At 42.0% G+C, this 45,458-nt stretch carries 36 protein-coding genes, 2 tRNA genes, 1 rRNA gene and 1 pseudogene; 27 read left to right on the forward strand and 13 right to left on the reverse strand.

Going from position 1 to position 45,458, the window contains the following annotated elements:
• Positions 1 to 59: 59 nt before the first annotated feature.
• The 3 genes from FC30_RS07120 (at position 60) to FC30_RS07130 (ending at position 2,864) form a co-directional block, all read left to right on the forward strand.
• Positions 60 to 131 (forward strand) — tRNA-Gly (locus FC30_RS07120).
• Between the two features lie 3 nt (positions 132 to 134).
• A 5S ribosomal RNA gene (gene rrf / locus FC30_RS07125) occupies positions 135 to 251 on the forward strand.
• Positions 252 to 755: 504 nt separating this feature from the next.
• Positions 756 to 2,864: a Cna B-type domain-containing protein gene (locus FC30_RS07130; protein WP_010689738.1), complete on the forward strand. Its 2,109-nt coding sequence runs from the start codon at positions 756 to 758 to the stop codon at positions 2,862 to 2,864.
• Between the two features lie 33 nt (positions 2,865 to 2,897).
• Here FC30_RS07130 and FC30_RS07135 read toward each other — a convergent pair whose 3' ends face one another.
• From FC30_RS07135 to helD, 3 genes are all read right to left on the reverse strand, one after another.
• Entirely contained in the window at positions 2,898 to 3,491 is a 594-nt protein-coding gene (locus FC30_RS07135) for a sigma-70 family RNA polymerase sigma factor (protein ID WP_010689736.1), read from the reverse strand.
• A 133-nt stretch (positions 3,492 to 3,624) separates the two neighbouring features.
• Positions 3,625 to 3,697: transfer RNA gene (locus tag FC30_RS07140), tRNA-Thr, on the reverse strand.
• Positions 3,698 to 3,776: 79 nt separating this feature from the next.
• Positions 3,777 to 6,050 (reverse strand): RNA polymerase recycling motor HelD, encoded by a 2,274-nt coding sequence (gene helD, locus FC30_RS07145; RefSeq protein WP_010689734.1) that lies wholly within the window; start codon positions 6,048 to 6,050, stop codon positions 3,777 to 3,779.
• Positions 6,051 to 6,279: 229 nt separating this feature from the next.
• On the opposite strand from helD, the gene FC30_RS07150 reads away from it, so the two are divergent.
• Genes FC30_RS07150 through FC30_RS07160 form a run of 3 tightly spaced genes read left to right on the forward strand, consistent with a single transcriptional unit; the run spans position 6,280 to position 9,219 of the window.
• Positions 6,280 to 7,329, forward strand: a complete 1,050-nt coding sequence (locus FC30_RS07150; protein WP_010689733.1) for an efflux RND transporter periplasmic adaptor subunit — start codon at positions 6,280 to 6,282, stop codon at positions 7,327 to 7,329.
• Positions 7,322 to 8,017 (forward strand): ABC transporter ATP-binding protein, encoded by a 696-nt coding sequence (locus FC30_RS07155; protein ID WP_029507348.1) that lies wholly within the window; start codon positions 7,322 to 7,324, stop codon positions 8,015 to 8,017. The genes FC30_RS07150 and FC30_RS07155 overlap by 8 nt, the downstream gene beginning before the upstream one ends.
• A complete protein-coding gene (locus FC30_RS07160; protein ID WP_010689730.1) occupies positions 8,017 to 9,219 on the forward strand; it encodes an ABC transporter permease in 1,203 nt (400 codons plus the stop codon). The genes FC30_RS07155 and FC30_RS07160 overlap by 1 nt, the downstream gene beginning before the upstream one ends.
• 49 nt (positions 9,220 to 9,268) lie before the next feature.
• Here the strand turns inward: FC30_RS07160 and FC30_RS07165 are convergent, their stop codons facing one another.
• From FC30_RS07165 to FC30_RS07175, 3 genes and pseudogenes are all read right to left on the reverse strand, one after another.
• Positions 9,269 to 9,736, reverse strand: a complete 468-nt coding sequence (locus tag FC30_RS07165; protein ID WP_010689728.1) for an MFS transporter — start codon at positions 9,734 to 9,736, stop codon at positions 9,269 to 9,271.
• A 145-nt stretch (positions 9,737 to 9,881) separates the two neighbouring features.
• Positions 9,882 to 10,400 carry a peptide-methionine (S)-S-oxide reductase MsrA gene (gene msrA, locus FC30_RS07170; RefSeq protein ID WP_010689727.1) on the reverse strand — a complete coding sequence of 173 codons (519 nt, stop codon included), beginning with the start codon at positions 10,398 to 10,400 and terminating at the stop codon, positions 9,882 to 9,884.
• 43 nt (positions 10,401 to 10,443) lie between these two features.
• Positions 10,444 to 11,489, reverse strand: a pseudogene (locus FC30_RS07175) (cation diffusion facilitator family transporter).
• Positions 11,490 to 11,895: 406 nt separating this feature from the next.
• Here FC30_RS07175 and trpS point away from each other — a divergent pair.
• Complete coding sequence (gene trpS, locus FC30_RS07180) at positions 11,896 to 12,912, forward strand: tryptophan--tRNA ligase (RefSeq protein WP_010689723.1); 1,017 nt, start codon at positions 11,896 to 11,898, stop codon at positions 12,910 to 12,912.
• A 112-nt stretch (positions 12,913 to 13,024) separates the two neighbouring features.
• Positions 13,025 to 13,951, forward strand: a complete 927-nt coding sequence (locus FC30_RS07185) for a Ppx/GppA phosphatase family protein (protein WP_010689722.1) — start codon at positions 13,025 to 13,027, stop codon at positions 13,949 to 13,951.
• 44 nt (positions 13,952 to 13,995) lie between these two features.
• On the opposite strand, the gene FC30_RS07190 is transcribed toward FC30_RS07185, so the two are convergent.
• Entirely contained in the window at positions 13,996 to 14,796 is an 801-nt protein-coding gene (locus FC30_RS07190; RefSeq protein WP_010689721.1) for a substrate-binding periplasmic protein, read from the reverse strand.
• 223 nt (positions 14,797 to 15,019) lie between these two features.
• On the opposite strand from FC30_RS07190, the gene FC30_RS07195 reads away from it, so the two are divergent.
• The 11 genes from FC30_RS07195 to FC30_RS07245 all read left to right on the forward strand — a co-directional run bounded on the left by FC30_RS07195 (position 15,020) and on the right by FC30_RS07245 (position 27,556).
• Positions 15,020 to 15,319: a YSIRK-type signal peptide-containing protein gene (locus FC30_RS07195; protein WP_010689720.1), complete on the forward strand. Its 300-nt coding sequence runs from the start codon at positions 15,020 to 15,022 to the stop codon at positions 15,317 to 15,319.
• Between the two features lie 11 nt (positions 15,320 to 15,330).
• Positions 15,331 to 15,708 (forward strand): LPXTG cell wall anchor domain-containing protein, encoded by a 378-nt coding sequence (locus FC30_RS07200; protein ID WP_143828588.1) that lies wholly within the window; start codon positions 15,331 to 15,333, stop codon positions 15,706 to 15,708.
• Between the two features lies 1 nt (position 15,709).
• The gene (locus FC30_RS07205; RefSeq protein ID WP_010689718.1) at positions 15,710 to 19,879 is read left to right on the forward strand and encodes a ZmpA/ZmpB/ZmpC family metallo-endopeptidase; all 4,170 of its coding nucleotides are present in this window, start codon (positions 15,710 to 15,712) and stop codon (positions 19,877 to 19,879) included.
• A gap of 167 nt (positions 19,880 to 20,046) precedes the next feature.
• The gene (locus FC30_RS07210; RefSeq protein WP_056938496.1) at positions 20,047 to 21,321 is read left to right on the forward strand and encodes a hydroxymethylglutaryl-CoA reductase, degradative; all 1,275 of its coding nucleotides are present in this window, start codon (positions 20,047 to 20,049) and stop codon (positions 21,319 to 21,321) included.
• Positions 21,308 to 22,264 (forward strand): hypothetical protein, encoded by a 957-nt coding sequence (locus tag FC30_RS07215; RefSeq protein ID WP_010689716.1) that lies wholly within the window; start codon positions 21,308 to 21,310, stop codon positions 22,262 to 22,264. The genes FC30_RS07210 and FC30_RS07215 overlap by 14 nt, the downstream gene beginning before the upstream one ends.
• A 17-nt stretch (positions 22,265 to 22,281) precedes the next feature.
• A complete protein-coding gene (locus tag FC30_RS07220; protein ID WP_010689715.1) occupies positions 22,282 to 22,779 on the forward strand; it encodes a phosphatidylglycerophosphatase A family protein in 498 nt (165 codons plus the stop codon).
• Positions 22,780 to 22,905: 126 nt separating this feature from the next.
• Complete coding sequence (metG, locus tag FC30_RS07225) at positions 22,906 to 24,936, forward strand: methionine--tRNA ligase (protein WP_010689714.1); 2,031 nt, start codon at positions 22,906 to 22,908, stop codon at positions 24,934 to 24,936.
• Positions 24,937 to 24,995: 59 nt separating this feature from the next.
• Positions 24,996 to 25,763: a TatD family hydrolase gene (locus tag FC30_RS07230; protein WP_010689713.1), complete on the forward strand. Its 768-nt coding sequence runs from the start codon at positions 24,996 to 24,998 to the stop codon at positions 25,761 to 25,763.
• An 8-nt stretch (positions 25,764 to 25,771) separates the two neighbouring features.
• On the forward strand, positions 25,772 to 26,341 hold the full coding sequence (gene rnmV / locus FC30_RS07235; RefSeq protein WP_029507347.1) for a ribonuclease M5: 570 nt from the start codon (positions 25,772 to 25,774) through the stop codon (positions 26,339 to 26,341).
• Positions 26,334 to 27,230: a 16S rRNA (adenine(1518)-N(6)/adenine(1519)-N(6))-dimethyltransferase RsmA gene (gene rsmA, locus FC30_RS07240; protein ID WP_010689711.1), complete on the forward strand. Its 897-nt coding sequence runs from the start codon at positions 26,334 to 26,336 to the stop codon at positions 27,228 to 27,230. The genes rnmV and rsmA overlap by 8 nt, the downstream gene beginning before the upstream one ends.
• 92 nt (positions 27,231 to 27,322) lie before the next feature.
• Positions 27,323 to 27,556: a Veg family protein gene (locus tag FC30_RS07245; RefSeq protein WP_010689710.1), complete on the forward strand. Its 234-nt coding sequence runs from the start codon at positions 27,323 to 27,325 to the stop codon at positions 27,554 to 27,556.
• A gap of 109 nt (positions 27,557 to 27,665) precedes the next feature.
• Here the strand turns inward: FC30_RS07245 and FC30_RS07250 are convergent, their stop codons facing one another.
• The gene (locus tag FC30_RS07250; RefSeq protein WP_029507346.1) at positions 27,666 to 29,024 is read right to left on the reverse strand and encodes an MFS transporter; all 1,359 of its coding nucleotides are present in this window, start codon (positions 29,022 to 29,024) and stop codon (positions 27,666 to 27,668) included.
• 543 nt (positions 29,025 to 29,567) lie between these two features.
• Here FC30_RS07250 and pdhA point away from each other — a divergent pair.
• The 6 genes from pdhA (at position 29,568) to FC30_RS07280 (ending at position 36,678) form a co-directional block, all read left to right on the forward strand.
• Positions 29,568 to 30,668, forward strand: a complete 1,101-nt coding sequence (gene pdhA, locus FC30_RS07255) for a pyruvate dehydrogenase (acetyl-transferring) E1 component subunit alpha (protein WP_010689707.1) — start codon at positions 29,568 to 29,570, stop codon at positions 30,666 to 30,668.
• A complete protein-coding gene (locus tag FC30_RS07260) occupies positions 30,668 to 31,645 on the forward strand; it encodes an alpha-ketoacid dehydrogenase subunit beta (protein WP_010689706.1) in 978 nt (325 codons plus the stop codon). Before pdhA ends, FC30_RS07260 begins: the two co-directional genes overlap by 1 nt.
• A gap of 15 nt (positions 31,646 to 31,660) precedes the next feature.
• Positions 31,661 to 32,950, forward strand: a complete 1,290-nt coding sequence (locus FC30_RS07265; RefSeq protein ID WP_010689705.1) for a dihydrolipoamide acetyltransferase family protein — start codon at positions 31,661 to 31,663, stop codon at positions 32,948 to 32,950.
• A 5-nt stretch (positions 32,951 to 32,955) separates the two neighbouring features.
• Positions 32,956 to 34,362 (forward strand): dihydrolipoyl dehydrogenase, encoded by a 1,407-nt coding sequence (gene lpdA / locus FC30_RS07270; RefSeq protein WP_010689704.1) that lies wholly within the window; start codon positions 32,956 to 32,958, stop codon positions 34,360 to 34,362.
• A gap of 25 nt (positions 34,363 to 34,387) precedes the next feature.
• Positions 34,388 to 35,407, forward strand: coding sequence for a lipoate--protein ligase (locus FC30_RS07275; protein WP_010689703.1), 1,020 nt, complete (start codon positions 34,388 to 34,390; stop codon positions 35,405 to 35,407).
• A gap of 407 nt (positions 35,408 to 35,814) precedes the next feature.
• Positions 35,815 to 36,678: an alpha/beta hydrolase gene (locus FC30_RS07280; protein WP_010689702.1), complete on the forward strand. Its 864-nt coding sequence runs from the start codon at positions 35,815 to 35,817 to the stop codon at positions 36,676 to 36,678.
• Positions 36,679 to 36,736: 58 nt separating this feature from the next.
• On the opposite strand, the gene ispE is transcribed toward FC30_RS07280, so the two are convergent.
• From ispE to FC30_RS07300, 4 genes are all read right to left on the reverse strand, one after another.
• Complete coding sequence (gene ispE, locus FC30_RS07285) at positions 36,737 to 37,612, reverse strand: 4-(cytidine 5'-diphospho)-2-C-methyl-D-erythritol kinase (RefSeq protein WP_010689700.1); 876 nt, start codon at positions 37,610 to 37,612, stop codon at positions 36,737 to 36,739.
• 77 nt (positions 37,613 to 37,689) lie between these two features.
• Positions 37,690 to 38,823 (reverse strand): glycerate kinase, encoded by a 1,134-nt coding sequence (locus FC30_RS07290; protein WP_010689699.1) that lies wholly within the window; start codon positions 38,821 to 38,823, stop codon positions 37,690 to 37,692.
• 108 nt (positions 38,824 to 38,931) lie between these two features.
• On the reverse strand, positions 38,932 to 40,317 hold the full coding sequence (gene argH / locus FC30_RS07295) for an argininosuccinate lyase (RefSeq protein ID WP_010689698.1): 1,386 nt from the start codon (positions 40,315 to 40,317) through the stop codon (positions 38,932 to 38,934).
• Positions 40,310 to 41,524, reverse strand: coding sequence for an argininosuccinate synthase (locus tag FC30_RS07300; RefSeq protein WP_010689696.1), 1,215 nt, complete (start codon positions 41,522 to 41,524; stop codon positions 40,310 to 40,312). The genes argH and FC30_RS07300 overlap by 8 nt, the downstream gene beginning before the upstream one ends.
• Positions 41,525 to 41,895: 371 nt before the next feature.
• On the opposite strand from FC30_RS07300, the gene purR reads away from it, so the two are divergent.
• Both purR and glmU read left to right on the forward strand, forming a co-directional pair.
• A complete protein-coding gene (purR, locus tag FC30_RS07305) occupies positions 41,896 to 42,729 on the forward strand; it encodes a pur operon repressor (protein ID WP_010689695.1) in 834 nt (277 codons plus the stop codon).
• A gap of 152 nt (positions 42,730 to 42,881) precedes the next feature.
• On the forward strand, positions 42,882 to 44,282 hold the full coding sequence (glmU, locus tag FC30_RS07310; protein ID WP_010689694.1) for a bifunctional UDP-N-acetylglucosamine diphosphorylase/glucosamine-1-phosphate N-acetyltransferase GlmU: 1,401 nt from the start codon (positions 42,882 to 42,884) through the stop codon (positions 44,280 to 44,282).
• 726 nt (positions 44,283 to 45,008) lie between these two features.
• Here the strand turns inward: glmU and FC30_RS07315 are convergent.
• On the reverse strand, positions 45,009 to 45,458 hold a 450-nt coding region (locus FC30_RS07315; protein WP_235804187.1), incomplete at its 5' end, for an ArpU family phage packaging/lysis transcriptional regulator.

Genomic DNA, 45,458 nt, shown 5'->3' on the forward strand with positions numbered 1-45,458 from the left:
ACGCCGATAGTAGTTAGGGGATCGCCCCTTGCGAGGGTAGGAAGTTGCCACGCGTTTTTGCGGAAGTAGTTCAGTGGTAGAACACCACCTTGCCATGGTGGGGGTCGCGGGTTCGAATCCCGTCTTCCGCTTAGTGTAGTGATGATCGCATAAAGGTTACACCTGTTCCCATTTCGAACACAGAAGTTAAGCTTTATAACGCCGATAGTAGTTAGGGGATCGCCCCTTGTGAGGGTAGGAAGTTGCTACGCGTCCAAAGTCGTGATCAGTTTTTAACTGGTTGCGGCTTTTTTTCTGCTATTTCTCAAGTGTTGTAAGGCATATGTCGGGTAAAAAAGGGGAATATTTCAGTAAGGTTATTTATGTGCAACTGGAATACATATGAATGCATAAAGATGATCGTATCTGGCTCATAGAGGCTAGTTGCGATCGTCTTTTTGTAGTGTAGAAGACTAAAATTAGCTGGATAAGACTTAATAAGACTTAGCCTAAATTCGCAGTGAATTTTTTTGGTCAATTGCGTTCGAATAAGTTGTGAAATATTGATATCACTAGCAATTATAGAGCATAAAAATAAATGTATTTATTATTAATAACTTTTATGTAAATGTGTGTATTTAAGTTAAATATACATTAAAAAATAATTATTTACAAATTAAAAAGTTGTGGTATTATTTAATTGTTGGTAGTGCATGACCGATATTAGGTATTTAAAACTTTATTGAACATTCCGGGTGTTTTTGGAGGGAATAAAAATGAGAAGAAAAATGAGTGTTTACTTGGTGTTACTAGCGTTCATTGGTGCGTTCTTTACGACACCACTAGTAGCAGTTGCAGATGACATTCAAAGTGAGCAACAAGCGACTAGTGTAGTTACCACCAAAGAACAAGCTGCCCAAGAGCAGGAGGTAGCGCAGAAAACAACAACATCTGCTGATAATACTGCTCGACCTGAAACAAATACACAGGTAGTCCAAAAAGAAGCGGTGTCTGAGATCAATCCACGGGCGCCGACCAAAGTTATTGCTGATGTGAAACAATTGTCGTTAACAGCTGATGGAAAAGCAGTAACAAAGATCGACCAATACACTGACTTGACCTTAAAAATGGGTTTTACCTTGCCTAATAATCAAGTCAAAGAAGGCGATTATTCGCTCATCCAATTGCCAGCTGAGTTACGTTCGGTACGCAATACTAATTTTGAGATCAAGGATACACAAGGAAATGTTGTAGCTCACGCAAAGATCGATGCAGCTAACAAGCAGATCAAGATGGTCTATACTGACTTTGTGGAAAAGCATTCCAATATCACTGGAACGCTCACCTTGGCTTTACGCGTTGATACTAAGGTCGTTAAAGAAAGTAAAAAGCTCATGTTGACACTTGATGTTGATGGTCAAGTCAAACCTTTAGGCGAGATCGATTATGAAAACCGACATGATGATTCTACCGAAGCATTTTCTAAGTCTACATGGTTTATAGATGGAAAAGGCAAAGTGATCCAATATGCGATCCGGGTCAACGGCGGTAAGAAAGATTACCAAAATGTTAAGATCAAGGATACGTTGGTTTCAGCTGGCTTGAAATACAAAGCTGGTAGCTTTACGATCAAGAAGGGTGATTGGAAATTAACTCAAACTGGAAACAGTAGTAATGGCTTTTTCTTGGCTAATGAAGTTGATGTGACCTCGCAATATAAAGTCAATGTGGCAGCTGATCAAAGAAGCTTTGACATTGACTTAGGTGATATCAATGGCGAAGGCTATTTGATCGTTTATCAAGTTGAAGTAGCCCATGATCCAGTACCTGGCGAAGCTTTTAGCAACAAAGCACAAATGACGGCTGATAACTTAGAACCGATCGAATATACAGCTAATGTTGTCTATCAAACTTCCAGCGGGAATGCAACGGGTCACACTTACACGCTCAAAGTTCATAAAGAAAATCAATTAGGTGAACCACTTTCTGGCGCTGTTTTTGATGTGATCCGGGATTCAACTGGAGAACGTGTTCAGACTGTGACGACTGGTGCTGATGGTACTGCCCAGATCACAGGTTTATTGCGTGATAACTACACCTTAGTTGAAACTAAGGCACCTGAAGGCTATCAAGCTACTGATGAAAAACTCAAGATCAAAGCGACTGAATTCGTGATGGGAGCCCCATTACTCAAACATGTCGTCAGTAAAGCTAAAATGATCGATATTTCAGGGAAAAAGACTTGGGAAGATAAAAATAACCAAGATGGTAAACGTCCCGAAAAGATCGTCGTCAATTTGATCGCTAACGGTCACAAAGTTCAAAGTAAGGTCGTAACAGCTAAAGATAACTGGCAATATAGCTTTAAAAATGTTCCTGAATATTATTTAGGTAAGAAGATCAATTATGCTATTACCGAAGAACCAGTCGAAGACTACCAAACAAAGGTCAATGGCTACGATCTGATCAATAGCTATCAACCAGCGACAACTAAGTTTGAAGTCAAAAAGATCTGGCAAGACAACAATAACTACGCATGCGCTCGTCCTAAATCTGTCCAAGTACAGCTTTATGCTAACGGTCAGATCTACGGTGGTAAAGTTGAACTTAGCGCTAAGAACAACTGGCAATACACATGGAAAGATCTGCCAGCAAAACAAAATGGTAAAGCCATCAAATATCAAGTTGTAGAAGTCACACAGATCAAAGGGTATCTTACCCACCAAGTAAACACAGGTGAAAACCAAGTGACCTTGATCAATCGTTACTGTCCACCATTGAATTATCCGAAACATTGCCATAAACCAAAAGTACCTAAAAAAGATTGTTATGGTAAACACCATCACGGGATGAATTTCTTCCCAGGATATATCATTTGTTACTAAAAATTAAATAATCCAGATGGTTAGTGTCCTATTCTAAATAGGAGACTGACCATTTTTTTGATACCAGCGGGCTAGTTTATGGTGGTAGCGTTGCATAGCATTATTGATCTGGGCTTGACTTAACTCGAGTTTTTGGGCAACAAGAGACGCTTTTTGGTAATGAAGATAAGCACAAAAAACTTGATATTCCAAAGGGGTGAGTAAGGTCGGCAACTTCTGCAAAAGTAATTCAAGTTCGATCCTTAATTCAAGATCACAGGGCGTCATCGGCAAAACATCGCCTTTTTCATAAAGCAATGCTTCAAGGGAAATGACCTGTTTTTCAAGCAGCCGTTTCTGGGCATTTTCACGCCGCAAGAGCGAACGAAAGTGATTACAGAGGCTGAGTTTAAAGTAAGCACCAAAAGTAATGTTGGCTTTAGTGGGATCAAAGGAACAAGCTGTTTGATAACAAATGATACGCGCCTCTTGCAGGAGGTCATCAGTATCTAAAAATTGTAAGTGAAAATGACCGATCAAGCTTAAGATCATTGGCTGGTATTTTTTGACCAATAGTTGCAAGGCTAAGCTGTCGGCAAAAGTTTTTAGTTGAAATAATAAATTGGTCAGTTCTAAATCATTTTCCATTGTGATCACTCCAATATGTTTGATAGCTTGAATATAACAGATGCTAGTCCGAGACAAGCACCAACACTGGAGTTAAATAAGAAAAATTATTAAAAAAAGACCCGTAAATTTTAATTTACGGGTCTTTAACGTCAGCCACTTACCGGACTTGAACCGGTGACCCCCACCTTACCATGGTGGTGCTCTACCTGCTGAGCTAAAATGGCATCACTCAATACATAAATTAGTATATATGATTGAGTAATTTTGTGCAAGCAAAAAAGGAATAAAATTAAAAAATTTTTGCTACTTAAGCACTAATTCAGTTTTAAGTGTATATAGCTTAGGTGAAAGCTGCCGCAAAAGCGGTGAAGGTTCACCGATCGTTATCAAGGTCAATTCATGCATCGCACGTGAACAGATCGTATACAAGATCCCCAGGTCAGATAGGGGGTAGTTTTCCTTTGAGATATCATAAGCGATAACAGCATCAAATTCAAGACCTTTAGCGAGATAGATCGGCAAGATAACGACTCCTTTTGGTAAAGCCCGATCTTGATCACCGATCAGAGTTGGCGAAAATTCACGGTGAAGCTGTTGGTAAAGTGTTTGGGCTTGCGCAAGGTCTTTAGTGATCAATGCCACGGTATCATTTGTCGTAAGCTGTTGGTGTAGGGCTTTGTTCAAGGCTATCAGTCCAGTTGCTTGATCGGGTGAAGCGATGATCTGGGGTAATTTGCCATCCCGCGTAAATGAGTTGATCGTAGCTCCATCAGGCAATAAAGCCTTCATAAAGTCGGTGATCTGTGCGGTCGAACGATAACTCGTATTTAACGAAACTACGTGACTCGAACGCGGCTTGAGATTTTTTTTAAGTGAATTCAGCAGTGCTTGCGGTGTTTGGAGCGGATTGAAGAGGGCTTGTTCACTATCACCTAGTAGAGTCAATTTGGCTTGAGGGAAACAGTGTTTAAGATAGATCAGTTGTGGCAAAGTATAGTCTTGCATCTCATCGACAAAAAGATGTACGATCCCTTGATTTTGCCCGTTCCCTGTCAAAAGATCGCGTAGGTAAAGCAGTGGTGCACAGTCTTCCAACGCGATCTGATGAAATTCCAGGCGCTCGCTGAATTCAGCGACACTTTCAGGTAAAGTTTGGGCTAAAAAGTGTTGGTATTGCGCATAAATATCTAAGAAATAATCGTTATAGAGCGCATCATAGACGATCGCAAATTTTTGTTCAACGATCTTACGTGCTAAATGATCGATCTCATCATCAACGGCTTGGAAACGCCCACGTGTCTTAGTACCCAATAAGTCATAGTATTGACGGTCATCTAAATTATCGATTTTTTCTAAGACCCAGTTGGCTTTGGCTTCTTGCTTTATCCGCCGGTTGAGGCGCTTGATCAAGATGTTTTTGGTCTCATGGAAGCGTTGAGCTGGCTTCATCTTCAAGGGGAGCCCTTGGTAGATCTCGGTAATCTCTGCTTTGGAGAAGAAGACTTGTCCACCATCTAAAGTGATGTCACTGAAGCAGAGTTCAGCTGGAGTTAGGTGCTCGAGATATTTTTGGACTATTTCCATAAAGCTAGCTTCTTCTTTTTTAGCACGGATCTTTTTTTGGGTAGTTGTAAGGGTGCGTTGCTTTTCATAGCGATCAAAGAGAGTTTCGACCTTTAAGCCTTGGAAACGTTGCGCTAAAAATTCAGCTAGTGTTACTTGACGCATATTACGCTCGCCTAAACTTGGCAAAACTTCAGAGATATAGTGACTGAAGAGCAAATTAGGTGAAAATAAGACGATCTGATCGGCTGAGAGTTTATCACGACTATGATAGAGCAAAAAGGCGATCCGTTGTAAGATGGCTGAGGTCTTTCCTGAGCCCGCCACCCCTTGAACTAGTAATAATTCATGTTTGGTATTACGGATGATATCGTTTTGTTCTTTTTGGATCGTTGCTACGATATTTTTCATATATTCATCGTTATGTTCACCTAAAACTTGTTGGAGCATTTCATCACCGACTGTTTCATTAGTGTCAAACATATTTTTGATCTGTCCTTCAACGATCGTAAATTGGCGTTTCTTTTGTAAGGTCGTCTCCAATTCGCCCATCGGTGTTTCGTAAGTAACTTTTCCTAAAGTCCCATTGTAATAGATCGAGGAGATCGGAGCTCGCCAGTCATAGATCAAAAAGTTTTGGTGTTCATCTACAAGGGATGCGGTCCCAATATAAAGGGTCTCGGGAGTTTTTTCACCTGGATCAAGGATATCGATCCGCCCAAAGTAAGGCGAGTTTTTGAGTTGCTTTAAGGTCTTGACTTGTTTGGCTAAGATCTTTTCGTTTTCTAAGTTTTTGGCGACCAGTTGCTTTTGTTGTTGAACTTCGGCATTGGTCTCCATTTGATCATCTACTTCGAAAGTATTGATCTTGGCATTTTGTCCGTAATTTTTTTCGACCAGTGAAGTTTCAAGTTGAGCTTTTTGATACTCTTGTTCATTTAGCGTGAGTTGGCGCGTGATCTCTTCTTCGACGTGATCAACATGAGCTTGTTCGGCTTTTTTTGCATTGTCCAAGCAAATCATCCTTTCTGTATGAAACGTGCAAAAAGCTCCTAAATTCAGTAATTACTAAAATTTAGAAGCAATCAGGTTATTATAACATGGATCTAGTGCAGATATGTGACAAAAATGACCAATTATGCTCAAAAGCTTTTTAGCAGGCTCAAAATTATTTACAATGAAACTGGTTGTAAGATTTTTGGTTGCTGGGTATACTTGTAAAAAATAGTTAAGGAGAGTTTTTATGAAACAAAAAAGATTCAAATGGTGGCAGATCCTATTGGGGGTAGTCGTCTTAGTGATGGTGGGAAACTTAGTTTATGGTACATTGAAAAAAAGTACGCCTGCCGCTGAAAATAAGAAATATGCAACGGTCAAGGTCAGTCAGGCAGCTCCATTGACTTATTCGGGGAAAGTTGAAGCCGTTAGAACTCAAGTTTTAGCACCAACTTCAGGCAAAGCGCAAAGTGTGACCGTTCAGAATGGCGACCATGTGGAGCAAGGTCAAGCGGTGATGACGACTTTTAGCGAATCCTATGAAGAACAAGCAACGGAGGCCCGCCAAGCTTTGGCTAAAGCGCAACGACAAGTCAATCAACAACAACAAGCGGTCGAACAAGCACAAAGACAGTTAGCTCAACTGAGTCGCGAGGATGAAGGTTATACTGAAATGCAGACCCAAGTAACGACTGCACGTAACCAACTCGAAGACGCCCGTGGGGAAGTGACCGATGCGCAAAATAAACTAAATACACTTAATGGGCGCGTCAATGGAACTGTGACTGCACCATTTGCGGGCACGGTAACCGTTGAATATGATAAAACTGGGCAACCAAGTGTGACGTTATCTTCAGATGATCTCCAGTTGAGTACCCAACTTTCAGAATATGATTATCCGAAAGTTAAAGTCGGTCAGGAGCTCAAGGTGACAGCCTTAGCAACTAAGCATGAGCAAACGACCAATTTAGGTTATTTAGCCAATACACCAGCACAAAATAGTAAGGCCAACGATTCTAAATATGAATTAACAGCTCCGTTAGACGGTACGAAATTTATGGCAGGGCAAACACTCAATGTAATGATCACCCAAACAGGAGTGCAAATTCCACAGTCTAGTGTCAAAGCTGGTCATGTCTATGTCGTGGAAGCTGGTAAAGCTAAACGGGTCGCAGTTACTGGAACAAAATCTAATGGAAGTTTTATCGTTAAGAGTGGATTGAATAAAGGCCAACGGGTCATTGTTGATCCAGATAAGGGGTTAAAAGATGGAAAAACAGTTGAGACCAATGATTGAGCTAAAAAATATCAATAAGTCATATGTTCAAGGTCCAAACAGCTATCATGTGCTCCATGATATCAATTTAACGATCGCTCAAGGTGAATTTTTGGCGATCATGGGCCAATCAGGTTCAGGGAAATCGACTTTGATCAATATCATTGGCTTTTTGGATGACCAATTTGAAGGAACTTATTTCTACTATGAACATCCGATCCATGAATATACGCGGGCTCAGTTTTCTAGTTTACGAAATCAAAATGTGGGTTTTGTCTTTCAAAACTTCAAGTTGATCCAAAATGTTTCGATCGCAGAAAATGTCGGATTGCCTTTATTATATGCGGGGCAAAAACGAGCATATATCAGGGAGCGTGTCCGTGAAGTTTTAAAGGCGGTAGGTTTGGCAGGCTATGAAGACCAATTACCTAAAAATCTTTCAGGGGGCCAGCAACAGCGAGTATCGATCGCCCGGGCTATCGTGACCAAGCCTAAATTTTTGATCGCAGATGAGCCGACTGGTGCTTTAGACAGTGAAACGTCTAAGGAGATCATGGCTTTATTCAAACAACTGAACCACGATAACGATACAACGATCATTATCGTGACCCATGATCCGAATGTGGGAGCTCAAGCTGATCGTCTGGTACATATTTTAGATGGACGTTTGACAGAAGATACAGAGCATAAGGCAAAGGGGAGAAGCTAATGAAGTTTATCGAATTACTGAAAACAGCGTGGCAATCGTTAAAAGTCAATCCCAAGCGTAGTTTTTTGACGATGATCGGGATCATTATCGGGATCGCAGCGGTGATCACGATCATTGCCCTAGGAAATGGGGTCAAAAAGAAGCTGATCAATAATTTTAAGCTAACTGGTAGTGGGGAACAGACAACAACGATCGAGTTTATGTCGACTGATCCAAAGGCGGTCGGCTTTAAGCAAAATGATATTTTAGCGATCGAACAAAACTTCTCGGGCAAAGTCCAAAAAGCTCAGCTCTATACTAAAAAGGCCGGTATTCAAAGCTATGCTCAATTTGGCAATGATGCTGATACAACGGTCTCGTTGGGCGTAACGACTAAGCCGATCGCTGATTCATTGATCGTAGAAGGTAAGAATTTTACACAGCAGACTTTCTTACAAGCTAGACCTCAAGTATTGATCACTAAGGAGTTAGCTAAACGTGAATATAAGGATATTAAAAGTGCGATCGGTACGCCTGTCTTTATCAATAACACCAATTATGTCGTCGCTGGGATCTATCGTCAAAATCAGTTAGCTGATATAAATGATCCAACTTCAGGGGATGTGATCGTCCCTAAAGATGTTTACTTTGCTAATGGAATAAGTAAGACACAGGGAAATACTTTGAAGTTGACGATCACCAAGGGAGAAAATGCTTCTAAAGTAACTAATAAAGTTGTTGATTATTTGAAAAAGAATGCGACTGCTAAAGATCAAGGTGAGTATGCTTTCTTGGATCTGGGAAGTATGCTAGAACAACTTTCTAAGACGATGGATACCTTGACTCTTTTCATCAGTGCGATCGCCGGGATCTCGTTGTTTATCGCTGGGATCGGGGTCATGAATATGATGTATATCTCAGTTTCTGAGCGTACGCAAGAGATCGGGATCAGGTTAGCGATCGGAGCCACACCAAGCAATATCTTATTCCAGTTTCTGCTGGAAGCGATCATGTTGACTGTCAGTGGTGGCTTGATCGGTTTTGGCTTTGGCTGGCTCTTTGCGCATGCGATCGCCAAATTTATACCAGGCGATATCACAGCTGTGGTGACCTTCAATTCATTTTTATTGGCATTTGGGGTCTCGACAGCAGTTGGGATCATTTTTGGACTCTTACCAGCCCGTCAAGCAGCTAATAAGAATTTGATCGATATTTTAAGGTAAAACTAAAGTGGAGCTCCCTTAGAAATGTTGGGCGCTCCACTTTTTGTGGTTATTTTTCTTTTTTACGCAAACCAAGTGAAATAATTAAACCTAAAATAATTAATGCAATGGTAAAGTAGATCCCATAATGGACCCCAGTCGTAAAGGCTGTAGCTGCTTTAGCACTTGGATCGATATTTTCACCGAAAGTCAAAAGTAAAGTAGCTAAAGCAGCAAGGGCTGAAATAATAGCACCTAAAAGAAAATCACTCAATCCAAAGATCACTAATTGACGGGTAGAAAACCATTTAGTCAATAAGCTTGAAAAGGGCAAAACGATCCCGATCACTAACATATAGCCTGTGACGAGCCATTGAGCACTAGCGGTTGAAATATTTAAGGCACGAATGAGTTGGGGCAAAGCAATGTTTAAAGAAGTTTCTGAAAACATCCCCACAAAAGCCCCGACTAAAACGCCGATCATTGCTAGCATGGGGCGTTCTACCTGGACACGTGCTTGTTTACTTGTTGTTTCCAATTGATCGATCCTTTCTCTTATAAAGCGAAAACAGTGATTATCATAGCAAAGTAAGTTAGCCCTTCGTAAGTGATTTTTTAGTGAAAAAGATAAAAAATCTTTAATAAAAAATCCGAGTCCACCCAATAGGTAAACTCGGATCTAGTCATTTCCAATATTTTTCGATAAAAGCTTGGCGACCACCAGCTTCTTCTAACTCAAAGCGTGCTGGATCTTTTTTGTAAAAATCTTGATGATATTCTTCAGCGGGATAAAAAGGTTTAGCATCTTCGATCTGGGTCACGATCGGCTTGTCGAACCGTCCACTATTTGCTAGCGCTGTTCGTGATCTTTCGGCGATCTCACGCTGGGTGTCGTCTTTGACGAAGATAACGGGACGGTAGCTATCACCGCGATCTTGGAACTGTCCCATCGCATCAGTTGGGTCAGTTTGATTCCAATAGATCTCAACCAGTTGTTCATATGAAACTACGCTTGGATCAAATTCGATCAAAACGGCTTCGGTATGGCCTGTTGTTTGGGTTTTGACTTCTTCATAGGTCGGATCAATGGTATGTCCACCTGTATAACCGGAAATAACTTTTTTGATGCCTGGATAGGTATCGAATGGTTTGACCATACACCAGAAGCATCCACCGGCAAAAATTGCTGTTTCTGTTTGCATAATAAGACCTCAACTTTCTATAGATATACGTCCTAGAGTTACCTTATTTAGGACGTCTTTTTCTTGGGGTTAGATTTTTGGTAGTTTTAGCAGTGATCGTGTTTGTATCAGGGATAAATGAAACATCGGTATCGATCACCCCAAATTTACGGCGCATCATGTCTTCGATGTATTCGGCTAAGTGATAGCTCTCTAAGACATTCATGTTAGCATTGACGATGATCACAACATCAACGGTAACTAGATTACCATTGTAGTGGGCTTTCAATTCATCGACTTCGGTGACACCTTTGATACTTTTGATCGCCATACGGAAGGTATTTTCTGCCTTAGGATCAAAGTAATCGGCGAGATTCAAACTGCTCTCCATGAAGATCCGTGCGCCGGAATATAAGATAAAACAACCGACTAGAATACTGGCTGCACCATCAAGCCAATTGATCTTAAATAGGAGAGCACCAGCGATCGAGATCAGTGTGCCTAAACTCGTCAAGGCATCGCTCAAACTATCTTGAGCTGAGGCAATCAATGAGGCATTTTGTAAGCGATGCCCCCATTTTTTATTATTATGCCAGACAAGTAACATGATAACACTAGCGATCCCAGCTCCGACTAAAGCAATCGGCTGCGGTACGACTCGTTTATCAGGTGAAAATAGCCCGGATATCCCCTGGAAAATAACGCTCAATGAGATAGCGATCATTACGATCCCTGTGACGAGGGTAAAGATCGTCTCATAGCGAAAGCGGGTAAATTGGATCCGTTGATCATTTCCAGTTTTGTGCAAAGAAAGTTTAGGCAAGGGAACGACCCCGGCAATGTCATCATCATCGATGTCACGGGCAATGTGGATCCCGATCATCAATAGTGAAGTCGAAATGATCCCGGATAAGTTGTTGAATGCATCCGCCCGTAAAGTTTGTGAGTGACTCATCGAGGCTAAGATCCATTCGATGATCGAGATCAAAAGATAGGCAAAGACATTGAGTGATAAATGGCGCATAGCTGCATTTAGTTTAGTCAATTCTTTGGCTTGAACTTTTCCCAGTCTTCATATTCGCGCTTAAGATGTTTATTAACATCACGCATGATCAGCTCACCTCTTTTTCCGAAATTTTTACCTACATTATAATACAGATGGGAACCTGCTGGTAGCTATTAGTTTTACTTAAGGTGAAAAATTGATATATTTAAAATGAGGTCACATGTTACGAAAATTTACTACTTTACAGCGACACTAATATCAACTACAATAAAGTTAAACTTCGCTGAACGGTAAATAGTAGTGAGTCACCTAACAGAGAGGCATCGATTAGCTGAGAAGATGCACGACTTTATGAATTGGATGCCGCGAGAAGACAACTAGATAAGTAATTGAGCGGCATTTTGCAAGTTAGGTGGCACCACGGTAACTCGTCCTAATATCTTTATGGTATTAGGGCGTTTTTTTAGTATCTGACCTGTTTAAACGCTCAAGTTAGGGAAGGAAAATATTATGGCAAAAGATATTATTTTGACTGGTGATCGTCCCACAGGTAAATTGCACATCGGACACTATATCGGTTCGTTAAAAAATCGGGTCGAAATGCAAAATACGGGTAAATATGACACCTTTATCATGATCGCTGATCAACAGGCATTGACGGATAATGCCCGCGATCCAGAAAAGATCAAAAATTCATTGATCGAAGTTGCGTTGGATTATTTAGCTGTGGGGATCGACCCCACTAAATCAACGATCTTTGTGCAATCACAGATCCCGGCTTTAGCAGAACTAAATCTATATTATTTGAATTTAGTTACTGTTTCACGTTTAGAACGCAATCCGACTGTCAAGACTGAGATCGCCCAAAAGAATTTTGAACGTTCGATCCCAGCTGGCTTTTTCACTTATCCTGTGAGTCAAGCAGCTGATATTACTGCGTTTAAGGCTAATTTGGTCCCAGTAGGTGATGACCAAGAACCAATGTTGGAACAAACGCGTGAGATCGTACGTAGTTTTAACTCGATCTATGGCAAAGAAGTTTTAGTCGAACCACAGGGTGTCTTTCCACCTAAAGGATCTGGTCGTTTGCCAGGGCTTGATGGCAATGCGAAGATGAGTAAATCTTTAGGCAATGCGATCTACTTAGCCGATGATGCCGATACTTTACGCAAAAAAGTAATGTCAATGTATACCGATCCTAACCATATCCACATTGAAGATCCTGGTCAGATCGAAGGCAACATGGTCTTTACGTATTTGGATATCTTTGATCCCGACAAACAAAAAGTGGCTGAATTAAAAGAACACTACCAAGCTGGTGGCCTTGGGGATGTGAAGATCAAGCGTTACTTAAACGAAGTGCTTGAAGCTCAATTAGGACCGATCAGACAACGCCGAGAAGAATTTGCTAAGGATACCCCTAGTGTTTACACAATGCTAAAAGAAGGTAGTCAAAAAGCAAATGCGGTAGCAGAACAAACTTTAGCTGAAGTACGGGCTGCTATTGGCGTCAACTATTTTGATTAATATAAAAGACTGGCAGATGTCAGTCTTTTTTTGTGGAAACGACATTTATATTAATGATTTCTGAGGAAAATGTGATAAGATAAAGGTACTTAAATAAGTCGAGGTGTGGAATTTGAAAAATTTAGTGATGCTTGATTTTGGTTCTAATTCGACGCGCATGTCGATCACGCAGATCGCGCCTGATGGTAGTTTCAAAGAGATCAAACGAGCCAAAGAGATGACGCGTTTAGTCGAAGGAATGGGGCAAAGCGATGGTCAAAAGATCTTGCAACCTCAGGCTATTCAGCGGACCTTAGCTGCATTGTTGAAATTTAAAAAACTTTATCGCGATCTGCCTAACGTGTCAGTTCGCGGGATCGCCACAGCTGCCGTGCGTGAGGCGCAAAACCAAAATGAATTTTTACAACAAGTCAAAGAAGTTACTGATGTTGATGTTGAAGTGCTCTCAGGAAGTTCAGAAGCCTACTATGATTATTTAGCAGTGGTCAATACTTTGACTGTCAAAGATTGTGTGATCTGTGATATGGGTGGCGGTAGCTTTGAACTAGTTGTAGTTAAAGATCGAAAAGCTGTGAATTATATCAGCATTCCTTATGGGGCGGTCAGTTTGACTGAGAAATTTCATGCGACTGATAAGATCAGTGCTCGCGACCTTTTTTCTTTTGCCCGCTTTTTAAATTATAAGTTCCATCAGCTTCCTTGGTTAAAGGAAGGGGAAGGCTTACCACTAGTCTTACTAGGTGGCGCCAACCGCACCGTTGCTCGCCAAGAGTTATTGCGGTCAGGTAAAGATGAACTTGATCAGATCCATGGGTTGAAATTATCTGCGTATATGTTTTTAGAGACATATACCGATTGGCTCGGTAAAGATATGATGCAAAGAAAAGCTGTTTTGGGAAGTGAGGCGCCTCGAGCAGATATCATCATAGGTGGCCTGACGCCAGTTGCCTTTTTATTGGAATACTTACAGATCTCTGAAGTCATCTTTTCAGAAAGTGGCGTACGTGAAGGTGTCTTGTACTCAATGTTACAAAAATAAAAAACGATCCACTGTTATGAAATTCATGGCAGTGGATCGCTTTTTTAATTTAAGGTCAGATCCTTGGTGAAATATTTTTGCGAGAGCTCAGCGATCTTTTCGGTAGAGCGCAACTCGTCGATGCCTTTTGTTAAAGTTTCATTTATCTTGGGATGATTGTGGGTGATCAAACTCAAAGATGATGCTAAGACGTTTGGATCTGAAATGCGGTGTAAAACAGCATTTTCTTCGGCCTTAGTCGCCTTGACCGGAGCCTTAGCTAATGTGGGCTCAGCTTTTAAGAGGGCATAGTAGTTGTAGTCGTTTAGGATGCCCGCTGATATTTGTGATTTTTCAAGGGCTGCCAGCAGTTCTGCTGGATCAGCGAAGACGACGGGCTTTAAATCGAGCTCTTTTAGGAGAGCTTGTTGTTGGCCACTTTCTAGCAGCCCCACTTTTTTATGCAACATTTTATCGAGTTTTTTTGTTTTAGCATCTTGGCGGGTAAAGAGGACATTTTTGGGATAGAGGAAAGCTTTGGTACTTTGATAACTCTTAGAAAAATTAGCTTTATCACCCAAGATGAAGTCGATCTGCCCGTTTTTTAAAGCCGTTTGCATTTTTTCTTGGCTCGAATACGCTTGGAAGTTTATCTTAGTGTCGGTCACTTCTTCTAATTGATGGGCTAATTCGATAGAAAAGCCATGCCAGTTTTGCCCATTTTTGTAGCTATATGGCTTATCATTTTCTAAGATCCCCATGGTAAAAGAAGTACGAGCAGCTACTGTAGTTGACTTAAAGTTTAAACAAAATAAACCTAAAAAAGTACTAAGCAGCAGGAGATAGAATTTTTTTTGCTTTGACATCGGTGTCACCTCATGTTTTTTAAAAATTCCTAGTGTTCATGCTTAATATTATAGCAGAATGGCAGCGTCTAAAACATATTAAGGTAAAGCTGGCTCAAAAACTTGCTGAAACATTCTGATATATGGTAATTTAACAGCAGGATGGAAGAATTTTAGAAAAATTTAATTATTTTAACTTAAGTTTTGTAGCAATTTATGGTGTGAATTGTGAAGGGAGAAAATTATGGCTAAGTCAAACCGCTCGAAGTGGCAGATGGGGGAACAAAAACAGCAATTTGCGATCAGAAAATTCTCACAGGGAGTATTTTCTGTTTTAGTTGGGACAATGTTTGTTTTCGGGACTCCCGCAGTTATCCAAGGGGATGAGATAGCGGGTACTCATATCGGAACAAAGAAAAAAGAACAGTATCAGATCAAATTCCAGCATGTAACTGAGAATAGTTTAACTTCAGAACAAAGGGAAAAGTTATTTATGATAATCCACCTAAGACTAAAGTTGGTAGTGACCAAGTCTATTATCTAGTTTATCGCCCGGTGGCAACGCAGAATTTACCACAAACGGGCGAACTTGAAATGCCTTGGGAATTAGGGTTGCTTGGAGCTACAGCACTGATCATGGGGCTAGGAGTACTGCCAAAACGAGCACGTAAATATCGCTTTTTGACAGCTATCATTGTGGCTTCGACGGTTGTAGGAGTAGGAAGTTCAGTGGCTAGTGCTAGTCCAAATTTTGCCGAGCTAAGCAGTTATGATCGAGCTTACTTAGTAGCGGAAGATGAAAATTCACCAGAAATATCGACTCAACATGCTGGCTATCAATATATTGGTTATATTTTAGTTAGTGATATCAAGCACCCTGGAGAGTCAGTACCGACTACACGACCAGTTACAGAAAAAGTAGTTCCCATATGAAGTGACACGCGATGCCGAAGGAAAAGAACTCGCCCGTGTAGAAAAGAGTAGTAAAATCACCAAAGCCCCAGTAAATGAAGTCGTTGCTCAAGGAACTAAGTTATATGCTAAACCGTTAGTCGAGCTCACTAGCGCAGACGAAGCTGTTGATAATAAAACAGCTACCGTTAGCTACACTGTAACTGATCCTGATAAGAAATTGCGGGCTATAAAAGTAAGTTTGTACAAGGATAACGAAAAAGTAACTGAAAAATTAGTTGATCTGGCTACTTTAACGACGACTTTTGCTGATCTGGCTTACAATACGAATTATCGACTCGAAACAGAATACACTTATGATATTGGCCAAGGTGATCAGACAGAGAATTTAAAACCGATCACGGTGGAATTGACCCCTAAAAAAGTTGAGCTAAAAAATTTCAATAATATCGGCTTATATCAATTAGGCGCAAATGGTGGTCTAGAGTTAGTCTCTAGTTTAGCTGAATTACCAACTGATCCTAATAAATATGTTGCTAAGATCGTTTCGGCTCAACAAAAAGATTGGTATTTGCCGATCGCTTCATTTGAGGAGGTCGAGCTCGGGGGCAAAACTAAGTATCAAGCTACGATCGCAACGCCAGAATTGGTGACATATCAAGCTGATAAACGTGATTTTTCTGCGGGACATACTTTTTTGATCGATAAGACAGAAGTTTCAAATGAATATACCAATTTTGCCGAGTTGCTCAAGGCAATAAAAGCTGATCCAACGGGTGACTTTATACTTGCAGCTGATCTGGATGCGCTTGGTCTTGCCGATACAGATGCTAGTTATATCACTGAAACATTTAGCGGGACTTTGCGCAGTAAGGCTGATAATGCCTATACGATCTACAATTTGAATAAACCGCTGTTTAATGTGGTCAAGGGTGCCACGATAGATAATATCACATTTGAAAATGTTGAGATCACTGATAATGTTGCTGATACTGGTAGTTTAGCTCGTGTCTTAGATGGAGCTTTGATCAGTGGTGTCAATATAAAAGGTGATATTCGTTCGACGCAAACGACAGGTGGGCTAGCAGCGCGGATCAAAAATAACACGCAGATCTCACGGTCATCATTTACTGGTACGATCACCCTGACAGGCAATGCTTATGATCAAGGTGGAAGCTTAGTCGGCTATGCTGAAAATTCTAAGATCGCACGTAGCTTTGCCGATGTCTATCTGACAGCTAAGGTCCATGATACCAATGATAATGTTGGGGGCTTAGTCGGACGTTTGGCAAGTGGCTCGGTCGAAAAGAGTTATGCTACTGGGACGATAAAAAATGATGGCTTGGCAAAACGTGCTGGTGGTTTGGTCGGTAGTGCTTGGACAAACGGGCGGGTCGTTGAAGCGATAAGTGCAGTCAAGTTGGAAAATGGTTATATTTTCCACGGTGATGTTGATTTCAAAAGGCCACCGCATCAAAAGGCTTACTATGTTTCTGAGGTCGCAAGCGGTCTAGCTAATGATTATCCGACTGCGATCACTGAAGCAGTTGCCAAAGAAATGCTTCAAAAATGGCAAGTCACGGCTCCAATATGGAAAGGTGCTGCCGGAACTCAAACGATCGATTATTCACAATTACCAAATTATCAAGCCGAGCGTGAATTAGCTTATAGAAATATGGAAAAGTTACTTCCATTCTATGATCGGTATACTATTTTGAAATACGGAAATAAAGTCTTGCCAAGCGATAAACTTTATACGACAGCATTGACGGCAGTTGTACCAATGAAAGCGGGCAAAGTCGTGGGCGATTCGGTCGGAGAGCCGGGGCAGTTGACGAGCTTGTTGCTCCATTTTGCTGATGAAACGGTGACCCAAGTAGCGCTTGAGTCCTTAGGTGAGTATAAACAAACCAATATCAGTGAGTATCAGTTCGCTAATGGACTGCTCTATACGCCATATCAATTGGGGGGAGCATGGGAGGAATTACTCACAGAAGTCGTTGCTGCTTACCGCTCATTGAACTACTATTCTTCAGAAACAACAGCAAGTTTAGCGTTACAGCCATCAGAAGATAGTTTGAAAAAGGCTAAAAATACGGCACTTGAAAATTATCGAAAAGTACATCCAGATGAAGTGTTGACGGCTGAAAAAACAGCTGCGATCGAAGCCGAGGCGGTAGAACAAGTACGGATCGGACGGCTAAATGAGTTGTATCTCCAAGGGGCATTTACCAAAGTCAAAAAAGATATCAAAGCACAATTGAGTTCTTTGACGACCTCAATGGCTGTCGTTGATCTAACTTCTGCAGTGATCCGGGCTGATCTCAAGCAGAAGTTAGAAGCTAAAAAACTAGAATTGACACTAGCCTTGGCTTATCTAGAGCGACTATATCATATCAATTACGGTGAGCTAGATCTGCATGCGATCGCAGCTTACTACCCAGATTTTTACGGTAAGAAAGTAGATATTTTGTCATGGCTGAGTGACTTTTCTAAGCTAGGGGGAACCAAATTAGCGGTCAAAAATAACTATGCGACATATGTAGCACTCTTTAGCCCACTGACAGGTGATCAAGATGTCGTTGCATATTTAGACCATAATCGTCGTTTGTTTGCTCCACAGTTAGATGACAATACGTGGTTCAAAACAGCGACTAAAGCGTATGTCTATGAGGCAGCTTCAAAGGAAGTACCGGATGCTGAAGTTCGGGTCTATGAACGGATGAAAGGCAAAAATCGCGCTGAATATCGTAACTATCTACTTCCAGTGCTCAATTTAAGTGAGCGAAATATGTTTATCTTTACAACGATGTCAACGATCTCTTTTGGGATCTATGAACGCTATATCGATGAAGCATTGAAGAAAGAACCAGATAAATATCGCGCAATGCAAGATCAAGTTGACCAGAAAGTCGCTAAGTATGCCCAGATCATGGCAAATTACTATGATACTTGGTATCGGATCGTATCCGAAAATGTAAAAGGCCAATTATTGACGCGCGACATTCCGATGTGGGATGGTTATTGGATCATTGATACTAAACAGCCTGGAAATTATCAGAATCGCTGGGTCAATAAATTGGATAAATCGGTCACAGGGGTCTATGAATTCTTTGCCCCGATCGGCAAGCTGTACGGAGCAAATGGTACTGGAGCCTATGCAACTGGGAGTTTAGTGCATTTTGTTGTAGATGGACAGCTCAGTGACTATGGAGTCGCAGTCGCAACGCATGAGATGACCCATAATTTTGATGGTGTGATCTACTTTAATGGTCATGGACGGCGTGGAAATATCGGAGCAGAAACATTTGCTCAGGGATTATTAGAAGGTCCTTGGTCTCCAACGCAAGCTAACTATGCCTTGAATCTAGCGTTTGATTGGACAGATCGAACGGGACAGACACAGAACAAGAGTTTTACTGACATCCAAACTAGCGCTGATCTAGAGCGATATATGCATGGAGTCTTTGATGTGACATATCTTTTAGATCATGCTGAGGCTCAAGCGATAATTGGGCTAAACAGCGAGCTTAAGCGACAGTATCTAAGAACGATAACTTATAATGCTAAAACTGCACAAGATATTGTGAGTGATACTGCGTTAAGTGAAGAACTAGCCCAAAAATTGACGAGCTGGGAAAGTTTGATCGACAATAATATTGTCGTGGCTCGGAACTATAGTGGTGGTAAGTATGGTAAAAATATTTATGCTACGGTTTCAATGTATGCGCCGATCTATGCGGGCTTGCAAAATGATGCTGGAAGCGTAGGGGGATTGTTATTTAGAAAGACAGCTTTTGAACTTTTAGCGGCTAAAGGTTGGGAAAATGGCTTTATCCCTTATGTCTCTAATCAATATCAAAAACAGGCTAAAGCGGATAACAGAGAGCTTTCGGATGCTTATATCTTTGAAAAGATCTGGGGTGATCAATATGCAAACTATGCTGAATTTAAAAAGGCAATGTTTAATGAACGGATCGCTAAAAAAGATAGCTTAAGACCGATCACGATCACATATAACCAAAAACAAGTGACGATCACGTCATATGCTGAGCTCCAAACTTTGATGGACCAAGCTACATTAGCAGATGCGAAGTTGCTCCAAGCCAAGAAAAAAGCAGTCAACGTGGATGCGCTCAAGGCGCAATATAATACATTGACTGCGAGTTTTAAAGAATCGATCTTTAACTGATAATTAAATAAAGGGCAAGTAATGCAGTCAATAGTGAGGGCTCTACCATGATATGTGGTGGGGCTCTTGTTATTTGTAGCGGAATTTCGATACTTGTATTTTTTTATGATAATGCTTAAACTAAAAGAGTCTAACGGATAACAGAATAGAGATCTGAGGAAATATATATGAACGGATTTAGCAAATACTATCAAAAAGATCGCCAGACACGACTGGATATCTTAGTACAACAAAAAAAATTGACGCAAGCTGAAGTGGATTCTTTGATAGCGCCAAAACTTGATCTTACACTGGGTGACACGATGATCGAAAACTTTATCACGCAGTATCAGATCCCGGAAGGCTTGGCGTTAAATTATGTCATTGATGGAAAAGAATATCTGATCCCAATGGTGACGGAAGAGCCCTCGGTGATCGCCGCTGCCAGCCATGGAGCAGCGATCGTCAAGCGGGGTGGAGGGTTCAAAAGTGAGCTAAAAGAACGCTTAATGATCGGGCAGATCGTTATCGAACAGGTCAAAGATGCCACTAAATTAGCTCAACAACTTGAACAAATGCAAGCTAAATTACTTCAATTGGCTAATGAAGCTCATCCGTCGATCGTTCGCCGCGGTGGTGGTGCCCGTGAGATCAGAATGCGGATCTTAGCTCCAGATCTGGTCTCTCTTGATCTGATCGTTGATGTTAAAGAAGCGATGGGCGCTAACATGTTGAATACGATGTTAGAGGCTTGTGCGAGTTGTTTGCAAACTGAGCTTGATGCAGAGATCTTATTGAGTATTTTATCCAATTATGCAACACGCTGTTTAGTAAAAGTCACGTGTGAGATCCCAGTATCTGCGCTGACTAAAGGCGAGCTAGCGGGAGAAAAGATCGCGCAAAAGATCGCTACTGCTAGCCGCTTAGCCCAACTTGATCCTTATCGAGCAACGACGCATAATAAAGGGATCATGAATGGGATCGATGCAGTCGTGATCGCCAGTGGTAATGACTGGCGGGCGATCGAAGCTGGTGCGCATGCCTACGCAGCCCGCAATGGTAGTTACCAGGGCTTGAGTACTTGGCAAGTCAAAGGCGATATGTTGATCGGTGAATTAGAATTGCCTTTACCACTAGGATCAGTTGGTGGTTCGGTCTCGATCGTGCCGCTAGTCAAACTTAACCATCAACTTTTAGAATTACAAGATGCTAAGGAATTAGAAAAGATCGTGGCGGCTGTTGGCTTAGGCCAAAATTTAGCAGCACTATATGCCTTAGTGACTGATGGGATCCAAAAGGGCCATATGAAATTACAATTGAAAAGCTTAGCCGTCGCAGTGGGAGCTAGCCCGAGTGAAGTTTCAGCTGTCGTAGCGGAGTTATTAGCTAAAAAAGCGCGTGATTCAGCTACAGCTAAGCAGATCTTAGAAGAGATAAGAGGAAATAAACGTGAACAAAAATGATTTGACAACTAAAACCCAAGAATTGATCGCTCAAGTTGAGGAAAAATTTCCTGCTGGAGTCGAGATCGAATTTAAAGAACCTAAAAAAGTGGGCTATTTACGCCATGACCAAGCCCAGCACTATTTACATGGTGGAAAATTAAAGGTCGATGTTTATGATCAAACAGATCCGGATTATACGATCGCGCATGAGCTATTACACTTTTTATTGATGCTAGATAAGACACCACAAGTAGCGTTTAATTTGACGACAGGCGATACGAATAAAGATCATAAATTTATGCTAGCAGGGATCGACCTATATGATACGGTCTTACACACTAAAGTCTATGCTAAACAACAGGAATTGGGTTTTGTAGATGAAAGCGTCGAAGAGTTATATTTAAAAGGTGTTTTAGCGATCTTAAAGCCTGAGCCAAAAGGAAAACGCGATGAATGGATGGTCTTACGGACGGTAACATTATTAGATGCTTTAGTCTTTTTTGCTGATGATCTAGCACAAGTGTTACCAGAATTGGAAAAAAATTATCCGATCTCCTTAGCTGCAGCGCAAAAACTCTATGCGGTCATGACAGAAAAATCACTCCAGACAGCTTTTGAAGTGCGGCGGGGTGTGGTACGTTTATGGAAATCATTTGATAAGCAACTCAGCGAATGGAATTTATTGTCCATGCACTTAAATGATTTTATCACGATAACGCCTGTTTTGAGTGAACGGCAATTACGCTTGGAAACAAGTGCCTTATTTGAATTTTATCATACACCTTGGCAAGAGAATTTAACGTTTAAATCAGCTTATGCGGGGCGTTTCAAGGTCGATGGTCAAAATTCATTTATCTTACCCGATCTAGGTGAAAAACCTGCTGAAAAGTTTAAAGAACTCTATGCTATGCCAGTCAATCAGCTTTTAGCCACGCTAGGTGTAGACTACTTATTACGTTAATAAAAGGAGGTATTTCAATGTATCAAAAAGATTTTAAATATCCCGATACGAAGGCACATGAATTTGTGATCGCACGCTTAGCCAAACGCGGTGTCAGCTTGGATGAATTGGCTAAGTTGGTCTATGAGACCCAAAAGGATTTTGAATTGGGTCTGACCTTAGAAGAATGCAAAAACGATGTCAATGATGTGATGAACAAGCGGGAATTATTGAATAATGCGATGGTTATGTTAGAACTCGATCGGTTGACCGAAGAAGGAAAGGTGGCTTCACCCTTAGCCGAGATCATCGAAAATGATTCGGGAGTCTTTGGTGTCGATGAAACTTTAGCCTTACAGATCGCCAATATCTATGGTACGATCGGAGCTACCAACTTTGGATATTTTGACCGCGTAAAATCTGGGATCATCAAGAAATTCGATACGAGTCCAGAACACGTCAATACCTTTATCGATGATCTTTTAGCTGCGATCGTAGCCGCTACTTGTGGCAAAATTGCACATAAATACGCCTAGTTCCTGTTTTTTTGCTTGAAACAGCTAATAATAGGTACGTGGTTATGTTATACTATTTTTATTGAAAATTTGACGATGATAAACTTGCACTAATAGCAGTTTTAAGCGAAAGGAAATGACTAGTTAATGGCTGATAAACAGACATATTACATTACAACGCCGATCTATTACCCATCAGGAAAGCTACACATCGGTAACTCATACACAACGATCGCTTGCGATGTTTTGGCACGCTACAAGCGTCTGCAAGATTTTGATGTCTTCTTTTTGACAGGGACAGATGAACACGGGCTAAAGATCGAACAAAAAGCACAAGACTTGAACATGACGCCCAAACAATATGTTGATATGATGGCGGACTCGATCCAAAAATTATGGCAAGAACTTGAGATCACAAATGATAAATTTATCCGGACAACGGATGAATATCACGAAGAAGCGATCCAAAAGATCTTCCAAAAACTTTTGGATAAAGGTGATATCTATCTTGGCTCTTACAAAGGTTGGTACTCTGTTTCTGATGAAGAATATTTTACTGAATCACAATTAGCCGAAGTTTATCGTGATGAACAAGGCAATATGATCGGTGGGAAGGCTCCATCTGGTCATGAAGTTCAATTAGTCGAAGAAGAATCCTATTTCTTCAAGATGAGCAAATATGCTGATCGTTTAGTCGAATACTACAATGAACACCCAGATTTCATCATTCCCCAAAGTCGTAAAAATGAAATGTTGAACAACTTCATCAAGCCAGGCTTAGAAGATCTAGCGATCACACGGACTAGTTTTGATTGGGGCGTTAAAGTGCCAAATGATCCAAAACACGTGGTCTATGTTTGGATCGATGCTTTGTGCAACTATATCACAGCTTTAGGCTACGGTAGCAAGGATCAAGAACTTTTCAACAAGTATTGGCCAGCTGATGTTCATATGGTAGGTAAAGAGATCGTTCGTTTCCATACGATCTACTGGCCGATCATTTTGATGGCTTTAGATCTTCCATTGCCAAAACACATCATCGGTCATGGTTGGTTAGTCATGCGTGACGGCAAGATGTCTAAGTCTAAGGGCAATGTGGTCTATCCTGAAATGTTGACTGAACGTTATGGCTTAGATGCATTGCGCTACTACTTGATGCGTGCTGTTCCATTTGGCAATGACGGGATCTTCACGCCAGAAGATTTTGTGCAAAAGATCAACTATGACTTGGCTAATGACTTAGGTAACTTATTGAACCGGACTGTTGCGATGATCAATAAGTATCGTGGAGGTCTGATCCCAACGCTGACTTCAAATGTGACGGCATTTGATCTAGATTTAGAAAAATCAGCTAAAGAAGCGATCGCGGAATACGAAGCTAACATGGATCAAGCGCATTTTGCCTTGGCTTTAGAAGCACTATGGAAGTTTGTTTCACGTTCTAACAAGTATATCGATGAGACTGAACCATGGGTCTTGGCTAAAGATGAAGCTAAAGCTAATGAATTGGACAGTGTCTTAGCCCACTTGGCTGCAAGTTTGCGCTTGATCGCGATCTTGTTGCAACCAGTGATGACACATGCACCAAAAGAGATCTTTACTCAATTAGGTCTGCCATTAGAAGATATGGCTATCAAAGGGGTGGACTATTTTGCCCTCCCAGAAAAGACAACTGTTGTTAAGAAGGGAACACCGATCTTCCCACGTTTGGATATCGAAGCTGAAGTTGAATACATCAAGTCTAATATGACTAAAAATGAAAAACAAAAAGGGCGCAAAGCAATGCAAGAAGCAGCCGAAGCGCAAGCTGAATTTGACCCTGAAAAGACAGAACTTAAGTCAACGAAAAAAGAGATCAAGTTCGATAAATTTGATAAAGTCGAACAACGGGTGGCTTTGATCAAAGATGTTTCTCGGGTCAAGGGTGCCGATAAGCTCCTCAAATTCCGATTGGATGCGGGCGATGAAGGTGAACGTCAGATCCTCTCGGGTATTGCTCAATGGTATCCTGAACCAGAAAAATTGATCGGTAAAAAAGTGATCGCGGTAACAAACTTACAACCGCGTAAGATGCGAGGTGAGATCAGCCAAGGGATGCTCTTATCAGCTGAATTTGGTGATACAGTACAATTAATAACTGTTCCCGATGAGATCCCAGCCGGATCATTAGTTGGCTGATCAAGTGATAGAAGGCACATGGGCTGACCGTGTGCCTTTTAGCGTAAGAAAGGGAAAAAATGGAGATTTTTGATTCACATACTCATATCAATGCTACAGAATTTAAAAATGACATTCCTGATGTGATCGAGCGGGCCAAAGCTTTAAATGTGACCGAAATGTTAGTCATCAGTTACGATGATCCGAGTACGGAGCGAATGCTTGACTTAGTTGAGAAATATCCAGGGATCTATGGAGCTTTTGGCTGTCATCCCGAAAGTGCTTTAGACTACGATACAAATTTTGAAAATAAATTAAGCGAAGTCTTGGCTCATCCGAAAGTAAAAGCTCTGGGAGAGATCGGGCTCGATTATCACTGTGATGTACCTAAAAAAGTCCAATGGAAAGTTTTTGAACGTCAAATAGAGCTCGCGCATGAACTGCAACTTCCGATAAGTATCCATGATCGGGATGCGATCGCGGATTGCTATGCGATCTTAAAAAAGGCAGACATCGCAAAGATCGGTGGGATCATGCACAGTTTTAATGGGGATGCTGACTGGGCTGAGGAATTTTTGGATCTAGGGATGGAATTGTCGTTTAGTGGGGTCGTGACTTTTGGCAATGCTAAGGAAGTTAAACAGGCTGCTTTGGTGACACCATTGGAACATATGTTAGTTGAAACAGATGCCCCATATTTAACCCCAATGCCATTTCGGGGCAAGATCAATGAACCAGCGATGACCCGCTATATTTTAGAATTTTTAGCTAAAGAAAGACAGATCGCACCTGAAAAACTAGCGCAGATCACAACTGCTAATGCAAAGAAAGTGTTGAAGATAAAATGACAGATAAGATGAAGATCAAAGAAGTTATCGTTGTTGAAGGTAAAGATGATACCAAGCGGATCAACTTAGCCGTCAATGCAGATACCCTTGAGACTAGGGGATCAGCGATCAGTGATGAAACACTCGCACAGATCGAAGAATTACATGACAAGCGCGGAGTCATCGTCTTTACAGACCCCGATTTTTCAGGGGAAAAGATCCGTAAGATAATCCAAGAAGCTGTTCCGGGGGTCAAGCATGCTTTTCTGACAAAAAAAGCTGCTGCCCCAGATCACAAAGGCAGTCTTGGCGTTGAACATGCTGATCCAGAGGCGATCCGGGAAGCTTTACGTAATCTATATACCGAAGAGCCCGATGCGACTCCGATGATCAGTCGGGAAGATCTAGCAGTAGCGGGCTTGATATCAGGACCCAAGGCCAAGATCAGACGCCGGATCTTGGGCGAATATTTGCGGATCGGCTATGTCAATGGAAAACAGCTCTATAAGCGGTTGAATCTCTTCCAGATCACACCGGAAGAATTTGCTGCGGCACTGAGATATTTAGACCAAGTAGAGGAAGGAAAAATCGATGAATAATCAATTACCAGAGATCGCTTCACCGACTAGGACGCGGGCGATCATGGAAAGTTATGGGCTAACGTTTAAAAAAAGTTTAGGCCAAAACTTTTTGACTGATATCAATATTTTAAATAAGATCGTAGCAGCTGCTGAAGTAACGCCAGAAGATGACGTGATCGAGATCGGACCCGGGATCGGCGCTTTGACCGAACAGTTGGCTAAGAATGCCCATCAAGTCATGGCACTAGAGATCGATGACCGTTTGATCCCGGTGTTAGCCGATACTTTGGCACCTTATGATAACGTGACAGTCGTTCATCAAGATGTGCTCAAAGCTGACCTAGTGGAATTGATCGCTAAAAATTTCGATGGCAAGCACAAGATCAAGTTAGTGGCTAATTTACCATATTACATTACAACACCGATCATTTTACATTTGTTGGAAGCACCGGTTGATTTTGACCGGATCGTTGTGATGATGCAAAAAGAGGTCGCTGATCGTTTAGCAGCTGTTCCTGGGACTAAAGATTACGGTTCTTTGAGTGTAGCGGTGCAATACGAGATGGATGCTAAAGTGGCGTTTATCGTGCCTAAAACAGTTTTTATTCCCCAACCTAAAGTTGATTCTGCGATCATTGTCTTAGAGAAAAAAGCCGTTCAAACTTATCGACCAGTTGATGAAAAGTTCTTTAAGCAAATGGTCAAAGGGATCTTTTTACATCGACGCAAGAGCCTTTGGAACAACTTGCAAGGAATGTATGGTAAGACCCCTGAGATCAAAGAAAAAATGCAGGCAGCTTTGGCTAAAGTTGCGATCGAGCCAGGGATCCGCGCTGAAAAGTTAACGATCGCACAAATGGTCGCCTTAGCTGATGCTTTAGTCGCTGAAAAAATCGTCAAAAAATAACTTTTAAATATTGAAGTGTTTGTTCGGGTGTGGTATAATTGCGTTTTTTGTAAAATTATGTTACAATATTTTACACAGAGAGGTGAAGCGCATTGCCAACTACATTAGTAAAAATCAAGAGCAAGCTCGACAATTGCATTGGCGCTGGTTTAACGGTAACGTCCCACGTTGGACGCAAAAAAGTTACTAAACGTCATGGGATTCTGCGGGAAACTTTCCCCGCTGTATTTATCGTAGAATTAAGTCACGAAGAAAATGCCGTTGAACGCGTATCATATAGTTACACCGACGTTTTGACCAATAATATTATTCTAGATTTTGATTAAGCGATAAGTCGATTATCGCCGATCCTTATTAGGATTTTAGGTACCGAGATTTAATTTTTTGAAACAGCAAATAAGCTAGGAGCACCCACTTGCATGGGTACCTCCTAGCTTATTTTTTTACTTCTTTTAAGCGTAACGCCAAGACTAACGCTACGGCCTCGATGAGTAAAAAGCAGATAAAGACGCGGGAATAGCTTGATTTTTGGGTAATACTTTGACCGGCATTGCTTAACAATAGGGTCGCGAGCATGACACCTAGACTACCAAGGAGCTGGCGGATCGTAGTTGTTAGCGCAGTTGCATGTGCGATCAAGTTTTTAGGCACTGAATTAGCCCCCAGCGTTGTCGCCGGCATCATGACAAAGGCATTGCCTCCTTCGATCACCATGGAAAAGGCGATCAAGAGTGGGAGTCCAAGGTGATCTTGCCATAAGAGCAGTCCAGCCCAGCCACCGAGCAACATGCTGACCCCAACTAAAAGAACCGGTTTGAAGCCCCATTTGTCGGCCAGTTTACCGGTCACAGGATTCAACACACTCAGTAAAACAGCAGGTAAGACCAAGGAAAGCCCCGAAGCTAACGGACTTAAGCCGAGGATCTTTTGATAATAGAGCGGAAAAACGATCGTGACTACGATCAAGGACACGTAAGAAAGCCCGGTCAATAATAAGCCAATGTCAAAATCAAGGTACTTAACGATCCGCAATTCTAAAAGTGGCGTGGTCAGCTTTAGTTGACGGCGACAAAAGGCGATCAATAAACAAAGACCTAAGACCAAAAGTAAGATATTTAGCAACGGCTGGCGTGGATCTTTAAGGGCGGTAAGAGCGTATAATAAGGTACCTAGGCCAAAACCTTCATAGAATAGAGAGCAAACATCTAACTGGGATGGCTTGCGTTCCATGACATCACTGATCGTCACACAAGCGACCAAAAAGATCACGAGCATTAAAAAGCAAAATAACCAAAAGAGGTCTTGCCAACGCAAAAAGTTTAAGACGATCCCAGAGATGATCGGTCCAACTGCTAAGGCTGAACCCATGACTAATCCGGCGGCTCCCATGGTTTGTCCCCGCTTGTCTTTAGGCGTGATCGTCATCAAGACCGTTTGAAATGATGGAAATAAGATACCGACAGCAGTCGCCTCTAACAAGCGGCCTAAAAGTGCGAGCCAGAAAGTTGGGGCAAAAATTATCATTAAAGTGCCGACCCCAAAGAGGGCTAAGACACTAAGATAGAGATGTTTAAAAGAAATATTATTGAGCAGCCATGGACTGACAGGCATCATGACACACATCATGAGCATAAAGCCAGTCGTCAACCACTGGATCGTTGCCGCATCGACCGCAAAGAAATGCATCAAGGCAGGATAAGCGGTTGAAAGGGCTGATTGGCTGATCGACATGGTAAAAGTACCTGCCAATAGAGTAAAAATAAATAATTTTCGCTTAGTTTCGGTGAGTTCCATTTGATCATCTACTTTCTAAATATGTAAAAAAAGTCCGAAATCAGAATTCGGACTTTATTAGAAGACTAAAGCTCACTTTTCGCGGTGTTCCTTAGCTTCTTTCTCTTTTTCTTCATTTTCCCGACGTCTAGCATCGTTCAAACGGTTTTCTTCAAGCTGGTGTTCGAGCTTGGAATCATTACGGCGTGTCATATCTAAAACTTCCCTTCCATAGTCTACAGAAGTATTATAGTTCTAATGTCTATAAGTTACAAATAAAACGATCCGGCGGAAAAGGCTGATAATATCTTGATTTAATTTAAAAAATTAAAACATTATTTTAAACTAGGAGCTTGTGATAAAAGTAACATTGTCCACAAGCTAGAAAAAAATCATCCGCAAAATATTGCGCAAAATCAAGATTTTTTCGGTGGTAGGAAACAAATTAAAGAGTGCACAAAATTAACTTTTAGTGAACGATACGTTATAATTATCGATGTAAGCGCTGTACGAAGATTGAAAATAAGATTTGATTCCTTATGTTTGAAGAAAGGAAGTTTTAAAATGGCACAAAAAATTGATTTTGAAGCATTCAAGACGATCTCTCCAAGTGAGATCAAACCGCTTCGTGTATTAGATGAACATGGTAAAGTGATCGATCCAGACTTTTTCCCAGATCTAAGTGATGAACAGATCGTGGAATTATTCAAGCAAATGTTGTGGTCGCGTGTGTTAGATGAACGTTCCACTAAGCTAAATCGTCAAGGGCGCTTAGGTTTCTTTGCGCCAACAGCAGGGGAAGAAGCTTCTCAGATCGCATCTGAATTTGCGATGGAAAAGACAGACTTCTTATTACCAGCTTATCGTGATGTTCCACAATTAGTCTTACATGGGCTACCTTTAGAAAAGGCTTTCTTGTGGTCGCGGGGGCATGTCTTAGGAAATGAATATCCCGAAGATCTAGCTGCTTTACCACCACAGATCATCATCGGAGCCCAATATGTTCAAGCCGCTGGTGTAGCTCTAGGTCTCAAGAAAAAGGGCGCTAAGAATGTAGCATATACGTATACTGGTGATGGCGGTACTTCCCAAGGTGATTTCTACGAAGGGATCAACTTTGCAGGTGCATATCAAGCGCCGGCGATCTTTGTTGTGCAAAATAACGGCTATGCGATCTCAGTCCCAAGAGCGGTCCAAACTGCGGCTCCGACCTTAGCTCAAAAAGGTCTAGCTGCTGGGATCCCAGGTATTCAAGTTGATGGGATGGATGCTTTGGCAGTCTATTTAGTCATGAGCGAAGCACGTAAATACAGTGTCGAAGGTAATGGCCCAGTCTTGATCGAGACTTTGACGTATCGTTTTGGTCCACATACGCTTTCTGGTGATGATCCGCATCGTTATCGGACCGCTGATGAAGAAGCTGAATGGGAAAAGAAAGACCCATTGGTAAGATTACGCACTTATTTAGATGAAAAAGGTCTTTGGTCAGAAGCTCAAGAAGAAGCTTACATTGAAGAAGTAAATGAGCAGATCAATGAAGCGATGAAAAAGACTGAACAAGCGCCAAAACAAAAGGTGAGTGAATATCTTCAAAATGTCTTTGTAGAAACACCACCGACTTTAGAGGAACAAATTGCAAAATTTGCGGCTAAGGAGGAAGCATAATGGCTAAAACAACGATGATCAAAGCAATTACACAAGCTTTGGAAGATGAATTAAAACGCGATAAAAATGTTTTGGTATTTGGTGAAGATGTTGGTCGAAATGGTGGTGTTTTCCGTGCGACTGATGGCTTACAAGAAAAAGTCGGTGAAGATCAAGTCTTTGATACGCCCTTAGCTGAATCAGGGATCGGTGGTCTCGCAGTTGGCTTAGCTTTGACCGGTTTTCGTCCTGTTCCTGAGATCCAATTCTTTGGCTTTGTCTTTGAAGTCATGGATGAGATCGCAGCTCAGATCGCGCGGACACGTTTCCGTTTAGGTGGCACCCGTAAAATGCCCGTGACGATCAGAGCGCCATTTGGTGGTGGGGTCCATACGCCAGAATTGCACTCCGATAGTTTGGAAGGACTGATGGCACAAACACCGGGGTTAAAAGTTGTTATCCCAAGTGATCCATATGATGCCAAAGGTCTATTGACGGCAGCAATCCGCTCTGATGATCCGGTCGTATTCTTAGAGCATATGAAATTATACCGCTCTTTCAAACAAGAAGTTCCAGATGACGCATACACCGTAGCCTTGGATAAAGCAGCGGTCAAGCGTGAAGGTAAAGATGTAACGATCATCTCTTACGGCTATATGGTCCATGAAAGTTTACGGGCTGCTGACGAATTGGCTAAAGAAGGGATCGAAGCAGAAGTCGTTGATCTGCGTACAGTTTCACCATTGGATGAAGAAACGATCTTAGAGTCAGTCAAACGTACTGGCCGAGTTGTTTTGGTCCAAGAAGCACAACGCCAAGCTGGGATCAATTCTCAAGTAGCCGCTTTGATCGCCGAAAAGGGGATTTTATCGTTAGAAGCACCGATCGCACGGGTCGATGCCCCAGACACACCATATCCATTTAGCGATGCTGAAACGATCTGGTTACCAAACAAGCAAGATATCATTGAAAAAGTAAAAGAAACGGTCAATTTCTAGGAAAGGTGAAGATTTATGAGTAAATATCAATTTAAACTCCCAGATATTGGGGAAGGGATCGCTGAAGGTGTGATCGGTGAATGGCACGTTAAAGTCGGCGATACGATCAAAGAAGATGATGATCTAGTTCAAATCGAAAATGATAAATCCGTCGAAGAAATTCCTAGTCCTGTAGCCGGAAAAGTAACTGCGATCGTGGTCCCGGAAGGTGAAACAGCTGAAGTGGGCGATGTTTTAGTCGAGCTAGAAGTGGCTGAAGGTTTGGGCAATGTTGATGCAAGTGCGACAGAAACACCAGCTAAAGTCGAAGAACCAGCTCAACCCGTGGCTCAACCGGTTGCTGAGCCAACAAGCGTAGCAACACCGGTCGCAGCATCTGTTCAAGATCATTCCTTACCAGTTTTAGCGATGCCATCCGTGCGCAAGTTTGCCCGTGAAAATGGAGTTGATCTGACTAAGATCAAGGGAACTGGCCGTCACGGACAAGTAACTAAAGCTGATATCGAACAAGCTTTGAGTTTACCACAAGATGCACCGGTCGCAGCACCTGAGGCTAAAACAGAAGAATCAGTCGTTGCATTGCCAGCTAGTGCAAGTGCTCAATGGCCTGAAACAGTTGAAAAGATGTCACCGATCAGAAAAGCAACGGCTAATGCAATGGTGCGTTCAGTTTCACAGATCCCACATGTACATGTCTTTGATGAAGTTGTCGTGGATAAACTTTGGGATCACCGTAAGAAGTATAAGGAATTGGCGGCAACGCGTGGTGTCAAATTGACCTTTATGGCTTATATGGTCAAGGCTTTAGCCGTGATCATGAAGGAATTCCCGATCTTCAACAGCTCGGTCGATATGCAAAATCAAACGATCGCTTATAAAGACTACATCAACGTAGGTATCGCCACAGACACCGAACATGGTCTATTCGTACCAAATGTTAAACATGCAGATGCGTTGAGCTTATTTGGGATCGCTGAACAGATCTCGGAAAACACAGCCAAAGCTAAAGAAAATAAATTATCACGTGATGATATGAATTACACGGGCATGTCGATCACCAATATTGGTTCGGTCGGCGGTGGTTTTTTTACGCCGATCATCAATTGGCCTGAAGTTGCGATCTTAGGTATGGGTAAGATCACTAAAGAAGCTGTCGTAGTGGATGATGAAGTTCAGATCGCACGTGTTTTGAAGTTGTCCTTGGCCTTTGATCATCGTGTGATCGATGGTGCAACAGCTCAAAAAGCAGTCAACAGACTCAAAGAATTATTGGCAGACCCAGAATTGTTATTAATGGAAGGATGAGCTAGATGGTAGTTGGAGATTTTTCAATTGAATTAGATACAGTCGTGATCGGTGCGGGCCCTGGTGGATATGTAGCAGCGATCCACGCAGCCGAATTAGGTCAAAAGGTGACTGTGATCGAACGTGAATTTATCGGTGGTGTCTGCTTGAATGTAGGTTGTATCCCCTCAAAGGCCTTGATCGAAGCGGCGCATCACTACCAATACGCAATGCACTCCCAAGATATGGGGCTCCAAGTAACAGCAGCTAAACTTGATTTCAATAAAACAATCGAGTGGAAAAATAGCGTTGTTTCTAAGCTCACTGGTGGGGTCGCATCACTATTTAAAAAGCATCAGATCGATGTTGTTTGGGGCGATGCCTTCTTGAAAGATGATCACAATTTACGTGTGATCGATAAGGAAGGTCATGCTCAAACATATAGTTTCAATAATTTGATCGTAGCTACCGGGAGTCATCCGATCGAGATCCCTAACTTTAAGTTCAAGGGTCGTGTCTTAGACTCAACGGGTGCGCTCAATTTACGTGAAGTTCCAAAAGAATTAGTTGTCGTTGGTGGCGGTTATATCGGGTGTGAGTTAGCTTCGGCATATGCCAACTTAGGTTCCCATGTGACGATCCTTGAAGGTGGTCCGATGATCTTAGCTAACTATGAAAAAGATCTAGTCAAAGTGGTCGAACATCACTTTAGCAAACAAGGGGTAGATATCTACACCAATGCTTTGGCTAAGAATGCTGAACAAACAGATGATAACGTCAAAGTCACCTTTGAGATCGACGGTAAAGCTCAAGAGATCACAGCTGATTACGTGATCGTTTCGGTCGGGCGCCGTCCAAATACCGCTGATATGGGCTTAGAACAAGCCGGCGTCAAGATCGATGACCGCGGTTTGATCCCAGTTGATGCTCAAAGCCGTACAAATATCCCACATATCTATGCGATCGGTGATATCGTGGCTGGTTTTGCCTTGGCTCACAAAGCTAGTTATGAAGGTAAAGTAGCTGCTGAAGCGATCTCTGGTATGAAGACAACGGTCGATTATCGTGCGATGCCAGCCGTTTGTTATACGGATACTTCGATCGCAACGACAGGATTGACGCTAGCCGAAGCTAAAGAAAAGGGCTTTAAGGCTAAAAAGGCTCAATTCCCATTTGCTGCTAATGGGCGTGCGATCTCAATGGGGAAGACGGATGGTTTTATTCGTCTAGTTTTCGAAGAAGAAACGGATATCTTGTTAGGGGCTCAGATCGTTGGGGCCCATGCGAGTGATCTGATCAACGAATTGACTTTGGCGATCGAAATGGGAGCAACGACTGAAGATATCGGCTTAACTGTCCACCCACACCCATCATTAGGTGAAGCTGTGATGGATGCTGCTGATGTGGCACTTGGTTTTCCAACTAATATTTAATTTTTAGGCAAATGAGGGATGAAGAATGCAGTATCTAGTAATGCAAACTGATGATATCAGAACTAACTTAGCAACGGAACAGTATTTGATGAACAGTGGTAAATTGGAAGCACCGTTTATGCTGTTTTATATCGAAAAGCCATGTATCATCGTAGGTCGAAACCAAAATACAATGGAAGAGATCAATCAGAAATATTGTGAAGATAACAAGATCACGATCACTCGTCGCCTTTCCGGTGGTGGTGCGATGTATCAAGACCTAGGCAATATGTGCTTTAGCTTTGTCGTACCAGCTAAAGATCAAAAATTCGGTGATTTTAAGACATTGGTCCAACCGATCGTCAAAGCGCTACATGAGATGGGGGCTACCAAAGCTGAAGTGACCGGGCGCAATGATATCGTGATCGAAGGCAAGAAATTTTCTGGTAATGCAATGTATACGAAGGGCGACAAAACTTTCTCACATGGGACTTTGATGTTTGATGTGGATACGAGTGCGGTTGAAAATGCGTTGCGTGTACCTAAAGATAAGATCGAATCAAAAGGTGTTAAGTCAGTTCGTTCGCACGTAACAAATATCAAGCCATATTTGGACAAACAGTATCAAGCACTAGATACCTTCGCCTTCCGAGATGAATTGATCAAAAAGATCTGGCAAGTAGATTCATTAGAGCAAGCCCAAAAATTTGAATATCATTTAGATGAGACGGATAAAGCTGAAATTGCTAAGATCGAACAAGAGCTGTATAAAAATTGGGATTGGGTCTATGGACGTTCCCCAGAGTTTACAGTTCAAAGACGCCATCGTTTCACTGGTGGAACGATCGATGCGCGTTTCTTGATCGATAGTGGTGTGATCACTTCAGTTAAGATCTATGGCGATTTCTTTGGTAAAAAGGATGTCAGTGACGTAGAAGCGCTCTTAGCGGGTGTAAAATACGCTCCAGCAGAAATTCGGCAAGCTATGGCCAAGATAGATCTTACCCGATATTTTGCTGGTATTCCAACTGAAGAAATAATCGAATTGCTAGCAGTGCAAAAATAAGATTTAAATAGAGCTCCTTCTATGGTGTCGATCATAGAAGGGGTTTTATTTTTTATTTGATCCTATCTTGATAGCGATGAAGATAAAAATAGTAGAAAAGAGCGTAGTATAAATACCGTTTGTAAAGACTGTTGGAAATAGTAAACACAGCGTGCCAAAGATGATGATAATGCATGCTTGAAGGATCAGTACTGAAATATATGGGTGCTTAACTGTAAAGTCCTTAATATTTTTCAATTTTTTTCTCCAATTATTTGTTTATATCTTGATTATAATTAGCAGTATTATTTTTGTGAACCGGTCTGATCATCGAATTTATTAAATAAAAAAGTTAAGTCAAAACGGATGCATAAATCAACCAAAAGGACTATAATTTATGCACTAGGAGAAAGAAGGAGAGTACAGTCTTGAAAAAATGGTGGGCAATTCTAGGAAGTGTTTTAGTCGGGTTGATCTGCCTGCAATTATGGCTCTTACGTGGAACACCGGGTGAAGCATTACGCACGGAGCAATTGCGTTCTGATATTTCATATAGTAACGTTCCAACGCTTTTAATTCCTGGTTGGGGTGGCAATGGTTGGACCTACAGCAAATTGATCAAATACTACCAAAAAGAAAATATCGCACAAAAGACGATGACGATCCATGTGACGCCAACGGGTAAGGTCAAGGTCCAAGGTAGTGTGGTTAACAAGAAAAATGCTTTGATCCAATTGATCTTTGATTGGAATTATACAAAAGATTACCAAGCGCAGACAAAGTGGTTGCAGCAGGTACTTACGGTCTTGCACCGCGATTATCACGTCGATAAACTCAATGTGATCGCACATTCATGGGGGGGGAGTGCTTTGATACATGCTTTGGCAGATTCAAGTTCGTTACAAAAAGAGATCGCTTTTCCTAAGGTGATCTTACTGGGAACACCGATCGATGAAAGCGTAGATGAGAATACGAGCTATGCCAAAGCTCAAGCCAAAGTTTCGACCGATAAAAATTACCAGCGTTTATTGAAGAAATTTAAAGAATTTGATCCGCTAGCTAGTATCGATTTTTATAATTTGATGGGGTCAGTTGATGGTGAAAAAACTGACGGTTCAGTACCCAATGTACAGTCACTATTTTTGAAAAATATCATTCATCCTAATTGGTCTAAATATTATCAAGCCGTTTATACCAATACGGATCATACGGATCTGCATCAAAGTGCTAAAGTTTTAGATACGATGGATAAGATCTTGTGGAACAACCACCCGCTTGCGTGGCATCATTAAAAAACTAAGACCAGATAGAGTTCTTAAGCAGTTAAGGACTTTATCTGGTCTTAGTTTTTTAAAAACAAGTTTGCTGGTCTAAATTATAAGGACTAACGATGTAAACTTCTTTACAGAAACCACGTAAACTATTGTAGATGTGTTGGGCTCGTGAAGCCTTTTGACAGATCCCAAAAACTGTTGGACCACTACCACTCATTTGAGCTGCATCACAGCCAAATTGGAGCATTTTTTCCTTGATCTTCAAGATCTCAGGGTGGCGTCCAGCAGTGATCGGTTCTAAAGTATTTCCCATCTTAGTGACCATCGCTGCATAATCTTGTGCCTTGATCGCACAAACGACAGCATCGACATCTTGGTGTTTGATCTTATCATAGTTGATCTTGCGTAAGATGCTAGGCGTTGAGACACTGTCACGGGGTTTAGCGATAATGATCTTTAATGGGGGTAAAGGACCGATCGGGGTCACGATCTCGCCCTTACCAGTCACAAGGGCTGGTTCGCTGTAGATGCAAAACGGAACATCTGAATCGATCTCTAGCCCAATTTTAGCAAGTTCTTCACGTGAGAGCCCAAGTTGCCATAACTTGTTTAAGCCACGTAGGACAGCGGCAGCATCCGAAGATCCCCCACCCATACCTGCAGCCACGGGGATGTTTTTATCGATCGTGATCGCTACGCCTTCTTTGATCTGGTATTTATCGCGCAACATCTTAGCGGCTTGATAGGCTAAGTTTCGTTGATCGCTTGGTAAAAAACCAGAGTCGGTTGAGACGGTTATCTTATGCGAGTTAGGAAGGGTCTGGATGTGTACGTAATCGGCTAAATCAACTGCGATCATTACCATTTTCCATTCTGGCTCACCGTTTTGATGACGAAATGGGGTATCTAAGCTGAAGTTCAATTTAGCCGGAGCTTTCTCCGATATCTCCATTTGATTCACCTGTCTATCATTGAAATTATTAGTTTAATTATACTGAACTACGCGCTATTTTAAAAGAGTCAAACACTCTAAACAAATTTTTGCAATAAATGCGCTATTTCATTTGCTGTTTGCGTTAAATGCTTTGATCCCGATCTTAAGGCTTGTTCCAAGTTGATGACACCAGGAGTACACGAAAAAACAGCATCAAAACCTAATTGATGCAATTCAGCAACTGCCTCGACCTTACCAGCTAAGCCGATCACGGTGCAGTCAGGTGAAACAGATCTAACCGCGCGCAAAACTCCAAGGGGTGTCTTTCCCAATTTTGTTTGGCTATCTAAACTGCCTTCGCCGGTCAACAAAATGTCAGCTGCAGTCGCTTTTTGCTCAAGGTCAGTCAAAGCGATCGCGAGCTCGACCCCTGAAGTCAAGGTAGCGTTAGTGAAAGCAAGCAATGCCCCACCGATCCCACCAGCTGCGCCTGCACCCGGAGTAGTGGCGATATCTTGGCCACAAGTAGCTTTGATAACTTGTGAAAAATTAGTCAAAGCTTGTTCAAGTTGGAGCACAGCATTAGGGGAAGCGCCTTTTTGCGGGCCAAAGACCACACTAGCCCCGTTAGGTCCAATGAAGGGTGAAGCCACATCACTAGCAAGGGTGATCTTAGTTGTTTGTAAGCGCGGATCTAAGGCGCTGATATCTATTTTCTCGAGTGCTTGTAGATGGATACCGCCTAAAGGTAATTCATAGTGAGAACGATCATAGAATTTGGCGCCTAAGGCTTGAAGTAAGCCCGCACCACCATCATTAGTCGCACTGCCACCAAGACCTAAGATGATATGTTCCACTCCGAGATCTAAAGCGTGTTTGAGTAATTCACCTGTTCCATAGCTAGTAGCCGTCAGCGGATCCTTGATGCCGTTACAAAGTTGTAAGCCGCTAGCTGCTGCCGTTTCAAGGAGTGCAATTTTGCCCGCCTCGATCACGGCTAACTTCGCTGTAACTGATTGCTTTCTTGGCCCCATTACTTGATAGGTATAAATTTTTCCAGGGACGGTATTTAAGATCGTATCGACAAAGCCTTCGCCCCCGTCTGCTAGTGGGATCAATTCATATGTAGCGGTGGGAAAGATCGGTTTAAAGCCGGCATAGATAGCTTGGGCTGCTTCACTAGCAGTCATGCTTTCTTTGAAAGAATCAGGTGCAATGATGATTTTCACGAATAAAAGACCTCATTTCTAGTGCTATTATCTTTGAGTTTAGCGTAAGGGCAAACAAAAAGAAAGGATAAAAATTTCACAAGTTCAATTTCTATCCTCTAGTTAGATCTATTCGAATTTTTGCATAAACTGCTCAGCAAGTTCGATCTGCTGTTCAACTTGGGCAAATCCAGTTCCACCATATGAGTTGCGCCGTTTGATGGCTGTTTTGGGATCAAGGGCAGAATACACGTCGGCTTGGATCTTAGGTGAAAATTTCTGGAAAGTTGCTAAGTCGGTATCTTGAAGCGTTTGGTGCTGTTTGATCCCGTGTAAGACTAACTTGCCGGCGATCGCATGTGCTTGACGGAAAGGCACGCCATTTTTAGCTAAGTAGTCGGCTAGTTCCGTAGCGTTTGAAAAATCAGTCGTGAGCACTTGTTCCATCCGTGCTTTGTTGACACTTAATGTTTCGACCATTTGAGTGCAGATCTTAAGACAGGGGATGATCGTTTTGACAGCATCAAAGACACCTTCTTTATCTTCTTGCATATCTTTGTTATAGGCCAAAGGAAGTCCCTTTAAAACTGTCAGTAGACCGATCAGATCGCCAAAGATCCGGCCAGATTTGCCCCGGATCAACTCAGCCATATCAGGATTTTTCTTTTGGGGCATGATCGAGCTTCCCGTAGCGAATTTATCGGATAGTTCCAGATAGCCAAATTCATAGCTGCACCACAAGATAAGTTCCTCACAAAAGCGGGAAAGGTGGACCATCAAGATCGAGCTGTTACTCAAAAATTCTAAGGCAAAATCACGATCGGATACAGCATCTAGTGAATTAGCATAGATCTCACTAAAGCCCAATTGGTCGGCGCTAAATTTCCGATCGATCGGAAATGTCGTTCCTGCTAAAGCTGCTGCTCCCAAAGGACAGATGTCGGTGTGCTTTTGATTGAAGTCAAAGCGCTCCCAGTCACGTTTGAACATTTGCCAGTAGGCCATCAAATAGTGAGCATACGTGATCGGTTGTGCATGTTGTAAGTGCGTAAAACCAGGCATCAGTGTCGTTTGATGCTTTTTTGCTTGATGCAATAACGCTTTTTGTAGCTCAGCGATCGCGTCCAATACTTGCGGGAGGCGGTTCTTTAGATAAAGATGTAGATCGGTCGCAACTTGATCATTTCGGCTCCGGGCAGTATGCAGTTTCCCCGCAACTGGACCGATCTCTTGGGCTAATAGCGCCTCTAAATTCATATGGATATCTTCGTTGGCGACTGAAAATTCAAGTTCACCAGCAGCTAGTTTGTGCGCTAACGTTTCTAGCCCAGCAATTATCTGATCTGCTTCGCTGGCACTCAAGATCTTAGTGTGTTTGAGCATTTTGACATGAGCCAGTGAACCTTGGATATCTTCGTGGGCTAGTAACTGATCAAAACTGATCGAAGCCCCAAATTCATCAACGAATTGGTCGGGAGACGCTTCGAAACGTCCGCCCCATAACTTATCACTCATGGCTATTTCCTCCATTTTTTTGTTGAACTTGGGCATAGACTTGAGTTGGAAGACCGAATAGTTTGATGAAACCACTGGCAGCTTCTTGATCGAATTGATCAGCCGCGGTGTAGGTCGCTAGTTTTTCATCATATAAGGAATTAGGCGATCTCCGACCTTCACAAATGACGTTACCCTTGAATAATTTGACCCGAACAACACCAGTAACATTAGTCTGAGTCTGCTTTAAGAAAGCTTGGAGGGCGGGCATCAACGGTGAGAACCACAACCCGTTGTAGATCAACTCACTGAGTTTTTGTTCGATCACAGACTTAAAATGAGCAACTTCTTTTTCAAGCGTGATATCTTCGAGGTCCTTATGGGCTGCCATCAAGACGGTAGCTGCTGGACACTCATAGATCTCACGGGATTTGATCCCGACTAACCGATTCTCGACGTGATCGATCCGTCCGATCCCGTGTTGGCCAGCCAATTTATCAAGTTTTAGGATCAGATCAGCTAAGTTAAGTTTTTCTCCATCTAATTTGACGGGGACACCTTGTTCAAATTCAAGCTCGATCACACTGGGAACGTCAGGTGTTTGCTCTAAAGGTAAAGTCCGAGCATAGGCATCAGCTGGAGCACTTTGCCAAGGATCTTCTAAAATACCACATTCATTTGCCCGGCCCCATAGGTTTTCGTCGACCGAATAAGGGCTCTTTTTGTTGATCGGCACGGGGATGTTATTTTGAAGAGCATAGTCGATCTCTTCTTCTCTAGACCAATGGTTATCTCTGATCGGGTCTTCGATCAACATTTCCGGAGCTAGAGCATGGATCCCAACTTCAAACCGGACTTGGTCATTGCCTTTACCGGTACAACCATGCGCGATCGCACAAGCACCGTAGTCTTTAGCGATCTTGACTAGATGTTTAACGATCAAAGGACGTGAGAGCGCTGAAACGAGCGGATATTTTTGTTCATAATATGTGTGAGCTTGCAGCGCTGTTAAACAATATTGACTAGCGAATTCTTCTTTAGCATCGATGACCAAGGATTCAACTGCACCTACCGCTAGTCCTTTTGCTTGGATAGCAGTCAGGTCTTTTCCTTCGCCGACATCAATGCAACAAGCGATCACATCGTAGCCTTTGTTTTTGAGCCAAGCGATCTCAACTGAAGTATCTAAACCACCAGAATATGCGAGCACAACCTTTTTATTTGTCATTTTAAAAACTCCTTTATGCATTTGTTGAGGTTATCATACAATTTTTATGCAAATAATTCAACTAAAAACTAATATTTATTCATATAAAATTTGGTTTATATAATTTTTATACATAAAAAGTTATATATTTATCCTGAAGTAAATTTTTAAAAAAGTGTTGACGCTAGCCGGTGACAGTGATAATCTATAATAGTTTGTTTCAGAACCGAACGTTAATCAGAAGAAGAGAAAATCTCCGATAAAACAATTTTTGATCGGGATTTATTGCCTAAAAAACGAACTTTAAAATTATTTAAAGCTTAAAAACTAGGAAAAATCCGTTTGATAACGTATAATGTAACTAAAATTTCAAAAACATTGGAGGAATAAATTTGAAAACCAGAAGAAGTGATCGATTGATCGATATGACGAGATATCTCCTAGAATCACCGCATACATTGATCTCGCTGACCTTTTTTGCTGAACGCTATGAATCAGCGAAGTCTTCGATCAGCGAAGATCTTGCCATTATTAAGCGGACTTTCAAATTACGTGGGATCGGTATTTTAGAGACGATCCCAGGTGCTGCAGGTGGTGCGCGCTTTATTCCTTCAATGGAAGAATATGAAGCACGTGAATTTATTGAAGAAATGACAACTGAACTTTCAGAACAAGATCGCCTTTTGCCGGGAGGATATGTATACTTGTCTGATCTTTTAGGTCGACCTGATGTATTGCGTAAAGTTGGGCGCGTGATCGCACGCCAATATATCGATAAGCAGATCGATGCGGTGATGACAGTGGCAACTAAAGGGGTCCCGATCGCTCAAAGTGTTTCCAGCTACTTGAATGTACCATTTGTGATCGTACGTCGTGATTCTAAGATCACTGAAGGCTCGACGGTTTCGGTCAACTATGTATCTGGTTCAAGCGAACGGATCGAAAAGATGGAATTGTCCAAGCGTAGTCTTAAGCGCGGTTCGAATGTTTTGGTCGTCGATGATTTCATGAAAGGTGGCGGCACAGTCAACGGGATGAAGTCAATGATCGAAGAATTCGAATCAAACTTAGTCGGGATCACAGTTTTTGCTGAAGGTTCATTTGATGGAAAACGCATGGTCGATGACTACACTTCGCTGCTAAAAGTTGATCAAGTCAATACTTTAGATAAGACGATCTCTGTTAGCCCAGGAAACTATTTAGAAAAAGTATTTGGTAACAAATAAAGCCGTTGCGCGCTAAACATCAAGTCAGGTGTTTAGCGCTTTTTTGGTTGGGTTTGGACGCTTGAAACTAGGGGGGGAGTGGTTTATCATTAAATAGTATTTACTAATTATTCTGAGAAAGGAATGCCTCTTTAGTGAGGCAAAATTCTGAAATGACAGCAAAATATGCAATTGTCTTGGCAGCGGGTCAAGGCACACGAATGAAATCAAAATTATACAAAGTGTTACATCCGGTTTGTGGTAAGGCGATGGTGGACCACGTCTTGACTGAACTCGAAAAAGATCAGATCGATGAGATCGTGACGATCGTCGGCCATGGGGCTGCTAAAGTTGAAGAAACTTTAGGAAAACGCACAAAATATGCTCTACAAGCTGAACAATTGGGAACAGGGCATGCTGTTTTACAAGCCGAAGAACTTTTAGGTGACAAACAAGGAATGACCTTAGTTACATGTGGCGACACCCCATTATTTACAGCGGAAACATTTGCTAAGTTATTTGAACAACACGAACAAAGTGGCGCGGTCGCAACTGTTTTGACAGCTAAAACTGATGAACCATTTGGCTATGGGCGTGTGATCAGAAATCATCGCGATGAAGTTGAAAAGATCGTTGAACAAAAAGATGCAACACCAGAAGAAGCTTTGGTAAATGAGATCAATACAGGTGTTTATTGCTTTGATAACCAAGCCTTATTCGAGACTTTGCATGAAGTGAAAAATGATAATGCTCAAGGCGAATACTACCTACCTGATGTGATCGAGATCTTAAAAGCTCAAGGTCGCCCAGTTGGAGCTTACTGCATGGATGAATTCGAAGAATCAATGGGTGTCAATGACCGGATCGCATTAGCTAAGGCAACCAAAGTCATGCAGCGCCGGATCAACGAGTTGCATATGAAAAATGGGGTCACCTTGATCGACCCAGCGACGACTTATATTGAAGCTGACGTTAAGATCGGAGCTGACACCGTGATCGAACCGGGGGTCAGTTTGAAAGGCAAGACCGTTATCGGGGAAGATTGTGTGATCGGGGCACATTCTGAATTGCGCGATACGATTTTAGAAGATGGGATCGAAGTGAAAGCTTCTTTCCTTGAAGGTGCGATCATGCGTAACGGTTCTAATATCGGGCCATACAGCCATTTGAGACCACAAGCTGATATTGGCGAAGGCGTGCATATCGGTAACTTTGTTGAAGTTAAGAAGGCTACTTTAGGCAAAAATACTAAAGTTGGTCATCTAACTTACGTAGGGGATGCGACCCTTGGTAAGGAGATCAATGTGGGCTGTGGTACGGTATTTGTCAACTACGATGGTCAAAACAAACATCACACCAATGTGGGCGAGTATTCCTTTATCGGAAGTGGTTCGAACATTATTGCACCAGTCGAGATCGCAGACCATGCCTATGTGGCAGCGGGTTCAACGATCACAGATGATGTAGCTTCACGTGATATGGCGATCGCACGTGGACGTCAAGTAAACAAGCCAGGATATTATGATCGTTACCCAGTTGCAAAAGCAGCGGCAGAGAGCGAGAATAAGGCTTAGTTTATTTCAAATACAAAAACCTTTCTAAAAAGCTTGAAATGCTCCCGGGGCAGTTTTTCCCGTGGTTAAGCGGTTTTTAAATGTCAAAAATGCTAAAATTTGAAAAAAGAGACCCAAAAAATGGCAAAAAGAGACCTCGAAAGAGACCCAAAAGAGACCCAAAAAGCGGGTTAGGTGGTTTAAAATAATACACGATATTTAAGCGTTAGAGTGATCTAACGTTTTTTGTTCTGTGCTATAATTCTATTGCTGTACATGATTTCTTACGTTCTCGGTTTTCGGACTGGGTAACTCCTTGGACGCTCCGGATCTCGGGGCGTTTTTGTTGCTAGGGATGTATGTTATAATGTGATTGTCAAAAAGTAAGGACATTCATATTATCTCCGTTTATTGCCCCGTTCTCTTTGCGGGGCTTTTTGTTATAATGATTACAAGATATAGGCTATCGGCTCTTTGAGCGTCTACGGGCGTCAAGGGCCTTTTTATTGTGCTGTTAGCTATGTTATAATGCTGGTGGATACTTCAACGTTCTTAGTATCGTTCATGCTTGAATGGTCCTTTTAAGCGTCTTGGTGATCGTGCCAGGGCGCTTTTTTTGTGCAGTAAAAAAGGGATGTTACAGCATGCATCCCTTTGTTGTTTTACATTACGCCAATGTATAAAGCAATCCTTACGCCCTGCAATAATTCTAGTAACGCCAATGCGATTAGTCGCTCTAACAGTGTTTTATCTTTCATTGTCTGATGTTTCCTTGTATGCTGCTAGGTTCGTGCCTGCTGTCATGTCCATAGTCTGCGCAAACAAGGCGCAAGCTTTTCTAATTCTAGTTTGTGTTTGAGAATGTCCGAACCCTAAGCGTTCTTCAATTTGCCACGATTGTAACTTCTTGATGTATCGTGCTTCTAAAAAAGGTTTATAATCGCCTAGACTGTTAATCACGGCTTCCACGAACTCTAAAACTTGTCTTGCGTTAGCTCTGTTTACGTTCATATCTTCCACACTATTGGCGCTTGCTGTTCCCCGTGGCGCTAGTGACAATCTAACGCTTGAAATAACTGGGATATTAGCCAATCTCTGATACTTGCTATACTCGGTATCAAACCAGTTAGTAACGTTATTGCGTGTTTGACTGTAATTGATCTCCCGTGTTTCTGGCGGGTCTAATTTCATCATTGC

Origin of the sequence: Ligilactobacillus animalis KCTC 3501 = DSM 20602 (assembly GCF_001434535.1) — a bacterium.
Lineage (GTDB): Bacteria > Bacillota > Bacilli > Lactobacillales > Lactobacillaceae > Ligilactobacillus > Ligilactobacillus animalis.

Excerpts from the sequence above, each read along its gene's own strand:
- FC30_RS07130 (WP_010689738.1), top strand. The coding sequence starts at position 756 with ATGAGAAGAAAAATGAGTGTTTACTTGGTGTTACTAGCGTTCATTGGT.
- FC30_RS07135 (WP_010689736.1), bottom strand. The coding sequence starts at position 3,491 with ATGGAAAATGATTTAGAACTGACCAATTTATTATTTCAACTAAAAACT.
- FC30_RS07150 (WP_010689733.1), top strand. The coding sequence starts at position 6,280 with ATGAAACAAAAAAGATTCAAATGGTGGCAGATCCTATTGGGGGTAGTC.
- FC30_RS07155 (WP_029507348.1), top strand. The coding sequence starts at position 7,322 with ATGATTGAGCTAAAAAATATCAATAAGTCATATGTTCAAGGTCCAAAC.
- FC30_RS07160 (WP_010689730.1), top strand. The coding sequence starts at position 8,017 with ATGAAGTTTATCGAATTACTGAAAACAGCGTGGCAATCGTTAAAAGTC.
- msrA (WP_010689727.1), bottom strand. The coding sequence starts at position 10,400 with ATGCAAACAGAAACAGCAATTTTTGCCGGTGGATGCTTCTGGTGTATG.
- trpS (WP_010689723.1), top strand. The coding sequence starts at position 11,896 with ATGGCAAAAGATATTATTTTGACTGGTGATCGTCCCACAGGTAAATTG.
- FC30_RS07190 (WP_010689721.1), bottom strand. The coding sequence starts at position 14,796 with ATGTCAAAGCAAAAAAAATTCTATCTCCTGCTGCTTAGTACTTTTTTA.
- FC30_RS07195 (WP_010689720.1), top strand. The coding sequence starts at position 15,020 with ATGGCTAAGTCAAACCGCTCGAAGTGGCAGATGGGGGAACAAAAACAG.
- FC30_RS07210 (WP_056938496.1), top strand. The coding sequence starts at position 20,047 with ATGAACGGATTTAGCAAATACTATCAAAAAGATCGCCAGACACGACTG.
- FC30_RS07220 (WP_010689715.1), top strand. The coding sequence starts at position 22,282 with ATGTATCAAAAAGATTTTAAATATCCCGATACGAAGGCACATGAATTT.
- metG (WP_010689714.1), top strand. The coding sequence starts at position 22,906 with ATGGCTGATAAACAGACATATTACATTACAACGCCGATCTATTACCCA.
- FC30_RS07230 (WP_010689713.1), top strand. The coding sequence starts at position 24,996 with ATGGAGATTTTTGATTCACATACTCATATCAATGCTACAGAATTTAAA.
- rnmV (WP_029507347.1), top strand. The coding sequence starts at position 25,772 with ATGAAGATCAAAGAAGTTATCGTTGTTGAAGGTAAAGATGATACCAAG.
- rsmA (WP_010689711.1), top strand. The coding sequence starts at position 26,334 with ATGAATAATCAATTACCAGAGATCGCTTCACCGACTAGGACGCGGGCG.
- FC30_RS07250 (WP_029507346.1), bottom strand. The coding sequence starts at position 29,024 with ATGGAACTCACCGAAACTAAGCGAAAATTATTTATTTTTACTCTATTG.
- pdhA (WP_010689707.1), top strand. The coding sequence starts at position 29,568 with ATGGCACAAAAAATTGATTTTGAAGCATTCAAGACGATCTCTCCAAGT.
- FC30_RS07260 (WP_010689706.1), top strand. The coding sequence starts at position 30,668 with ATGGCTAAAACAACGATGATCAAAGCAATTACACAAGCTTTGGAAGAT.
- FC30_RS07265 (WP_010689705.1), top strand. The coding sequence starts at position 31,661 with ATGAGTAAATATCAATTTAAACTCCCAGATATTGGGGAAGGGATCGCT.
- lpdA (WP_010689704.1), top strand. The coding sequence starts at position 32,956 with ATGGTAGTTGGAGATTTTTCAATTGAATTAGATACAGTCGTGATCGGT.
- FC30_RS07275 (WP_010689703.1), top strand. The coding sequence starts at position 34,388 with ATGCAGTATCTAGTAATGCAAACTGATGATATCAGAACTAACTTAGCA.
- ispE (WP_010689700.1), bottom strand. The coding sequence starts at position 37,612 with ATGGAGATATCGGAGAAAGCTCCGGCTAAATTGAACTTCAGCTTAGAT.
- argH (WP_010689698.1), bottom strand. The coding sequence starts at position 40,317 with ATGAGTGATAAGTTATGGGGCGGACGTTTCGAAGCGTCTCCCGACCAA.
- FC30_RS07300 (WP_010689696.1), bottom strand. The coding sequence starts at position 41,524 with ATGACAAATAAAAAGGTTGTGCTCGCATATTCTGGTGGTTTAGATACT.
- glmU (WP_010689694.1), top strand. The coding sequence starts at position 42,882 with ATGACAGCAAAATATGCAATTGTCTTGGCAGCGGGTCAAGGCACACGA.